The following is a 56,056-nucleotide window of genomic DNA, read 5'->3' as shown; positions in this document are numbered from 1 at the left end:
GTCCGCTGTGTCGGCCGGTCCAGGGCGCCGGGGCCGAAGGCGGCCTCGACCCGCTCCCGGATGACCGACAGGTCGATGCCGATCGCCTCCAGCGCGTCGGCGTCGAGCCGGTCACCCTGGCGGGGCGGGATCATGCCGAAGACGGTCCGGTAGGCACGCTCGTGGTCCAGGCCGTGCTGGTTCAGCAGCCGCGCCGAGACGGTCTCGGGCTGGTCGAGCAGGCCCAGCAGGACGTGCTCGCTCCCGATGAAGTGGTGGTTCAGCCGCCGGGCGTTCTCCTGGGCGAGTTTGACCGCCTGGCGGGCGTCCTGAGTGAACCGTTCGAACATCTCTATCTCTCCCTTCTCAGGAGACCTCGGCCCCCCGCGTACTTCTTGTGCACCGCCTGCCGGGAGACCTCCAGGCAGTAGGCGATCTCCTGCCAGGACCAGCCCTGCTCGCGTGCGTTCTCCACCTGAAGGGCCTCCAGGCGGTCGACCAGCATCCGCAGCGCCCGCACGGCCCGCAGGCCGACGGCCGGATCGCGGCTGCCGGCGTCGGAGGCCAGCTGTGCCGTATCACTCATGTATGTCAATTTAGGTTGACGCGATACGCGTGTCAACATTGATTGACATCCTCTCGGGGGCCGTGCGCCGTCGCGCTGTGAGACTCCGGCGGCCGGCGTGCGGCCGGGCGGTGCCACCCCGGAAAATGGTTTGCCGGGGCCGGTCAGAGTTTGTGAACCTTGCAGAGTCATGCGCTCCTTACCCACCGCCGATCCCGGCGTTCCCGATGCCCGCAGCCCGATGAGCTACCTGCGCTGGGTGGCTCGCAACCAGGCCGGCCCGCTGCTCCTCGGCATCGTCTACGCCACCGTCTGGTGGCTGGCCATGGCACTCGTCCCGGCCGTTCTCGGCAAGGGCATCGACGCCATCACGGCCAAGGACCTGCCGAGCCTGCTCACCTGGGGCGGTGCGGCGTTCGCCCTGGGCGTCGTGCAGGCCGTCACGGGCATCCTGCGCCACCGGATCGCGGTCTACAACTGGCTGGCCGCCGCCTACCGGACCGTCCAGGTCACCGCCAGGCAGGCGACCCGGCTCGGCGCGACCCTGCCCAGGCGCGTGTCCACCGGAGAGGTCGTCAGCGTCGGCAACTCCGACATCGCCCACATCGGCAACGCGGTGGACGTCCTGATCCGCGGCATCGGCGCGGTCGTCGCCATCGTCACGGTGACCGTCATCCTGATCGGCACCTCACTCCCGCTCGGCCTGGCGGTGCTGGTCGGCGTGCCCGTCATGGCACTCGCCGTCGCCCCCCTGCTCCGGCCGCTGCACCGGCGCCAGCACGCCCACCGCGACCTGCAGGGGGAGCTGTCCACCCGGGGCGCCGACATCGTCGCCGGGCTGCGGGTGCTGCGCGGCGTCGGCGGTGAGGAGGTCTTCGCCGCCCGTTACCGGGAGGAGTCCCAGCGGGTGCGGCGGGCGGGCGTGCGCGTCGCCTCCGTCGAGTCGACCCTGGAGGGCGCGCAGATCCTCCTGCCGGGGCTGCTGATCGCCGGGGTGACCTGGCTCGGTGCGACCTTCGCGATGCGCGGCCAGATCACCGCCGGCCAGCTCGTCGCCTTCTACGGCTACGCCACCTTCCTGATCGCGCCGTTGCGGGCGCTCACCGAGACCGCCGACAAGCTGACCAAGGGGCACGTCGCCGCCCGCCGGGTGGTGCGGATCCTGTCGTTGCGGCCCGACGTCGAGGGCGGCACGGCGGCCTCGCCGGGCGGCCTGCTGCGCGACGTGGCCTCCGGGGTGGCGGTCCGGCCCGGCGTGTTCACCGCCGTCGTCACCGCCACGCCAGAGGAGGCCGTCGCGATCGCCGACCGGCTCGGCCGCTACACCGACGGCGACGTCGACTTCGGCGACGTGCCGCTCGACACCCTGCCGCTCCCCGAGGTCCGCCGCCGGATCCTCGTCGCCGACAACGACGCCAAGCTGTTCGCCGGGGTGCTCAGGGACGAGCTCGACGTCACCGGCCAGGCCTGCGAGGAGGAGATCGCCGCGGCCCTGCACGCCGCGTGCGCCGAAGACATCGTCGAGGCCCTGCCCGGCGGTCTCGACGGCCACGTCGCCGAGGCGGGCCGGGAGTTCTCCGGCGGCCAGCGGCAGCGGCTCCGGCTGGCCAGGGCGCTGGTTCTCGATCCCGAGGTGCTCATCCTCATCGAGCCCACCAGCGCCGTCGACGCCCACAGCGAGGCGCGCATCGCCGACCGGCTCGCCAAGGCCCGCGCGGGCAGGACCACACTGGTCTGCACGACCAGCCCGCTGGTGCTCGACCGCACCGACCACGTGGTCTACGTCGAGGGGGGTCTGGTGCGCGCCCAGGGCGTCCACCGTGAGCTGCTGGCCACCCACCCCGCGTACGCCGCCGTCGTCACCCGGGGGGAAGACAGTTGAGCGAGCGAGTCGATGGGCACAGGGCGTTCGCGAATGCGAACTGCGAGCGGAGCGAGCTGATCGCATGAGCGAGCGGAGCGAGCGAGTTGGTGGGCACAGGGCGTTCGCGAATGCGAACTGCGAGCGGAGCGAGCTGATCGCATGAGCAGGCAGATTCTTCCGGTCGCCGATCGGGCGCAGGTCCGCGCGTACGCGCGCAGGCTCACCCTGAAGTACCCCCGCGAACTGGCCGTCGCGCTGGGCCTCCACGGGTTGGCCGCCGTCGCGGGCCTGGCGGCGCCGTGGCTGCTGGGCGAGCTCGTCCAGGGAGTCCAGGAAGGAACCGGCATCGACGTCACCGTCGTGGCGCTGGCCATCGGCGGGTTCCTGGCGGCCCAGGCGGTGCTGGTCCGGTACGCCGTCTACGCTTCCTCCCGGCTCGGTGAGAAGGTCCTCGCCGAGCTGCGCGAGGAGTTCGTCGAGCGGGTGCTCGCGCTGCCCCTGTCCACGGTCGAGCGCGCCGGGTCCGGCGACCTGATCACCCGCACCTCGCGTGACGTCGACGCGCTCTCGCGCACCGTGCGGCACGCCGTGCCCGAGACCCTGATCGCCCTGGTCACCTGCGCCATCAGTGTCGGCGCGCTGCTGGTGGTGGGCCCGCTGCTCATGCTGCCCTCGCTCCTGGCCGTGCCGATCCTGTGGATCTCCACCCGGTGGTACCTCAAGCGGGCCAGAGACGGCTACCTGCGCGAGAGCGCCGCGTACGCGGACATGACCGACGGCCTGGCCGAGACCGTCGACGGCGCCCGCGCCGTGGAGGCCCTGGGCATCCAGGAGCGCCGGCATCGCCGCACGGACGGCGACATCGCCCGGTCGTGGGCGGCCGAGCGCTACACGCTGGGGCTGCGCACGGTCTGGTTCCCGTCGGTCGAGCTCGGCTACGTGGTCCCCATCGTGGCGACGCTGGTCATCGGCGGCGTCTTCTACATCCGGGGCTGGGTCGAGCTGGACCAGGTCACCACGGCCACCCTCTACGTCCAGCAGCTCATCGACCCGCTCGACCGGCTGCTGATGTGGATCGACGAGCTCCAGGTGGGCGGTGCCTCGATGGCCCGCCTGCTGGGCGTCGCCGAGGTGCCCGACGACCGCGGGGTCGGTTCCGCCACCCCGGACGGCGAGGAGTTGGAGGCCGCCGACGTCCGCTACGCCTACCGCGACGGCCGCGACGTGCTGCACGGCATCGACCTGGTGGTCCGGCCGGGGGAGCGGCTGGCCGTGGTCGGCCCGTCCGGGGCGGGCAAGTCCACGCTCGGGCGCCTGCTGGCGGGCATCCACGGCCCACGCACCGGCACCGTCACCGTCGGCGGCGCCCCGCTGGTCGAGCTGCCGCTGGACGACCTGCGCGGCCACGTCGCCCTGGTGACCCAGGAGCATCACGTCTTCCGCGGCACGCTGCGCGACAACGTGCTGATCGCCCGGCCGGACGCGGACGACACCCGGGTCCGTGCCGCGCTTGAGGCCGTGGACGCCTGGGAATGGGTCGAGGCCCTGCCCGAGGGGCTCGACACGGCCGTCGGCTCGGGCGGCCAGAGCGTCTCCGCCGCGCAGGCGCAGCAGCTCGCGCTGGCCCGGCTGGTGCTGGCCGACCCGCACACCCTGGTCCTGGACGAGGCGACCTCGCTGATCGACCCTCGGGCCGCCCGCCGCCTGGAGCGTTCGCTGGCGGCCGTCCTGCAGGGGCGCACGGTGATCGCCATCGCCCATCGCCTGTACACGGCGCACGACGCGGACCGCGTCGCGGTGGTCGAGGACGGCCGGATCGGGGAGCTCGGCTCCCATGAGGAGCTCGTCGCCGCGGGAGGGCCGTACGCCGCGCTGTGGAGTAGCTGGCACGGCACGTCGAAGTGAGGCGGGGCCCGCGACGGCTCTCTCCGGCCGGCGGGCCGCGCACCGGGCCCTGACCGGCTTCCGTCCGGTCACCCCGCGCGGAGCCTTCCGCCACCCTGTCCACGCGGGACTTTCCGCTCCCCGGAACGCCCGCGTCGACAACGCCGTCAACCGTTGCCTGGTCGACGGCGTCCTGCCCGCCGAGGACACCGCCTGCCCCGCCACCCCGTCCACGGGCAGGGGCTGACCTTCCTCGGTGAGCTCGTGCCCGCGGACGGGGGCGCCGTCGTGCCCCCTGGGCCGTCGGGTGCCGACCGTCCGCGAAGGCTCCCGGCGGAGCGGCTCCCGGCCCGGTGGGGTGGCAGGAGGCCCCCGGTTACGCCAGAGCCTTCTTCAGGAACTCGACCTGGAGCAGGAGGAGGTTCTCCGCGACGACCTCCTGGGGGGTCATGTGGGTGACGCCCGACAGCGGCAGCACGCTGTGCGGGCGGCCCGCGGCCAGGAAGGCGGACGACAGGCGGAGGGTGTGCGCGGCCACCACGTTGTCGTCGGCCAGGCCGTGGATCAGCAGCAGCGGGCGCTCCAGTTTCTCGGCGTCGGCGAACAGTGAGGACGTCTCGTAGTGGCCCTCGTCGGGGTGGCCCAGGTAGCGCTCGGTGTAACAGGTGTCGTACAGGCGCCAGTCGGTCACCGGGGCTCCGGCCACGGCGGCGTGGAAGACGTCGGGGCGGCGGAGCACGGCCAGGGCGGCCAGGTAGCCGCCGAAGGACCAGCCCCGGATGCCGACCCGCGACAGGTCCAGGTCGTCGGGGAACTGCGCGGCGGCGCCGTGCAGCGCGTCGATCTGGTCCTCGAGGACCGGGGTGGCCAGGTCGTGCAGGATGGCCCGCTCGAACTCGGGGCCGCGGCCGGGGGTGCCGCGGCCGTCGGCCACGATCACCGCGAAGCCCTGGTCGGCGAACCACTGGCTGGTCAGGTAGGCGCCGGAGGCCGCCAGGACGCGCTGGGCGTGCGGTCCGCCGTACGGGTCCATCAGGACCGGCAGCTTCGCCGAGCCGGGCACGTGCCCGGAGGGGAAGACCACGGCGGTGGACAGGTCGCGCTCGCCCGCGCGGATCAGGGAGACCCGCAGGTCCAGGCCGGGCCGCTCGGCGTGGGAGGCGATGTGGCCGCGGGGCGTGCCGTTGTGCAGGACGCGCGTGACCGAGCCCTCGCCGTCGAGGGTCTGGCCGGTGACCACGAGGGTGCCGCCCGCCGTGTGGCCGTTGTAGACGCCGCTCTCGGTCGGGCTGACGAGCGTGATCTGACCCTTGCGGTAGGCCCACAGGGCGATCTCCGTGGGCTCGCCGCTGGCCCGGAACAGCACGGTCTCGCCGTCGATGTCGAGGACTTCGCGGACCTGCAGGCTGGGCGGCGTGACGGGCCGGTCGCCGACGAACAGGCGGTGACCGCCCTCGGCGGCGGAGACCCAGACCAGGCTGCCGTCGGACAGGTGCCCGGGGACGCCGGTGACGACGTCGACCCAGGCGGGGTCGGTGTCCTCGCGCACGACCGTGGAGGCGCCGGTGGCCGGGTCGACGTCGAGCAGGCGCATGGTCTTCTGGTCGCGCGGCATGGTGACGATCGACAGCCCGTGGGTGTCCCAGACGGCGTTGACGAGGTACTCGTCGTCGAAGGGGACGGGGACGCGACCGCCGTCGAGGGTGAGCACGAACAGTTCGACCCTGGCGTTCGGCGTGCCCGCGGCGGGGTAGCGCTGTTCGACGGGTGGCCGGGACGGGTTGGCCGGGTCGGCGATGTGCCAGGTGCAGACGGGGGACTCGTCGGCCCGCTCGATCAGCAGCGCGCCGCCGTCCGGCGACCACCAGTAGCCACGCATCCGGCTCATCTCCTCGGCGGCGATGAACTCCGCCAGGCCGTAGGTGACCCCCGGCCCCTCGGGACGGGCCAGCGCGTGATCGACCTCGTCCTCCAGGTCCTGGATGTGGAAGGCGCCGCCGGTCACGTAGCCGACGTGCACACCGGTGGGCGACATCCGCGGGTCGACCACCGGACCCGGCGTCTTCAGCCGCCGTACGTGCCTGCTCTTCAGCTCGACCACGTAGAGGCCGCCGGAGAGCGCGAACGCCGCGGTCGTCACCGCCCTGTCGGTGCTGTAGCCGACGATGCCGCCGGCCTGCTCCCGGCTCCGCTCGCGGCGTGCCCGCTCCTCGGGCGGCAGGTCCTCCTCGTCCACGGCCAGAGCGCGCGGGTCGGCGATCAGCCGCTCCGCGCCGCTCAGGACGTCGTACTCCCACAGGCAGGTGACCGGGTCGGAGCCGCCCTTCGTCCGCAGGAAGACGACGCGGTCGCCGCCCGGGGCGATCGTGAAGCCGCGGGGGACTCCGAGGCTGAACCGGCGGGTCCTGGCGTGCAGGCGAGGGAAACTCTCACTCATATGGCCATCTTGCCAGTTCCACATCGCGCAATTCATTTTCCGGAGGATGTGGTTTCCGGGCCGGGAATCCGGGGCGCGGGGACCTCGTGAGGACCTCGGGGACGCGCGGAAGTGAACGCGGGTGGTGGAGGGACCTGGGGTGCCACGAGGTGATGGATGCGAGTGGCGGGGTGACCGGGGTCGGGTGGCGTGAGGTGATGGATGTGGGCGGTGAGGTGGTCGGGGTCGGGTGGCGTGAGGTGACAGATGTGGGGCGGGCGGTCCGGAGGTCCGTGGCGCGGATACCCTCTGACGCATGACTGATCGGCGCCTGATGCTCGTGCACGCCCACCCCGACGACGAGACGATCGGCAGCGGGGCCACCATGGCCAGATACGCCGCCGAAGGGGCCCACGTCACGCTGGTGACCTGCACCCTCGGCGAGGAGGGCGAGGTCATTCCGCCGGAGCTGGCCCACCTGGCCGCCGACCGTGACGACACCCTGGGCGAGTACCGCATCGGCGAGCTCGCCGCCGCCTGCAAGGCGCTCGGCGTCACCGACCACCGGTTCCTGGGTGGTCCCGGCCGCTGGCGTGACTCCGGCATGATGGGCGTCGCCTCCAACGACCGGGAGAACGCCTTCTGGCGGGCCGACCTGGACGAGGCGGCGGGGGAGCTGGTCAGGATCATCCGCGAGGTGCGGCCGCAGGTGCTCGTCACCTACGACGAGAACGGCTTCTACGGCCACCCCGACCACATCCAGGCCCACCGCGTCTCCTGGCGGGCCTTCGAGCTGGCCGCCGACCCGGCGTTCGGCGAGGGCAGGCCGTGGCGGATCGCCAAGCTCTACCACACCGCCATGCCCAGGTCGGTGATGCGCAGGGCGGAGGAGGCGATGCGCGAGAGCGGCACCCGGTTCGCCGCCGAGGCGGTCGACGACCTGCCGTTCGGCTGCGCGGACAAGGACGTCACCACCGAGATCGACGCACGGGCCCATGTCGAGCGCAAGATCGAGGCGATGCGGGCGCACACCACCCAGATCAGCGTGGACGCCCCCTGGTTCGCCCTGTCCAACAACATCGGCCAGCAGGTCCTCGGGGTCGAGCACTACATCCTGCGCGCCGGGGTGCCCGGCCCGGCGGGGCAGGGGGCACCGGTCGAGGTGGGGGGCCTGGGCGAGCCGCACGACCGTGAAGACGACCTTTTCGCCGGTATCCACTAACCTCGATGGACGTGATGGAGCAGGCCCCGGCGATGCGCACCCCTTCGGACACGGCGATCACCACGGCGGTGTACGCCGTGCTCGCCCTGTTGGGCCTTCTGATGGGCGTCCTGGGCGCCTTCCAGCACTCGTGGTACATCCGGCCCGTCCCGGTCTCCGCCCTCGGCTGCGTCGCTCTGCTCTTCGCGGCCACCTACGGTCCGGGCCGGGCGATGCGGGGCAGGGGCGCCGCCCTGGCGCCCGCGGCCGGCTGGACGCTGGTCACCATGATCTGGATCGCCGGGCGGCCGGAGGGTGACCTGGTCATCGCCAATGACCTGTCCGGCTACGTCTACCTTTACGGGGGCCTCGCCGCGCTCGTGGCGGGGGTCATGCTCTCGCCGTCGACGGGCGGCTCGTGGCTGCTCACCCCGCACTCCTTCGGCTCCCGGCCGGTCGGCCCGCCCGCGCCGTAGCCGTCGCCGGCCGTCGCCGTGCCGCCGGTCCACCCGGGCCCGGTCGCTACCGCGGCCCGGTCCGGTGACGCACAATCCCGGTATGCGGCGGTTGCATCGAGTACGGCGGATCCTCAACTACGTCAACCTCTCCACGCCGCTGGGGCTGCTGGTGGCACGCCTCGGCCGGGCCCGGATGAGCGCCGGGCCCGACGGTCTGGTGCTGGGGCACGGCTACCGCATCCCGTTCCCCGTCGCGGGGGCCTTCACGGTCGGCAACGTGGTGCTGACCAGGCACGACGAGGGCTACCTGACCGGTGCCCTGCTCCGGCACGAGGACCGGCACGCCTGGCAGTACGTGATCTGCGCGGGGCTGCCGATGCTCCCGCTGTACCTCGTCGCGGTCGCCGTCTCGATCCTGATCTGCGGCAACCAGGCCGCGTGGAACGTCTTCGAGCGGCTGGCCGTCCTGGAAGACGGCAACTATGCCCGCAGACCCCCCTGGTGGTCGCGGACAAAAGGCCAGCAACAGGAATGAATTTCGCTGGGAGGGGATCAATGAGGGGCGAGTGGATGCCGTACGAAGGGAGCCGCCGATGTCCCAGACATCCCACCCAGCGACCTCGACCAGCGTTCCCGAAGGATCTAACCTCTCCGATGAGATCGGCGCTCCCGGCGGGGCAGGGCTCATACCCCGTCCCACGGGGGCGCTCGGGCGTTCCGGTTTCCCGATGCGGGAGCCGGAGCGTTCCGTTTTCCCGGGCCGGGCGCCCGAGCGCCCCGGTCCGCCGGTCAGGGTGCCCGAGCGGTCGTGGCCCGGCGGGTTCCGTGACCGGCTGACCGCGCCGCTCCCGGCGTTCCAGGAACTGGCCGCGGCCATCTGGCACGGCGGGCTCCGCCCCGACATAGGGGACGCCGATCGCATTCCGGTCCGCCGGGACGGGCTCCCGCCGGCGGCGGGCACCGACGCGGTCGTCACCTGGGTGGGCCATGCGACGTACGTCCTCCAGATCGGGGGGCTGACGATCCTCACCGACCCGGTCTGGTCCCGGAGGATCCCCGGGGGCCGCCCGCGGCTCACCCCGCCCGGGGTCGCGTGGACGGACCTGCCCCGGATCGACGCCGTGGTGATCAGTCACAACCACTACGACCATCTGGACGCGCCGACCGTGCGGCGGCTGCCGAGGAGCACCCCGATCCTCGTCCCGGCCGGGCTGCGGTCCTGGTTCACCCGGCGCGGTTTCCGCGACGTCACCGAGCTCGACTGGTGGGAGAGCGCGCACATCGGCGACGTCCGCTTCGACTTCGTGCCCGCCCACCACTGGAGCCGCCGGACACCGTGGGACACCTGCATGACCCTGTGGGGCGGCTGGGTGATCACCTCCGCAGGCCGGACGGTCTACTTCGCCGGCGACACCGCGTACGGCGAGCGCTTCGCCCAGATCGGGGCGCGCTACCCGGAGGGCATCGACCTGGCCCTGATGCCGGTGGGCGCCTTCGAGCCCCGCTGGTTCATGAAGTCCTCGCATGTCGACCCGGAGCAGGCCGTGCGGGCCTGCCGGGACGTGGGGGCGCGCCGGATGGCGACCATGCACTGGGGCACGTTCGTCCTGTCGGGCGAGCCGTTGCTGGCACCGGTGGAGCAGGCCCGCGCGGCCTGGGCGGCAGCCGGCCTCGACCGCGCCGACCTGTGGGACCTCGCCGTCGGCGAGTCCCGCGTCCTGGAGGCTTGAGGGGCTCCTGAGGGGCTGCCGCGGCGCTTTCCCCGGCTTCGCGCGTCCGGTCAGGGTCTCAGTGTCAGAGTGTGGACGGCCGCCTTCCTGACGGACTCCTCACGGGCCCGCATGGGGACAGTCCCGCCGCTCGCCCACAGCGGTGCCTGGTCCCAGTAGTTGTCGTGGAAGGCGTGGCCGGAGGCACCGGTCAGGTTGATCCACTGTGACCTGTCCGGATCCGCGAGGTCCACCACCATCCGCATGGACGGCAGCCAGTTCACCGTGTAGTCCTCCTGGACGTTCCACCCCGCGGCGTTGACGGCGTCGTCGTTGCCGGACACCGGGAACGGGCCCCGGTTGAACAGCCACTCGACCGGGGCGATGCCCGAGGTGCCGAGGGTCTGGTGGGTCAGCCGCAGCGAGTGCAGGTCCCCCCAGCGCCAGCTCCTGACGTCCGGACCCAGGCGGGCGCTCAGCTCGTCGTACGCGGCGGCCATCGCCCGCCGCAGCATGTCGTCGCGGGTCTCCTTCCAGGAGGTGCCCCGGTCGTCCCAGAACGGGTCGTCGGGCTTGTCGAGCATCACCCGCACGACCTCGAACCAGCGGTCGCCGCCGGTGGGCCGGGCGCCCTCGGGCAGGTCGTCGTTGAAGGTCTCGACGAGCAGGTGCCGCCAGACGGCGTTGAAGTACGCGGCCGGGGCCGAGCCGGCGCCCTGGGAGTGGTCCCAGCTGCGCAGCAGGGCCAGGGCGTCCCCGGCCGGCCCGGCCACCTCGATGTCCGTCAGCTTGGGCACCAGGAACGCCGCGAAGCCGTTGGCCGTGTCCTGCTGCAGCGCGCCCATCGCCGCCGCGTCCACCTTCCCGCCGTCCTTGAGCGTCTCGCGGAGGCGGTCCACGATGCGCTGGGAGCGGTAGCCGTACGCCCAGTCCTCGGTGAGCATGTGCGGGTAGCGCGAGGGGTCGATGACCGCGTTGTTGGCGGTCGCGATGTAACCCTCCGGCGGGTTGTAGACGCTGGGCAGTTCGTCGAAGGGGATCGCCGACTGCCAGGCGTACTCGCCGGTCCAGCCCGGCACCGGCCAGGTGCCGTCGCCTCGGGTGCGGACCGGGATCCGGCCCGGGGCCTGGTAGCCGATGTTGCCGTCGGTGTCGGCGTAGACCAGGTTCTGCGCGGGCACCTCGAACCTGCTCGCCGCCGCCCGGAACTGCTGCCAGTCCTGCGCGGTGTTCATGGCGAAGATCGCGTCGGCGCTCCGGCCCGGTTCCAGCGCGGTCCACTTGAGCGCGACCGCGTCGGCCTCCTCGTCGAAGATCGCGGCCGAGCCGGGCAGCGTGTCCCGCGCGTCCTTCATGACGTCGGAGATGACCGGCCCGTGCATGGTTTCGCGGATCCGGAGGCGGACCGCGTCACCCCCGGCCACGCTGATCGTCTCGGTCCTGGTGGTGAGCGGCTTCCAGCTGCCCATGAACAGGTAGGAGTCGTCCTTGATCCGCTCCAGGTAGAGGTCGGCGACGTCCGGGCCGAGGTTGGTGAAACCCCAGGCGATCTTCTCGTTGTGCCCGATGATCACGCCTGGTACGCCGGAGAAGGTGAAGCCGGTGACGTCGAACGGACACTCGGCGCTCCTGGTACGGCAGTGCAGCCCGGCCTGGTACCAGACCGCCGGCACACTCGCCGACAGGTGGGGGTCGTTGGCGAGCAGGGGTTTGCCGGTGGTGGTGTGCCGGCCGGAGACCACCCACGAGTTCGAGCCGATGCCGCTCCCGCCCGCCCGGTCGCCCATCAGGGCGGGCACCGCGTGGATGGCCTCGGCCGCCCTGGTCAGCGCCCTGGTGTCCACCTCCCGGGGGTCGGCGCTCGGCTCCTCGTCCTGCTGGAACCCGCGCTCGGTGACCGAGCCCCGGGTGACGATCGGCTGGTGGGTCGCGTAGGGGTAGCCGGGCCAGAGCTGCTCCACCCGCTCGCGCGGCAGCATGCTCGCCGCGAGCGCCCGGCCGATCTCGTCGGAGAGGTTGGAGCGCAGGTCCCACGCCATCGCCTTGAGCCAGGCCAGCGAGTCGACCGGCGTCCAGGGCTCGGGCTCGTATCCGGGGCTGGTGACCTTCAGAAGCACGTATTCGAGGCTCCGCCCGGCGAAGCCGTCGTTCTCCGCCATCCAGGCGTTCACCCCGCCGGCGTAGGCGTCCAGGTAGCGCCGGGTCTGCTCGGTGAGCATGGGCAGCTCCTTCTCGGCCACCTTCCGCCAGCCCATGGTGCGGATCACCTTGTCCTCGGTCAGGGTCGCCGCGCCGAACATCTCCGACAGCCGCCCGGCGGTCACGTGGCGGCGGAAGTCCATCTCGAAGAAGCGGTCCTGCGCGTGCACGTAGCCCTGGGCCAGGAACAGGTCCTCGGGGGAGTCCGCGTAGATATGCGGAATGCCGTTCTTATCGCGATAAACAGTGACCTTTCCCTTGAGGCCTTTCACCGCGAGCTCGCCCGAGAGCTGAGGGAAGGAGGCGCGTACGCTCCACACGCCGGCCCCGGCGAGGAGCAGCCCGAGAACCACGAGAACGGTGATCACCCGTGCGAGCCACGTGAGCGGGCGGGGCATCCAGGCGTACGGCCGGAACCTCACAAAGACCTCCTAGGCGACATGCTCCCGCAAGTGTGGCATCGCCCGGCATCTGTGGCACGGTGCTCAGCGGACAAACGCCGGCGCGCCGGCACCCGTCACGGCCGGACGGTCAGGACCAGACCTGGCCCTGCGGGGTGTCGGCCACCCGCACCCCCAGGGCGGCCAGCTCGTCGCGAAGGTGGTCGGCGGCGGCCCAGTCCTTCGCCTCGCGGGCCCGCTCACGCCGCTCCAGCAGCTCCGCGGCGCCCGCGGGCAGGCTCCCGGCCCTGCCGATGTCGACGGAGAGGTCCAGCCCGAGGACCTGGTCGAGATGGAGGAACGCCTCGAAGCGGGAACCCGGTGCGACGGAGTCGTCGCGCTCCAGCTCGCGCAGCAGGCGCAGCGCCAGCGGGGTGTCGAGGTCGTCGTCGAAGGCGGCCTCGATCCGGGCGACCGGCTCGGCGGGCATCGGGGCGCTCGGCGACTCCGACCACCCGGCGACGCGAGCGCGCCAGCGCCGCAGGGTCCGGTCGGCGGCCCGCAGGGTCTCCCAGGTGAGGTTCGTCTGCTGCCGGTAGCGGTGCTCCAGCAGCGCCAGGCGCACGGCCAGCGGGTCGAGACCCGCGTCGGTCACGTCCTTGAGCAGGACCACGTTGCCGGCGGACTTCGACATCTTCCGCCCGTCGAAGAGCAGGTGCTCGCCATGGACCCAGTGGCGCACCACCTCGCGCCCGGCGACGGCGTCGGACTGGGCGCGCTCGTTCTCGTGGTGCGGGAAGCGCAGGTCGATCCCGCCGGTATGCACGTCGATGCGCCCACCCAGCAGACGCAGCGACATGGCCGAGCACTCGATGTGCCAGCCGGGGAAGCCCCGGCCCCACGGGGCGTCCCAGGTCATCTCCCGGTCCGAGGCCTTCCACAGCGCCCAGTCGGCGTGGAACCGCTTGCGGGGGTCGACGCCCTCGTGCCGGTGACCGGGCTTGAGCCGGTCGAGCCGGTTGCCGGAGATCTCCCCGTACGAGGAGAAAGAGGCCGCGTCGAAGAAGACCGACCCGTCGGGGACCGCGTAGGCGTGCCCCTTCCCGATCAGCTCGGCGATCATCTGGACCATCAGGTCGACGGTCTCGGTCGCCCGCGGTGAGTGCTCCGGCGGCCGGATGTTCAGCGCGGTCGTGTCCGCGACGAAGGCGTCCTCGTAGAACCGCGCGGTCTCCAGCGGGCCGCGTCCCTCGGCCCTCGCCTGAGCGAGGACCTTGTCCTCGCCCGCGGGGTCGATCTCGGCGTCGTCGACCAGGTGCCCGACGTCGGTGATGTTGCGGCAGACGACCACCCGGACCCGCTGCCGCTCCCCGACCCGCCTGATCAGGTCGGACAGCAGATACGAGCGGAGGTTGCCCACGTGGGCGAACCGGTAGACCGTCGGGCCGCAGGTGTACATCCGCAGCGAGCGGGCCCCCTCGGGGAGAATCCGCTCGACCTGCCGGGTCCGCGTGTCATACAGCCGCAGCATGCCCCCGAGCCTACGCAATCAGGCAGGCTCGGGCGTGGCCTTGGGGCGCTCGGGCCCGCGTGAGCGGAGCGAGCGCCATAGGCGCGTCAGACACCACCCTCCAGGAAGCCGAGGATGTCCCGGTCACCGCGGTCGCGCAGGCGCGCGAGGATCTCCTCGCGCGTGCACCCTTCGGGTAGGCCGATCCGGGCGCCGATCAGGCGGATGCCCTCGGCCTCCGACGCCACCGGCGCGGTGTAGCCGATCAGGTGCAGCGCCCGGTTCAACGACGGGAGGGCCGGCGAGGCGGCGGGCAGGTAGCGGGTCAGCAGCTCGCCGCCGTCGGAGACCGTCAGGAAGACGTGGTCGCCCTCGGAGGCGTTCGCCGCGATCAGCACCGGCCGGATGGAGCCCATGGTCGGCTGGTTGTGCCAGCTGATCACCACGTCGCCGGAGGGGGTGGAGGCGGTGAGCTGGCCGCCCGGGGCCATGCCGAGGTGCGCGGCGAAACCGGTCGGCAGGGGGGAGCCCGAGCCGCGCAGGTGCTCGGCGTTGACGTCCACCCGGTGCCACCAGCGCCCGTCGCGGCTGCGGAAGCAGCGGCGGGTCTCCGAGACGTCGCGGCGCGGCTGGTAGTCGGACTGCTCGGAGCCGGCCACCCGGATCCACCCGCGCTGGGTGCGTTCGAAGCCCGGACCGCCCGCGTAGGCGCGGACCGAGCTCTCGCTCACGTCGTAGCGGCTGGTGAGGTTCGTGACGATCGTGTTGACCGACGCCTCGCCGTTGGCCCGCTCGATCTCCCGGACGATCATCTCCCGGATGCCCAGGTACTCCTCGCCGCCCCAGCGCGTCAGCCCGTACTTGTTCCGATCGACCCGCAGGAACCGGTCGTCGGCGGTGAGCTGGTTGCGGATGCCGACGAGGCTGTAGTCCTCGCCGATGCGCTCCTGGATCTCCTCCGGTGTCAGCGGGCCGCCCGCGACCGCGAGTACGGCCTCGGCCTTGTCGTTGACGCTGCGCGGCCACTGCACCACGTGGTTGTCCAGCACCCGCAGCTGGGGCACGGCGATGAGCCAGCGCTCGGCCACGTCCTCGCGGATGCCGAGCTGGCTGGCCAGCGTGACGGCCTCCTCCAACGGCCGGGGCCCGTCGCTGAACAGCTGCCGGGTCTTCTCCCTGAGCTCGTCGGCTCCACCGGCGACCAGCCAGCCGTCGACCTGCTCGTAGCCGTTCAGCAGGGTCCGGACGAACCGCCAGGCGGGGATCCCCAGCGTGGTGAGCTCGGTGCGGTGCCAGGGCACCGCCGCGGCGAGGTCGTCGGCCGGTACGGCGGAGCCGAGCCGGCCGCGCAGCCAGGACACATGGGCCACCAGCGGCGCCGCCTCCTCGGTGGTCAGCCACGCCTCCACATGGTCGCGCAGGTCACGTTCGATCTGCCGGATGCGCTCCCTGGTCACCGAGAACCGCTGGGCCAGATCGTCGAGCGTGGCCCGCTGGGAGGCGTACAGCCGGTCCCTGGCGATGGCCCGCTGCCGGTCGTCCAGCGTGACGAAGACTTCGTCGATCAGTTCGGGGAGCGGCCGGTCGGGGCGGGAGGGGCGCATCCGGGCGACGCTCTCCTCGGTGACCGGTTCGAGCAGCCGCTCCAGCACGGAGGTGAAGAGCTTGTGCACCATCTCGCGGCCGAGCGCCTCGGGCGTGCGCACACTCGCGGCCGGGTCGGAGAACCTGAGCAGGGGCAGGACGTCACCGAGCATCAGATGTCCCCAGCACGCCAGGGCGAGGTCGGTCAGGCGTCCGGCGACCTCGGACGTCCCGATGGTCGAGCAGGCCCTGTCGAGCGGCAGCGCCTGCCACCACGCCTCCGGGAGGCGTGGGTCGGTTGCGATCGGCACTACCTGGCCGGGAGAGGTCCAGCGCAGGGGGGGCGCGATGTCGCTCAGGCTGAGGTTCATTGAGGTCCAACCGGCAAAGGGGAATATATCCGCAGTTCAGACTATGTGATCAGGTGGGAAGGAAGGGACTGGCCCGTCCGGAGTGGGATACGTAAAGAAATTCCACGGCCCGGGTGCACGCGACGTAGAGCAGGCCGCGCTCCCGCTGCAGGTCGTGCGCCCTGGCTGCGGGATCCTCCCCGACCGGGGTCAAGGAGGCGGGGTCGGGCACGATCCCGTCGGCCACGCCGATCACGGCGACCCGCCGGAACTCCAACCCCTTCATGCCGTGCAGCGTCGTCACCCGCACCCCCAGCTCGCGCAGCACGGCCCGTGCGTCGCGCACGAGCTCGGCAGTCCTGGCGGCCACCGCGATCTCCTCGGGCGGCACGCCGTCCTGTATCCACTGTCTCACCTGCGATGCCAGCCCCGTCAGCTCGTCCTGGGGAGAATCGTAGGCGCGGACCATCGGCCGCGGCCCGTGCCGCCTGGCGCGGAAACCGTACAACTCCTGCACCCCGTTGACCAGTCCGTCGGCCGGGCCGCCCCCGCGCAGCCGCACCCCCCAGGAGAGGATCTCCTGCGGCAGCCGGTACGACACCTGGAGCCGCTGCTGGATCGCGTCGATCCCGACCGAGGCCAGCGCCACCCGCGTGTCGAAGATCCGCTGGTGCGGGTCGCCCACGATGAACAGGTCGTCACGGGTGTGCGGCACCGCCGCGCGCAGCAGCCGCCACTGCGCGGGGTGCAGGTCCTGCGCCTCGTCCACCACGATGTGCCGGTACGGCTCCCGCGTGGGCTCCGTCTCCTCCAGCAGGTCACCGGTCGTCTGGCCGAGCAGCGTCGACGCCTCGGCGGCCAGCTGGAGCAGGGTCCGCCGGCCGCGCTCCCGCAGCTGCTCGGTGACGTGCTCGATGGCCCGCCAGATGGCGGTCCGCTCCGCACCGGACAGCTCGACACTCCGGCCGGGACGTGGGGCGTCGAGGTACTCGTCCAGGGTCTGCAGGTTCTGCGCCAGCACCACCTGTTCCCACTCGCGCAGCAGGAACGCCGGGCTGTGCCCGGTGTCCGTCTCCTCCCACAGCGCGGTCAGCTCGGCGCCGCCCACCAGCGACGGCGGGCGGCCCTCCGCCTCGGCCACGATGCGGTGCGCCAGCCGGTCCACATTGCCGACCTCGATCCGCTTGCGGACCACCTCGTCCTCGATCAGGACGTCGAGCTTCGCCGCGAGGTCGGCGCTCAGCCCCTGGGAGAAGGTGACGAGCAGGATCTGCCCGGCACCGCGTCTGGCCAGGTGCGCCGCCCGGTGCAGCGCGACGAGGGTTTTGCCGGTGCCCGCGCCGCCGGTGACCAGCGTCGGCTGCTGGTAGGACTCCCAGTGGGCCAGCCGGTGCTGCGGCGGATGCAGGAAGACGCACCAGCCGGGCGCCTCCAGCACGCGGTTCAGCTCACGCGGGTAGTCGGCGAAGACCGCCCGGTCGGGGCTGCGGAGCAGCGCGGCACCGAAGTCCTCCGGGTTGATCGGCTCGGGGTCCGCGGGGACGGCCCGGCAGTTCTCCAGCTCCCGCCAGGCCCCGGCCATCGACTCGCCCCTGGCCAGCGCGGCCAGCGGTTCGTACTGGGTCGGCGGCAGCAGCGGTTCGAGCGCCTCCAGGGTCAGCTCGTCGGTGATCTGCCTGACCAGCGGCAGGAACCGGCCGTCGATCCCCAGCTCGGCCAGGTCGCTGTCGCAGATGTCGGCGAACAGCCGGGTCGAGGACGCCTCGGCCGCCCTGCGCATCGCGGGGCGCACCCGGTCCAGCGCCACCGCGTCCCACATCTCGACCACACCCAGCGCCGTGTTGACCCCGAACCGGTAGCGCTGCGCGTACGCCCACGCCTCCGCGTCCGGCAGGACCGTCAGCAGCCAGTAGACGTCCCGCTGCTTGACCACGACGCCCCGGTGCCGCTCGGCCAGCCTGAGCGTGGCGACCCGGGGATCCCTGGCCCCCCTGACCCGTTCGGGATGGGGGGCACCCGCCACGTTCTGCAGGAACCTGCGTGCCGAGAGCACGACGTCGCGGCGCACCGGCTGGGGCAGGGCGCCGAGTTCGACGGGGAACTCCGGGGAGATGGCGAGGCGGGGCATGGGCTAGGCCAACAGTGACAGGAGATCGCGGTCTCCGCGTTCTCGCAGGCGGACGAGGAGATCGGGCACCGGCACCGGGCTCGTCATGCCGACCCGGGTCGCGATGACCCGCGCGGCCTGTTCGGGGGTGCCGCCCGAGGCGGTGTAGCCGACCAGCCGCAGCGCCCGTGCCGTGTCCCGCACGTCGTCGGCCGCGGCGGGAAGGTGCCTGGCACGCAGGACGCCCTCGTCCGAGAGCGTCAGGAACAGGTGGCTGCCCTCCTTGGCGCCCACGTCCGCCAGGAGCGCCCCCAGCGACTCCACGACGGGCCTCTCCCGCCAGTCGAGGACGACGTCGCCGACCGCGCTCTTGACCGTGCGGCGGCTGCCCGGCGTCATCCCAAGGTAGGCCGCGAACCCGCTGGGCAGCGGGCACTCGACACCCTGGAGGTGTTCGGGGGTGACGTCGACCCGGAGCCACCAACGGCCGTCCGGCTGCCGGAAGCAGCGCCGGGTCAGCGAGACGTCCTTCAGCGGGCGGAACGGCGCCCTGCCCTGCTCCTCGGCGCCTCGCTCACCGGCGGGCTCGCCACCGGCGGGGCTCCCGGGGGAGGGAACCCCGGGGGAGGGAACACGGTCCGCGGGGCCCTGCGAGAACGCGGGCGCCTCCGAGAACGCGGGGACCTGCGGGGCGGGCCGCTCCGGGGCCGCCGCCCCGCCGGGAGCCGCGTTCGCGACGGCATCCGGCGCCGCGGGCGCCTCGGGGGTCGCCTGCGCGGCGGGTGCCTGCCCGGTGGCGGGCTTCCCCGCGGTCAGGGGTCCGGCACCGTTGGCCCGGGGAGGCCGCTCACCCGCGCCGAGGATCCGGAGCTGGGGTACGTTCTCCAGCCATGCCTTGGACACCTCGGGGTGGATGCCCAGCGAGGAGACCATGTCGAGGGCCTTGGTGATGGTCAGCGGCGGCTTGGCACCGCTGATCATGTCGCGGGTGCGGTGCCGCAGCTCCGTGATGTCGCCCTCGACCAGCCACTCGTCGACCAGGTGGTAACCCGGCAGGCTGGCCAGTACGAACTGCCAGGCCGGCACGTCGAGGGAGTGGAGCTCGCGGGCGTGCCAGTCGGCCGCCCTGATCAGCCGCTCCCGGGGAGCCGCCTTGCCGAGGACCCGCTTGACCTCCTCCAGGTGCTCCCGGTAAGGCGCCGCCTCGTCGGAGGCGATCCACTCCGCGAGTTCCCGGCGCAGATCGGCCTCGATGTCGTGGATGACCTGCGGCGGTACGGCGAACAGCTTGGCCAGCTCCTCCACCGCCGCCGGGGCGTCGCTGAACACCCTGTTCTGCGCCACGGCCCAGCGCTTGTCCTCGGCGCCGGCGAAGACGCCGTCCAGCAGCGCGTGCAGGTTCTCCGCCGGTCCGGCGGCCTTCGCCCCGGCCGCGAGCGGCTCCGCCTCCCTCCGCGGTTCCGGAACGGCCTCGGCCCCAGCGCCCTCCCGCTCCTCGGCGCCGTCCTGTTCTCCGGCGCTCTCCCGCGCCTGAGAGCCCTCCCGCTCCTCGGCGTCTTCCCGGACGGGGGCGTCCTCGTGCTCCGGGGCGTCCGTTTCGGCTCCGGCTCCCTGCTCGGTTCGTACGGCTGCCGGTGTCTCGGCGTCCCGGTGGGCGGGGGCGTCCTCGTGCTCCCGGCTGCTTTCCCGCGCCTGGGCGTCCGTTTCCGCCGGGGTCTCCTGCTCGGCTCGGGCGCTCTCCGGTGTCTCGGCGTCCTCGCGGACCGGGACGTCCTCCTGGACCTCGGCGTCCTCTTGGGCTTCGGCGTCCGCTTCGGCGACGTTCTCGGCAACCTCGACGTCGGCCTGCGCCTTCACCGCCACTTCAGCCTCGGCACCCCCGGCCCCGGCATCGGGTTCGGCACGCGTCTCCGGCTCGGCGACGGACGCTTCGGCCTCCAGAACGGCCCGCACACCGGCTTCCGCCTGCCCGGTGACGCCTGTCTCGACCGGGGCCTTCGTCTCGACGGGGGCTTCCGTCTCGACCGGGGCCTCCGTCTCGACGGGGGCTCCCGTCTCGACCGGGACTTCCGCTTCGACCGGGGCCTTCGTCTCGACGGGGGTCCCCACGCCGGAGTCCTTGCGCGCGGCGGGCCGGAAGAGCGACCCCGGGGGCTCCTCCCGGTGGTCCTCGGCGGCCCGGATCCCCTCCTCGGCCCCGGCCTCGGGGGCCATGGGGCGGGGGGTGAACGGCGAGTCGCCGGGCTCGGGGAGCGTGGGCTCCGGGACGGCGATGGCGGCCGGCGGCGCCGGGACGGGCCGGGGGGCCGGGTCCGGGACGGCGGGAGCCGGGTGGGCCAGGTGGGAGAAGACCGCCGCGAAGAGCGTGTTCAGCAGGGGAACCGGCTGGATGAAAGGCTGGTCGCGCAGGTCGTGACCGGTCAGCGCGAGCAGGCCCGTCCAGGAGCCCGCGCGGTCCAGGGCGATCGCGGTGCACGGCTCGTCGGCCTCGTCCGGATCCAGGACGTGCAGGGCGGGCAGGACGTCGCCCACGGCCGCCGCGGGCCAGTGGACCAGCGCGATCTCGGTGAGGATCTCCGCCAGCCTCTCCGGGCCCAGCACGGCGAGCACCCGGGCCACCGGCAGGCTTCGCCACCAGGCGCCCGGAAGATCGGGCTGCTCACGCAGAAGTGGGATCGTGGCCGCGTCGCTCCAACGTAGCGGCGGCACGAGGTCACTCAGACTGAAGTTCATCCGTTCCCTTCACCAGCCCCTCAAGCCGCCCGCGTCACTCCATGTGGCCGGAGAACGAGACTCATGGAACAGACCATAGTCTGGCAAATCGCCCCGGCGTATTGGGCCGGTTCAGCGGCGTACGGCCGCGAACCTGAGCCGCACGTAGTCGGCCATCCAACCGGTCTCCCGCCGCAGGGCGGGGGCGGCCAGCTCGTTCACCCGGCCGAGCAACGAGTCGACCATATCGCCGGGCACGTGTTGGAGCAGCGAACCGGCGAACATCCGCACCCAGTCCGCGGCTCCGTCGGGGCACTGGTCGAGGGGGGTCGGCCGGTCGAAGTACTCCAGCAGCCGGACGGTGAAACCGCTCTTCTCCAGCCGTGTGGCGTACTCGGAGGGCGTGGGGAAGTACCACGGCAGGTCGGGCTCGTGCAGCCCGTACTCCCGCCAGGCGGTGGACAGCGCCGCGGTCAGCGCGGCGCAGTTGCCCGCGCCGCCCATCTCGGCGATGAACCGTCCGCCCGGGGTCAGGGCCTCGCGGACGTTGGCGATCACCACGTCCGGCTCCCGGCCCATCCAGTGCAGAGCCGCGTTGGAGAAGACCGCGTCGTGGGGCTGGGCCACCGTGAAGTCGCGGCCGTCACCCACGATGAAGTCGAGCCCGGGGTGGAGCGCCAGCGCCTTCTCGATCATGGCGGGAGACCTGTCGATCCCCAGGACGCGGGCACCCCGGGAGTGGATCTCGGCGGTCAGCACGCCCGTGCCGCAGCCGAGGTCCACGATGCGTTCCCCGGGTTGCGGGTCGAGAAGCTCGACCAGGGGGGCACCGTGAGCCGAAACGTATCCGAAGCTGCTGTCATAGGCGCGAGCGTCCCACCTCATCATGCCCGGGGTGTCGTAGCGCAAGACGATCAGCTCACATTCTGAGACGCCGCGGCCTCTTATCGATGCTCTCCAGACACTTTAGAGCCTCTGGGAAGTTGCGACATATCAGTCTCATCAGCCTCAGAGCTATCCGACTTTCTCTCCCCACTCACGTTTCACGTACGCCCTCGCGCTGTCGACCTCGGCGACGGTGAGGACCACGGGTTCGGCGCTCGCCCGGGGGAGCCTCGCGGCGAGCTCCGTGTCGAGCGTGCCGCGCATCTCCAGGGCCTCCATCCTGGCCGGACGGGCGTAGCCCTTCAGGAAGAGGTTCTGGCCCCGGTCGGAGAAGAGGAACTCCTGCCAGAGCCGGGCGGCGGCCGGGTGCGGAGCCTTCTTGTTGATGGCCTGGACGTAGTACGAGCCGAGCACGGCGTCGCCGGGGATCGTGACCTTCCACGCCTCGTTCTCGGCCGCCCGCGCCGCGTTGTGGTAGTCCCAGTCCACGATGGCCGAGGCCGCCTGCGCGGTGGTCGCGAGGTTGCCCGCGCTCTTCAGCCGGCCGAAGAACTCCACACCCCGGTCGGCCCGGGCCTCCCCACCCCTGATCGAGGCCGCCATCACCCCGTTGAAGGCCGCCGAGGCCTCCCGGGGATCGCCGGCCAGGGAGACCTGGTAGCCGGGCTTGAGCAGGTCGGAGAAGGACGACGGGGCAGCCACCTTGCCCGGCTGGTAGCCGATGGACATGTAGCCGCCGTACCCGGCGTACCAGGTGCCCCGGTGGTCCTTGAGGTGGTCGGGGATGTCCTGCCAGCCCTGGACCTTGTACGGCGCGAAGGAGGAGACGTGGGCCACGGCGACGTCCATGCTCAGGTCGAACACGTCCGGCTTGAGCGAGGCGGCGGCCTCGATCGCCCGGGCGCTGCTCGCCTCCGGCTCCAGCTGGTCGACCTTGATGCCGTACTCCTCGGCGAAGGCGTCGATGATCTCGCCGTAGTTCACCCAGTCGCGCGGCAGCGCGATCACCGTGAGCGAGCCTTCTTTCCTGGCCGCCTCGACGAGGCGCTCCATCGTGGAGAAGCCCTCCTGCAGGGAGGCGGCCCGGGCGTTCACCGGCGGCAGTTGCGCGGGCGTTTCGGTAGCCGGGGCGCCACATCCGGCGATCGTGGCCGTGAGGATCACGGCGGCTGCGGCGCTGGTGCGTACGGTCACGAATCGTATACTCTCCGCAGCGGTACGATTCGTCGAGCAGGCGCGGCTTTTCTTGGGAAACGGCTTACCGGGAAACGGCGTACGCGGGTCTTGACAACCATCTCGCCCGCGGGTGAGACGGTTGTGGCGCCGCGCGCCGCGCGGACGGGGGTACCCGCGCTACCCGCGCGGGTGCGGCGGCTGCACGACCCTGGCGGCCACGAGCGTCTCCTCCGCGATCTCGACCAGGGTGCCGTCGCGCTTGCGCACCCCGAGCACGCCGTCGCGCCAGAATTCCAGCTCGCCCACGGCGTCGCGGAAGCCCCCCGGGACCCGCCTGCGGGTGGTGACCCTTCTGCCCACGTCAGAAGGGGTTAGGCTGATGACGAGGCGAGCTCCGAAACCACGGGTCACGGTCTTTTGCCCCCTCCCGTTTCAGGCACCTGGCGGGCACGGCAATACTAGGGCGTAGCAACCCGCGGTCGAAGTCGTGCCTAGGTGCGTAAAGAAGAAGGAGCCCGAGGTGACCTACGTCATCGCGCAGCCTTGCGTGGACGTCCTGGACAAGGCGTGCATCGAGGAGTGCCCCGTCGATTGCATCTACGAGGGCGAGCGCATGCTCTACATCCACCCCGACGAGTGCGTGGACTGCGGCGCGTGCGAACCCGTCTGCCCCGTGGAGGCGATCTTCTACGAGGACGACCTTCCCGAGCAGTGGAAGGACTTCTACAAGGCGAACGTGGAGTTCTTCGAGGACCTCGGGTCGCCCGGTGGTGCCTCCAAGGTCGGAAAGATCGCCAAGGACCACCCGGTCGTCGCGGCCCTGCCGCCGCAGGCCGAGGACCACTGAGCGTCACCCGGGCCCCGGCCGGGCCGTCATGGCCGGGCCGGGGTGTGGGGAGCCCCGTTCATCCGGGCCGGGCTCCATCGAGAAGACCTCCTTCCGGCTCCGGCCGGGACACCTCATGCGGGGAGCACTGTGATCGGTCTGCCGGACTTTCCATGGGATCGGCTCACGCCTCTGAAGCAACTGGCGGCGTCGCATCCCGACGGGATCGTCGACCTGTCGGTGGGCACGCCGGTCGACCCGGTCCCGGCCGTCGTGCGGCAGGCGCTCGCCGACGCCTCGGACAGCCCCGGCTACCCGCTGACCTACGGCACCGAACGCCTGCGCTCGGCCGCGGCCGGATGGCTGCGCCGCAGACACGGCGTCGAGGTCGACCAGGCGAACGTGCTGCCGCTGATCGGTTCCAAGGAGTTCGTGGCCTGGCTGCCGACGTTTCTCGGCGTCGGCCAGGGGCAGCGCGTGGTCTTCCCGGAGCTGGCCTACCCCACCTATGACGTGGGCGCCCGCCTCGCCGGCGCCGAGCCGTACGCCACCGACGGGCTGCTCGCGCTCGGGCCCGAGCGGGTGCCGCTGGTCTGGGTCAACTCCCCGTCCAACCCGACCGGCAAGGTGCTGCCCGCCGACCACCTGCGCAAGGTCGTCTCCTGGGCGCGTGAGCGCGGCGCGGTCGTGGCCTCCGACGAGTGCTACATCGAGCTGGGCTGGGAGGAACAGCCGGTCTCGATCCTGCACCCGGACGTCTGCGGCGGCTCCCACGAGGGCCTGCTCGCGGTGCACTCGCTCTCCAAGCGCTCCAACCTGGCCGGGTACCGCGCCGGGTTCGTCGCGGGCGACCCCGCCCTCGTCCGGCGCCTGCTGGAGATCCGCAAGCACGCTGGAATGATCATGCCGGGGCCGGTCCAGGCGGCGATGGCCGTGGCCCTCGACGACGACGAGCACGCCGAGGAACAGCGAGCCCGTTACGCCGCCCGCCGCGCGGCGCTCCGTCCCGCCCTGGAGGCGGCCGGCTGGAAGATCGAGCACTCCACCGCGGGCCTGTACCTGTGGGCGTCCAACGGGGCCGGCTGCTGGGACCAGGTCCGCGCTCTCGCGGAGAAGGGCATTCTGGTCGCGCCGGGTGACTTCTACGGCGAGGCCGGCGGCCTGCATGTCCGCATCGCCGTGACGGCCGATGACGAACGCATCGGTGCGGCGGTGCGCCGCCTCCAGTAGGATCCCGCGGCATGACCCCCGCGGTCGCCGTGATACTCGGACTGAGCGTCGTCACCCTCGTCCTGCTGTTCGGCGCGTTCTTCGCGACGACGCGTCAGGACAGGAAGGCGCGCGCCCCCGACCCTCCCGGCGAGACCCCTCCTCCTCCGGCCGAGGCCGCGCAGTCTCCGCCTCAGCCGAGCGCGGGCCGTGTCGGCATCGACTACCCCGACCCCCGCATGATCAAGGTGGGCGACACGATTGACTGCCAGGGGGTGCGCAGCCGCGTCCTCGGGGCCCTGTACCTGTCGTGGCAGGGCACCCAGTGGACCGAACACCTCCTCGACGACGGAACGCGCCGCCACCAGTGGCTCTCGGTCGAGGAGCGTGCCGGGCGGACCGCCGGCGATCCGTCCCACCTGGAGGTGCTGCTGTGGACGGAGGTGCCCGCCCAGGGCATGATTCCCGCCAAGACCACCCTGAGCGTCGAGGGGATCGACTTCTTCCCCGTCGAGCGGGGTACCGCCGCCTTCCGCGGTGAGGGTGTCACCTCCATGCCCGAGCGGGGCCTGCTCGATTTCGCCGACTACCGGGCCGCCGACGGCCGCCTGCTCAGCTTCGAACGCGTCCAGGGCGGACGCTGGAGCTCCTTCTACGCCCAGCCCGTTCCCCCCGGCGCCATCAGCATCGCGAAGCAGGTCTGATCTCGCCGATCCTCCGCTCCCCTGCGCCGGGGCGCCGCCGTGGTGTTCCGTCCCCCACGCCGGGGCGCCGCTCGGCTCACGTCAGTGAGCCGGTACGGGGATTCCGTACCGTCGACCACGGGACCGCAGAGGCGTCGGCCAGGTGCTTGGTGCCGGATACGCCCCATGCGGCGTGGCAGGACGTCGAGTCCGGCTCATCAGGAGATGTCGACCCGCTTCGCCGAGGCCCGGGTGTCGGCCTTCCAGCCCTCCTCGCCCGTGGCGGGCGTCCATGACTGGCCGTCGTAGCGGACCCGGCTCAGCCCGAACTCCTTGGCGTGGGCGACCGACCAGCCGGCCACCAGCCAGCCGCGCCTGCGTGAGGAGACCGTCAGCGTGCTGTCCGGGCCCAGCGCCCGCGCGAGCCTGCGCTCCGCCTTCTCGGTCGCGGGCTGCGGGGTCTTGCCGGTCGGCGTCGGGAACCAGCACTGTACGGCCTTGGGGACGCGTCCGGTGAACGCCGCGGCCAGGATCTTCCCATCCCCCTCATGCTGGGCGTAGGCCGACCCGTCGGCGGAGCGCTGCACGAGCTGGGCCGCCTCGTGGAGCGGCAGCTTCTGGTAGTTCTTCACCTTCTCCAGAGCGGCGAAGAACTTCCCCGACGCGTAGACGGGGTCGACGAGCTGCTTGGGCGTGCCCCACCCCTGGGAGGGGCGCTGCTGGAACGCCCCGACCGAGTCACGGTCGCCGTGCGTCAGGTTCTCCAGCTTCGACTCCTGGATGGCGGTGGCGTAGGCGATCACGACCGCCCGCTCCGGCAGCTTCCTGCGGGCCGCCACGGCCGCGATGACCGCGGCCACCTTGGCCTGCTCGATGTCCAGATCCAGTGTGCCCTCGGGAGTGGTGATCTTGCATCCCTCGCCGAGGTCCTTGAGTGGCGTCACCCGGTTGATCAATGTGAAGACGCCCACGGTGATGCCCACCGCGAGCAGGACCACGATCACGACGATGGTAATGGCCCCTTTTGAGAAACGCCGTCGCACGGTCAAGAACCTATCGCTCCGCGGCGGTTGCGGCGCCCGCGAAACCCGGCGGGCACCGGGTTCCCGTCCGTGACCCGGAGCGATGCCGACCGCCGCCCGTGGCTCCCGGCGAGCGGTCAGCGTTCGACGAGGCCGATCACCTCGCGCTGGGCCGGGGACAGCTCGCCGAGCCCCGGGACGGCGGTCCGCCCGGACGGCGCGGCGGGGGAGGCGCGGCGGGCGGGGGAGGTGTAGGGGGCGAGGGCGTCGCGGAGATCGGTGGCCAGGGCCGCGACCTCGGGATGGCCGGCCGGGGCCTCGCGCAGGGCCTCGAAGCGCAGCCCCAGGTCCCACACGCGGCGGCGGAGCCCCTCGTCGTACAGCGACGCCCGGTAGGCGCGGGTGAGCGCCGCCGCCGTCACCGGCGCCGCCGCCTCCAGCAGGGCGATCATCTCCCGCTCCCGCTCCAGCAGCGGGTGAGCCGGGAAGACCTGCTCCAGTTCGGCGACGACGTGGACCAGCTCGGGCGTCAGCGTCGGGTCGTCGCCGGTGTTCCGCAGCTCGGCGAGCATGGCCCGCTGCCGCCGGATCGCCTCCTCCGCCGCGGCCAGGTCGGCGTCGAGGTCGGCCAGGGCCGTGTGCAGGTCGAGCCGGGGGGCGAGCACCCGGCAGACGTCGGGAAGGCCCATGCCCGACGCCACCATCCGCCGGATCCTGATCATGCGGACGACGTCGGCCATGCCGTACCGCCGGTGGCCCGCCGCGGAGCGCGGCGGCTCGGGAAGCAGCCCGACCTGGTGATAGCGGCGGACGGTCCAGGTGGTGACCCCGGCCAGCGCGGCCAGTTCGCCGATGCTCAACACGCCTTCCAGTAAAACCCACGGTCGGGGATAGGGTCGCGAGCATGACTACGCGTCTGGATCTCACACAGGACGTCGGAGAGCTCACCGCCCGGATCGTGGACATCGAGTCGGTCAGCGGGGACGAGAAGGCGCTGGCGGACGCCGTCGAGGAGGCTCTGCGGCCGTTCCCGCACCTGACCGTCGACCGCGACGGCGAGGCGATCGTGGCCCGGACCACGCTGGGCCGCGGCGAGCGGGTGGTGATCGCCGGGCACATCGACACCGTCCCGGTCGCCGGCAACCTGCCCAGCCGGGCCGAGGGCGACCTGCTGTACGGCTGCGGCACCTCCGACATGAAGGCCGGCGTCGCGGTCGCCCTGAAACTGGCCGCCGCGCTCCGCGAGCCCAGCCGCGACGTGACCTACGTCTTCTACGACTGCGAGGAGATCGAGGCCGAGCGCAACGGCCTGCTCCGGCTCAGCCGCAACCATCCCGACTGGCTCACGGGTGACTTCGCGGTGCTCATGGAACCCACCGACGGCGTCATCGAGGGCGGTTGCCAGGGCACGCTCCGGGCTCGGATCGTCACCCGCGGCAGGCGGGCGCACAGCGCCCGGTCCTGGCTGGGGGTCAACGCGATCCACGCCGCCGAGCCGGTCCTCGCCCTCCTGAACGCGTACGAGGCGAGGCGTCCCGTCGTCGACGGGCTGGAGTACCACGAGGGTCTGAACGCGGTGGGCGTCACCGGCGGCGTCGCGGGCAACGTCATCCCCGACGAGTGCACGGTCACCGTGAACTACCGCTTCGCCCCCGACCTCTCGCTGGACGACGCGCGAGCGCACGTCACCGAGGTGTTCGACGGGTTCGAGGTTCGTTTCACCGACGCCGCCGCGGCGGCGCGGCCCGGCCTGACCCATCCGGTGGCCGCCGCCTTCGTGGCCGCCGTCGGCGGCACGCCCCGCGCCAAGCTCGGCTGGACCGACGTCTCGCTCTTCTCCGGTCTCGGCGTGCCCGCGGTCAACTACGGCCCCGGCGACCCGAACCTGGCGCACCAGCAGGGGGAGTTCGTCTCACTGGAGAAGATCGCCGAATGCGAGCGCAGGATGCTCCACTGGCTGACCTGACGGCGCCCGGTCCGGCGGGCCCGCCGCGTGCGAAGGACGGATGGGGCGAGGACGGGGCATCATGGGTTCACGGTGGGGGCGAGGGCCGGACACCGCGGAAACCGGGCGCGGCAGGAGGGGCCGGAGCCGGGCCGGGGCCGGACAGAGCCGGGCACAAAATGAAAGTGGCTTTCCTCGCCGGCCATTTGGCGGGGAAAGCCACTTTCAGTCCCGAGCAGCACCCTCGGCAGTTAGACGCGGCCCACTCGAAATCCGGTTCCGGGTTTCCGCGGAGATTTTTCAAGATTTTTCCAGGAGCGGCGCTACGGTGACCGACATGAAGAAAACGCGTCCGGAACGCCGTCAGGGGGCCGCCGTGGTCCGCGGTGATCTCGTTCCCGATTCCACTCATGACCAGCGGCTTCTCGACAAGAGAGGGCCCGCCGACTGGCTCCACATGGATCCGTGGCGGGTGCTGCGCATCCAGGCCGAGTTCGTGGAGGGCTTCGGCCAGCTCGCGGAACTGCCCCAGGCGGTGACCGTCTTCGGCTCCGCGCGGACCCGCCCGGGCGCCGTCGAGTACGAGATGGGCGTCGAGCTCGGCCGCAAGCTGGCGGAGGCCGGCTACGCCGTGATCACGGGCGGGGGGCCCGGCTGCATGGAGGCGGCCAACAAGGGGGCCGCGGAGGCGGGCGGAGTCTCCGTCGGCCTGGGCATCGAGCTGCCTTTCGAGCAGGCCATGAACGAGTACGTCGACCTCGGTATCGAGTTCCGCTACTTCTTCGTCCGCAAGACCATGTTCGTGAAGTACGCCTGCGGCTTCGTCACGCTGCCCGGCGGGTTCGGCACCATGGACGAGCTTTTCGAGGCGCTGACCCTGGTGCAGACCGGCAAGGTCACCTCCTTCCCGGTGGTGCTGATGGGCACCGAGTTCTGGGGCGGGCTGATCGACTGGATCAAGACGACCCTGGTGAAGACCGGGAAGATCTCCCCGGCGGACGTGGACCTCATCCATCTCACCGACGACGTGGACGAGGCCGTCCGGATCATCGTGGACGCCGACCGGCACCGCGGCGAGCAACTGGAGGCGGAGCGCAGGGCGGCCGTGACCACGGTCAGCGACGCCGAATAGGGTCGGACGCGTGTTCATATGTGTGTTCCTCGCATCCAGTCAGAAAATCGATCAGAAGTATCTGACGTTGGCCGAAGAGGTCGGGGCCGAGCTTGCCAGGCGCGGGCACACCCTGGTCAGCGGTGGCGCGAAGGTCTCCTGCATGGGGGCGGTGGCCCGTGCCGCCCGCACCGCCGGTGGACGCACCGTGGGGGTGATCCCGCAGGCGCTGGTGGACGTCGAGCTCGCGGATGAGGACGCCGACGAGCTGGTGATCACCGCCGACATGCGCGAGCGCAAGGGTGTCATGGACGCCCGCTCCGACGCGTTCCTGGTGCTGCCGGGCGGTATCGGGACCCTGGAGGAGCTCTTCGAGATCTGGACCTCCCGGACGCTGGGCCTGCACGACAAACCGCTGGTGATCCTCGACCCGTGGGGTCTCTACCGGCCGCTGCGGCAGCTGGTCGAGAACATGCACGAGGCGGGCTTCACCCGGCCCAACGTCTTCGACGCCATCTCCTGGACCTCCTCGGTCGAGGAGGCGTTCGAGCTGCTGGAGAAGACGACCAGGCACCTGGTGCCCAGCGCCGAGGAGCTAGGCGAGGCCGCGGCGGGTTAGCGCGGGCGGCCGGCGGCCGGCCAGGGAGTCGGCCATCTCGATCGCGAGCCGCACCTGCTCGGGGCGGGCGGTCCGGAAGACCCGGGCGCCCGCCCAGGCGCAGAGCGAGGCGGCGGTGAGCTCCGCGGCCTCGTCGTCCGCGGCAGTCCCCACCTCGCCCGTCCCCGCCGCGGAGGGGGCGGACAGGGCGGCGGTGGCCAGCTCGGCGGGCGTGACGGCCACGGTGTGCCCGGCGCGGGCCAGTTCCTCGACCTCCGCGATCGAGTGGGCCTCCACCCAGCCGGACTCGCCCTGGTCACCTGGGCCGAGCACTACGAGAGCCACCATGATTCGATCCTAGATCAGGGGAGTTGTGGCACGATTCGTATGTGCTGGTCGTACTCGCCCTCGCTGCCGTAGCCGTCATCGCCGGTGTCATCGCGGTCGCCATGGGGCGGGGAGGCGAGATGGCGGAGTCCGTCCCCGACGTGCCCCCGCTGGACCTGCCGCAGGCAGGTCACTTCGGCGCGGTCGACCTCATGACGCTCCGGCTTCCGGTGAGCCTCGTCGGCTACCACACCCAGACCGTGGACGAGACACTGAACCGTGTCGCGAGCGCGCTGAGCGAGCGTGACACCAGGATCGCCGTGCTGGAGCAGCGGGTGTCCGAGTTGCTCGCGAGCAGGCTCCAGGCCCGCCAGGAGCCGTACGGCGACCTGCCGGGCGCCTCCCGGGCCGAGCACGAGCGGTGGAAGCCCGCCGGGGAGGACGGGCCCTCCTCCGAGCTCCGTCGCGAGATGCCCGGCGCCGACGGAGGGGCCGACGAGCCCACCGGGCCGCGGGAGGTCCGCGGGGACGCGCGGGGCGGCCCGCTCACCGAGCACGAGCCCGCGGCGCCGGACGACTCCGCCGAGCTCAGGGAGGTCGCCGGGGCCGAGGGGCCCGGCCTCGCCGAGGAGCCCTCCGGTGAGACGGCCGGGCCCTCCGACGACCCCCGAGGGCCCGGTGAGGCGCCGGAGCCTTCCGGCGGGACGGGCGGACCCGGCGAGACCGTGTCAGAGACGTCAGAGACGTCCGCGGCGGCCTCCTCCGAGGCCCCGGCGGGAGGCAAGGGGGACACGGATGAGGCGGGAGCGTCGACCATCGTGGGAGGACGGGCAGGGGTGCGGAAACCGTGACGGGGGAGGAATCAGTCCGGATGACGGAGAACGGGTCGCCCGCCGAGCTCGTCCGCTGCGGGTGGGCCACCTCGGCGGCCGACTACATCGCCTATCACGACGAGGAGTGGGGCCGCCCGGTCACGGGCGACGACCGGGTGTTCGAGCGCCTCACCCTGGAGGCGTTCCAGTCGGGCCTGTCGTGGATCACCATCCTGCGCAAGCGGGAGAACTTCCGGGCGGCTTTCGCCGGGTTCTCCATACCGGCCGTGGCCGCGTTCGGGCAGGACGACGTCGACCGCCTGCTGGCCGACGCCGGCATCGTCCGCAACCGGGCCAAGATCGAAGCCGCGATCGCCAACGCACGCGCCGCGCTCGACGTCGAGCTGTCCGATCTGGTCTGGCGGTACGCCGATCCGGACGCCCCGGTCCCGGCGACCCCGGCGGACGTGCCCGCCCAGACCGCCGGCTCCAAGGCGCTCGCCAGGGAGCTGAAGTCGCGGGGCTTCCGCTTCGTCGGCCCGACCACCGCCTACGCGCTGATGCAGGCCATCGGCCTGGTCAACGACCACCTGGCCGACTGCTGGACGCGCGCGACCGAACCCTCACGGTAGACCGCGAAGGTCCCCTACGACCCCCGGAAGGGCCCTCGGCGGTTCCCGAAGCGGCCCTCGGCGGCCCGGGAGGGCCGGCTCCTCAGCGGCCACGGAAGACGGGCCGCTCCTTGTCGAGGAAGGCCCGGGTGGCGCCGACGTGGTCGTCGGTCTTGACGCAGGCGTCCTGCAGGTCGGCCTCCAGGGCGAGGGCGTCGGCCAGGGAGCTGCTCGCCGCGAAGCGCAGGGCCCGTTTGGCGGCCGCGTAGGCGCTCGTGGGGCCCTGCGCCAGCCGTACGGCCAGCGCGCGGGCCGCGGCGTCCAGTTCCTCGGCCGGGACCACCCGGGAGACGATCCCGAGCTCCAGCGCGCGGTCGGCGCCGAAGGGCTCCCCGAGCAGCAGCAGCTCGGCCGCGCGGGCCGGGCCGACCAGGCGCTGCAGGGTCCAGGAGGCGCCGGAGTCGGGGGCCAGGGCGACGCCGGAGAAAGCCATCGCGAACCTGGCCTTCTCGGAGGCGATCCGCAGGTCGCAGGCGAAGGACAGGGCGGCGCCCGCGCCCGCGGCCACGCCGTTCACCGCCGCGACGACCGGCTTGTCCATCTCGGTGATCGTGCGGACGATCGGGTTGTAGTGGGCGCGCACGGTGTCGTTCAGCCCCCGCCCGGCCTCCAGGTTCGCCGCGTGCTCGGCCAGGTCCTGGCCCGCGCAGAACGCCCGTCCCGCCCCCGTCAGCAGAACCGCCCGTACGGCGTCGTCCCGTGCGGCCGAGGTGAGCGCCTCCAGCAGGGCGACCTTCGTCGTCGCCCGCAGCGCGTTCATCGCCTCCGGCCGGTCGAGGACGACCGTGGCGACGGCGTCGTCGACGGAGTAGCGCACCTCGTTCAATGCAGGCTCCTTCGGCTCGGGTGGCGGCCCGGCCGGATGCCGGGCCGGGGTGTGGTGAGGAGAGCGGGGTCACGGGTCGGCGAGGTGGCGGTCGGCGAAGGCGGCGGCCGGGAGCAGCCTGCCGGCCTCCTGCTCGAAGTAGGCCCTGGCCTTCTCCCCCGGCCGGCCGGGCGGCAGCAGCTCGGCGGGGAGCCCGGGGTCGCGGAAGAGGAAGTTGCGCCGGCCGTGCAGCAGCATGTTCCGGGTGGCGAACACCCGGTCGTCGGCGGCGTCGCCGGGCAGCGCGCCGACGACGTGCCACCGCCCGCTCCAGGTGATCGTCCCGGCTCGGTAAATTCTCAGCGCGGCCTCGTCGAGGCGGCGCACGCACCTGGGGGTCACCTCGTGGCCGGGCCCCTGCGGCAACCGGACCGGGACCAGCCGGCCCTGCCGCACCGTCCGGGAGACGGCCGTCCGCACGGCGGGAGCGGCGATGCCGAGCGGCGCGAGCAGACGGACGAGGGCGGCCACGGACGCGCGCCCGCCCCGGGACCGGAGATGGTCCCCGTACAGGTCGAAGAGCGCGGCGCGGGCGTTCACGAAGACAAGTTTGGTCGTCTGCGGGGCCTCGGACAACGGTCTTGATTGCCGGATGAGCCGACGCTGAGACTGATCGTTCCCATTCTCGGTGCGGAGGCGGGATAATAGGACATCACAGAAGACGTGAATGCGTCGGCCACCCTCGGGTCAATCGGAGATCCGGAGCCCCGAAGCAGGAAGGGATACACGCATGGCGGCTATGAAGCCGAGGACCGGTGATGGTCCGCTGGAGGTCGTCAAGGAAGGTAGGGGAATCGTCATGCGGGTTCCTCTGGAGGGTGGCGGCCGCCTTGTCGTCGAGCTCTCTGCTGATGAGGCGAGCGCCCTCGGCGAGGAATTGAAGAAGATCGTCGGCTGATCTCGGCTTGACACGGCGGCGGTGGGGGCGGGTCATATTTGAGCTTGCTCGGGGAGCATGACACCTGCGGAGGCCCGCACGACCGCGACCGACGACGAACACGGCCCTGGCCGTCGGACCGCCCCGCGGCGGCTCGCGCCAGGGCCGCGGTGTTTTCCCGATGTCCTCGGGCCTGACGACTGGAGTTGACCCGCATGCCCATCTCTCCCCACGTGCTGCTGCCTCGGGTGCCCTACGGGCAGGGGTTGTCCGCGGGGCCGTCCGGCGCCGCCGCCCCTGTCACGTCGCAGGGCGCCGAGCCCGTCGCGCCCGGCGCCGCCGAACTGCTCGCCGTCCCCTTCTCCCCGGACCGCGAGCCCGAGATCGAGCTGCCGCTGCCCCCGGCCGCGCTGCTCGCCCACTACGAGGCCAAGGGAGAGGCGGGCGAGATCGTCGAGGTCCCCGTCGCCAACGGCGACGGGGTCGGCCGGGTGCTCCTGTACGGGGTCGGCGACGGTACGGCCTCGGCGCTGCGCAAGGCCGGTGCCGCGGTGGCCCGGCGGGGCAAGGGCAAGGAGGCCCTCCGGATCGTGCTGCCCGAGGGGCCGGTGGCCGCGTTCACGGAGGGCGCGCTGCTGGCCACGTACACCTTCCGGATGAGTGAGACGACGTCCGAGCCGGTGCGGCTGGAGTTCGTCGGCGAGGAGGCAGCGGACGAGGTCGCCAGGGGCCGGGTGGTCGCCGAGGCCGTCGCGTTGGCCCGGGACCTGACCAACACCCCCTCGTCGGTCAAGTCGCCCGCCTGGCTCGCCGAGCGCGCCCTGGAACACACCGTCGGGGAGGGGGACGGGTGGAAGATCAGCGCGCGGGTGTGGGACGAGGAGGCGCTGAAGTCCGGCCGGTTCGGCGGCATCCTCGCCGTCGGGCAGGGGTCGGTCACCCCGCCCCGGCTGATCCGGTTGTCCTACGAGCCGGAGGGCGCCACCGGCCACGTCGTGCTGGTCGGCAAGGGCATCACGTACGACACCGGCGGCCTGTCGCTCAAGCCGACCGACAACATGAAGTTCATGAAGACCGACATGGCCGGCGGCGCGGTCGTCATCGCGGTCCTGGGCGCGCTGGCCTCGCTCGGCGTCCGGGTGCGCGTCACCGGCCTCGTGGCCGCCGCGGAGAACGCCTTCTCCGGCGCGGCCCAGCGCCCCTCCGACGTCATCACGCAGTACGGCGGGCGCACCGTGGAGGTGCTCAACACCGACGCCGAGGGCCGCCTGGTGCTGGCCGACGCGCTGGCCTACGCAGACGCCGAGCTCGACCCGGACGTGATGGTCGACGTCGCCACCCTGACCGGAGCGATCAGCATCGCCCTGGGCAAGGGCCTCGGCGCGGTCTTCGCCTCGGACGACGCGCTGGCCGCCGAGCTGATCGAGGCGGGGGAGGGCAGCGGCGAGCAGCTCTGGCGGATGCCGTTGATCGACGACTACGTGCCCGCGCTGGAGTCGTCCGTGGCCGACCTGTCCAACATCGAGGCCGGTTCCGCCTACGGCGCCGGTTCCATCACCGCGGCGCTCTTCCTGCGCGAGTTCACCGGCAAGCGGCCCTGGGCGCACCTGGACATCGCGGGTGTCGGCCGGAGCGGTGCCGACGAGGGCGTTCTCAGCAAGGGCGCCACCGGATACGGCGTCCGCCTGCTCCTGGAGTGGCTGTCGCGCCGCTGACGGGGTGACCGCCGTGCACCGGAGTTCCGGGCCTCCGCCCGGGTCCGCGCCGGCGAGGCGGCGGTCTGGGTGTCGTCCACCCGGGCCTCCGCCCGAGTCCGCGCCGGCAAGGCGGCGCGAGGTGGTGGCCCGGGTGTCGTCCGCCCGGGTCCGTGCCGGAGGCGTGAGCGCCCGGCCCGGTGGCGCGGGCATCCGGCCGGGGCCACCGGTCCTCGCCCGCCCGCCGGGCGTGTCCGGCGGGCCCGGGTCAGCCGGAGAGCTTGACGGCGGCGAGGATGCCGTCGCCGAGGGGCATCATCAGCGGGCGGAGCCGGTCGTCGGAGCGGACCAGCTTGCCCAGTTCCCGCACGGTGACGGTCTCCGGGTCGCGCCGGGCCGGATCGGTCACCCGGTTGCCCCACAGCGCGTTGGTGAAGACCACCACGCCGCCCACGCGCAGCAGGCGGACGGACTCGGCCAGGTAGTCGGGGTACTCGCGCACGGCGCCGTCGCAGAAGACGAGGTCGTAGCCGCCGTCGGAGAGGCGGGGCAGCACGTCCAGGGCGCGGCCGGTGATCAGGCGGACCCGGCCGCCGGAGAAGCCCGCCTGGGCGAAGCTCTGCCGGGCCAGGCGCTGGTGCTCGGGCTCCACGTCCACGCTGGTGAGCGTGCCGTCCTGGCGCATGCCCCGCAGCAGCCACAGGCCGGACACCCCGCAGCCGGTGCCGATTTCCACGACGGCGCGGGCGTTGACGGCGGTGGCCAGGAAGCAGAGAGCGGCGCCGCCGCCGGGGAGGATCGGAGGCGCACCCACCTCCGCGCCGCGCAGCCGCGCCGCGCGCAGGATGTCGTCCTCCGCGTGGAACTCCTCGGCATAGGCCAGAGCGGCCTCCAACGGACTTGTCGGCGTCTCTGCCATCGGCCTCTCCTCCCGCTTTCTCCGTACACAGTCATATAGACGCTGGGTCGCAGCCTAAGGGAGGCAGGCCCGATCGGGAACTCATGTGATGCCCGGTGCGTTGCACGGTTTAAGCGGCCTTTGCCGGTCCTCAGAGTAGTGAGTGCGCACGAAGGGACGAAACCAGGCACTATGGCGATAGCGGTGGTCCCGGAGAGAGGAGTGCTGGTGGACGAACACGACCACCAGGCCGATGCTCCCGTGTCCGATTGGACACCTCCCACGTGGGAGGAGGTGGTGCGGACACACTCGGCGAGGGTCTACCGGCTGGCCTATCGGCTGACCGGCAACGTCCACGACGCGGAGGACCTCACCCAGGAGGTCTTCGTCCGGGTCTTCCGGTCGTTGTCGAACTACACGCCGGGCACTTTCGAAGGCTGGCTGCACCGCATCACCACGAACCTGTTCCTCGACATGGCGCGGCGCAAGCAGCGCATCAGGTTCGAGGGGCTCGCCGACGACGCGGCCGAGCGGCTGCGCGGGCGCGAGCCCTCCCCCGCCCAGGCGTACGACGACACTCATCTGGAGCCCGACATCCAGGCGGCACTCGACGCGCTCGCGCCCGAGTTCCGCGCGGCCGTCGTTCTCTGTGACATCGAGGGGCTCTCCTACGAGGAGATCGCGGCGACGCTGGGCGTGAAGCTCGGCACCGTCCGCAGCCGAATCCATCGCGGGCGGGCACAGTTGCGGGACGCGCTGGAGCACCGCGCGCCGCGTAGCGATCAATTCCCCCCGAGCGTCACCCACGGGGAGGAATTCGCATGAGTCATCTTGGAGAGCGTGTTTCCGCGCTGGTCGACGGTGAGCTGAACCACCACGAGCGCGACCGGGCCCTGTCGCATCTGGCGTTCTGCGCCGACTGCCGGGCCGAGGTCGAGGCCATGCGGGCGCTGAAGAGCCGCCTGAGGTCGCTCGACGGGCCGGTCATGCCGACCGACCTCACCATGTCCCTGCTGCGGATGGCGGAACCCGGCGGCCCGTTGCCCCCGCGTGAGCGCCCTTTTCCGGCCTCGCGCACCTTCGGCGGCGCGCCCATTCCCAGCATGCACAGCGTCGCACCCCCTGACAACCGGCCCCGGGGCCGTGCCGGAGGGCCCCGCCGCGCCCGGCGGGCGGGCTACGTCGCGGTGGGCGTCGCGTCCGCGGCCGTGGCGATCGGCACGCTGTTCGTCGTAGGCGGCGGCGCCGATCCCGGCCCGCGCGTGCCGCCCGTCGACATGTTCGCCAACCAGCACAGGAACACCGTGCCCTTCGGCGGGTCGGCCACGCCGACCCTCTCGCCGACCCCGTGACCAGGCTGCCCGCCACCGTCATCCTCGCGGCCGTCATGCTGCTGGGACTGGTGGCGGGCGGGCCCGCGCACACCGCCCGGCCGGCCCACGCCGCCCCGCCGGACGAGGCCGAGAGCGAGGACACCGGCCTGTACCTCCTGCGTGAGGCCGCGGTCGCGGCCCGCAGCCGGGGATACTCCGGCATCCGGTACGTCACCGTCCAGGGCCGCACCGGCCCGGTCACGTCGACGGCCGAGGTGCGCAACCTTCCCGGGCGGGGGCTGACCGTGCGCACCGAGCCGTCGGGCCCCGTCCAGGGCGCCGACCCGGGTGCCCCCGCCGGCGGCATGCTCGCGCCGTCCGGCGCCATGCTGGAGGTCCTGGCGCGCAACTACCGGGTCGTGGCGGCGGGCCGGGGCCAGGCCTGCGGCCGTCCCGCCCGCCTGGCGGAGGTCCTGCGCCCCGACGGCACCGTCGCGGCCCGCTACTGGGTGGACGAGGCGGGGGGGCCGGTGCTCCGGCGCGAGTTCCTGGACGGCCGGGGGAGGGTCGTCCAGGACTCCGGCTTCGCCGAGCTGACCGTTGATCCGGTGGCCGGGGACGTGGCCGTCCCCGTGCGGGCCGCCGGCGGTGCCGCCCTGGTGGAGGTCTCCGGTCTGGCCGCCGAAGGCTGGAGTTTCCCCCGGATGCTCCCGGGTCGCCTGGAGCTGTTCGCCGCTCACAAGGCCCTTCCTGGATACTTATATTTGGGTTATTCCGATGGTTTATCGGTAGTGTCGGTTTTCATCCAGCATGGTGCGCTTGATGAGGAACGTCTCCGCGGGTGGCATGCGGAGCGGCGTAACGGGCATACGATCTGGACTCGGGATCCAGCTGGGCAGGAGACGATCTGGGCGAGTGGAGGTCATGTCTACACCGTCTTCGCGGACGCACCGGCCGACGTGGCCGACGCGGCCGTCGCGGCGCTGCCGCACGAGCCCGTGCCCGATCTCTGGACACGACTCGGCCGTGGGGCGCACCGCCTGCTCTCCTGGTTCAACCCTTTCGGATGACAGGCGCTTTACACATCTCGTATGCCGCTCGGGGGAAGATTGCCGGGTTGAACCGGTGAGCGGCCTCGTGCGAGGCAAGGAGTAGTGACGATTCGATGACCGACGAGGCACGTACCCGCGAGGCGCGCGATGCTGAGGGGCGTACGCCGTCGGACTTCGCCGACGACGGGCGCGGTGCGCCCGAGTTCTCGCGCCCGGAGTTCCTGCCCGCCGGCGAGGCGATGCCCGTCGGGGGCGACAGGCCCCACGACGACGCCTGGAGCCGACCGGCCGGCACGCCGGAGCACAGCCCGTGGAGCCGGCCCGCGGAGCCTGCCCAGGACGAGCTGTTCCACCACGGCGATCCCGACGACCGCGACGCGGCCGGCGGCCGGGAGCAGGGGACCGCCGACCCCGGCTGGGGCGACCCCTCCGGCAGGCCCCACCGCGACACCGCGACCTTCGCCTCCCCGTTCGGCCCCCAGCCCCCGCCGCCGGTCCAGGCGGTCGGCATGGGGCCCGGCTGGGCGCCGCCCCCCGGCGCCGGTCCCGTGGGCCCCGTGGGGCCACCGGGAGGCTTCGGCGGGCCTGTCGCGCCTCCCGCCCGGAGCGGGCCGCGCACCACCACGTTCGTCGTCCTGGCCGTCGTGATCGCGATCCTGGCCTCGACGCTGGGCAGCGTCGGCACCTACCTGCTGACCCGCCCCGCGGGCTCCGGCACCGACCCCTCGTACGACCTGGGCGCGGCGCCGAGCGGCTCCAACGCCCGGCCCCCCGAGTCGGTGGCGGGGGTGGCCTCGAAGGTGCTGCCCAGCGTGGTCTCCCTGGCTGTCGAGGGCGGTTCGAGCTCCAGCAGCGGCTCCGGCTTCCTGATCAAGGGCGGCTATGTGGTGACGAACAACCACGTGGTCGCCGCGGCCGACCCGAACGGCCAGATCCAGATCCAGTTCAACAACCGCAAGTCCACCTCCGCGAAGATCATCGGGCGTGATCCCGAGTCCGACCTGGCCGTGGTCAAGCCCGAGGAGACCTTCGGTTCCCCCGAGATCTCCCTCGGCAACTCCGACAACGTCGTGGTGGGCGACCCGGTCATCGCCATCGGCTCCCCGCTCGGCCTGACCGGCACCGTCACCACCGGCATCGTCAGCTCGCTCAACCGTCCCGTGCAGGCGGGCGAGGAGAACAGCAACGACACGACCTGGCTCAGCGCCATCCAGACCGACGCGGCCATCAACCCCGGCAACTCCGGCGGCCCGCTGGTCAACGGCAACGGCGAGGTCATCGGCGTCAACTCGGCGATCGCCACGCTCGGCCGGTCGCTCAACGGCCAGAGCGGCAACATCGGCCTGGGCTTCGCCATCCCGGTGAACCACGCCCGCCGCGTCGCCGAGGAGCTGATCACCACCGGCAAGGCCAGGAAGTCGCGGATCGGCGTCACCATCGACCAGGCCTACCAGGGCACCGGCGTCCGCATCGCGGCCGAGGCCGTCCAGGGGGCCGAGCCGGTCGACCCGAAGGGCCCCGCCGCCCAGGCCGGTCTGAAGCCCGGTGACATCATCCTGGAGGTCAACGGCCTCGTGCTCCAGGACGGCAACGAGCTGATCGCGCTGGTCCGCAACAAGGCTCCCGGCGAGAAGATCCAGGTCAAGTACCAGCGGGGCGGTCAGGAGCGGACCGTCACGGTCACCGTCGGCACGGCGCCCGACGAGCCCCTGCCCTCGCCGCGGCCCTCCTGAGACGTACCGGGGTGATGACGGCAGGCCAGGCGCATGCTTACGCTTGGGGGCATTAGTCTGGAACCTCTCCGGTGCATGTCCGGAGAGGTGCCCCCGGCATCGTCCCGTAGGAGATAGATCACCGTGTTCGGACTCGGCTGGCCTGAGATCGTGGCGCTGGTGGTCATCGCCCTTCTCGTCTTCGGCCCGGAGAAACTGCCCCAGGCCGCCTCCCAGGCGGGCCGGACCCTGCGCAACCTGCGCCGGATGGCGAACAACGCCAGGGAGGACCTGCGATCCGGTCTGGGCCCGGAGTTCGCCGACTTCGACCCGGCCGACCTCAACCCGAAGAACTTCGTCCGCAAGCACCTGACGGCGGAGCTCGAAGACGACTGGAACCGCACCCCGGCCACGGCCACCCCGGTTCCCGCCGCTCAGACCGCCGTGGTCGACGAGCTGGGCTACGGGGAGATCCCCCCGTACGACTCCGAGGCGACCTGACCCGCGCCGCCGGGGGACCCGGCGGCGGCCGACGAACGGCGACGGAGAAGGGCCCCGGAGACGGGGCCCGAATCGTTTTCCGGAAGATCCGCTAGCCGCGGCGGGTGGGGGAGATGCCGAGCTGCACGCCCTTGAGGCTGCCCGACTTCTTGCCGAGGGTGGCGGCGATGCGGCCGAGCTCGGCCGCCGCCGGGGCGTCGGGGTCGGTGAGGACCAGGGGTTTGCCCTCGTCGCCGCCCTCGCGCAGGCGCATGTCGATCGGCACCTGACCCAGGAGCGGCACCCGGGCGCCCAGGGCGCGGGTGAGCGCGTCGGCCACGGCCTGACCGCCGCCCTCGCCGAAGACGGAGATCCGTTCGTCGCAGTGCGGGCAGGGCAGCCACGACATGTTCTCGATGACGCCGGCGATCTGCTGGTGGGTCTGGACGGCGATCGACCCGGCGCGCTCGGCGACCTCGGCGGCGGCCTGCTGCGGGGTGGTCACCACGAGGATCTCCGCCGAGGGCATCCGCTGCGCCACCGAGATCGCGATGTCGCCGGTGCCCGGGGGCAGGTCCATCAGCAGCACGTCGAGGTCGCCCCAGTAGACGTCCGCGAGGAACTGGTGCAGGGCCCGGTCGAGCATCGGACCGCGCCACACGACCGGGGTGTTGCCCTCCGGCTTGAACATGCCCACCGAGATGACCTTGATGTCATGCGCCACCGGCGGCATGATCATGTCTTCGACCTTGGTGGGGCGCTCGGAGACGCCGAGCATGCGGGGGACGCTGTGGCCGTAGATGTCGGCGTCGACGACGCCGACCTTGAGGCCGTTGGCGGCCATCGCGGCGGCCAGGTTGACGGTGACGGAGGACTTGCCGACACCGCCCTTGCCCGAGGCGACCGCGAAGACGCGGGTCAGCGAGCCGGGCCGGGCGAAGGGGATCTCCTTCTCCGGTCCCCGGTCGCCGCGCAGCTTGGTCTGGAGCGCCTTGCGCTGCTCGGTGCTCATGACGTCCATCTCCACCGAGACGCCGGTCACTCCCTCGACCTTGGAGACCGCACCGGTCACGTCGCGGGTGATGGTGTCTCGCATGGGGCAGCCCGACACCGTGAGGAACACGGTGACGCGCACCGCCCCCGCGGGGGAGATGTCGACGCTCTTGACCATGTCGAGCTCGGTGATGGGCCGACGGATCTCAGGGTCGTTGACGGTCGCGAGGGCGGCCATCACCAGTTCCGGGGTAGGTGCCATCGAAGTGTCGGCAATGGACCGCCACCTTGAGGCGACGGAGGATGCCGTCCCTCCTTGTCTGTTATCGAGCAAGCGTTCCGCCGGCGGGGCCCGCCGCGACGCCTGTGTGGCTGGCCAGGGGCCGATCCCGTGAGGGAACGGACGACGTCATGAGTCCATGGTACGAACCCAGGAGTTCGGACAGGAATTCCGGATCCGGGGGTAACTGGATCCGGACAATTCACTGTGTAGATGCGCGTGCAACGTTCTAAGGTTACTCCGTGACCCTCACGGCGGGCGAGTCAAGAGAGAGCATCAGCTCGGAGCAACTGGCGCTCTGGCGCATGCTCCAGCGCGCCCAGGTTCGCATCACCCGGGCCCTGGAGGCCGACCTGCTCCTCCGGCACGACCTGGCCCTCGCCTCCTACGACGTCCTGCTGCACCTGTCCGAGGCGCCCGACCGGCGGCTGAGGATGAACGACCTGGCCGACCGGGTGCTGCTCTCGCGCAGCGGACTGACCCGGCTCATCGACCGCCTCCAACGTGACGGCCTGGTCGAGCGGGAGGCCTGCGCCAGCGACGCGCGCGGCCTGTTCGCGGTCCTCACCGAGGCCGGGGCCGGGCGGCTGGCCGAGGCCACCCCCACCTACCTGCGCGGCATCCGCGCCCAGTTCCTGGACGTGCTCGACGCCGGCGAGCTGCGCCAGTGCGCGGCGATGCTCAACAAGCTGTTCCCCGACCCCTGCTGAGGTCACCGCTCACCGGTCGTTTCCCGCCTGGCCCGCGGGGGTGCCCGGCTCCTGCAGGTCCTCCTGCAGCCGTTGCAGCTCCGAGTGGATGTAGTCACGGGTGGCCACCTCGCCGACCGCCATGCGCAGCGCGGCCATCTCCCGGGCCAGGTACTCGAGGTCGGCCTGGGCGCGCTCGGCCGCCGCGCGGTCGAGTTCGCTCTGGACCCGGTCCCGGTCCGCCTGCCGGTTCTGGGCCAGCAGGATCAGCGGCGCGGCGTACGACGCCTGGAGCGAGAGCATCAGGGTCAGGAAGATGAACGGGTAGGGGTCGAAGCGCCAGGGCTCCGGAGCGAAGGCGTTCCACACCACCCAGACGCCGACGAACACGGTCATGTAGACCAGGAACCTGGCGGTGCCGAGGAAGCGGGCGATCCGCTCCGAGAGCCGCCCGAAGGCCTCGGGGTCGTAGTGTGGGCGCAGGCGCAGGCCCGGCTGCCTCGGCTGGTCGAGCCGCTCAGCCATGTCCGCCCTCCGGGGAGTGGTCGAGCTCACGCCAGTCCTCCGGGAGCATGTGGTCGAGCACGTCGTCCACGGTGACGGCGCCGACCAGGCGGCCCGCCTCGTCCACCACCGGCGCCGCCACCAGGTTGTACGTGGCCAGGTAGGAGGTCACCTGGTTGAGGGTGAACTCCGGCCTGATCGGGTCGAGCGAGGTGTCCAGGACGCTGCCGAGCAGCGTCGACGGCGGTTCGCGCAGCAGGCGCTGGAAGTGGGCCAGGCCGAGGAAACGGCCGGTGGGCGTCTCGACGGGCGGGCGGGCCACGTAGACCTGCGCCGCCACCGCCGGGGTGAGATCGCCCTGGCGGATGTGGGCCAGCGCCTCGGCGACCGTGGAGTTGGGCGGGAGCACCACGGGCTCGCTCGTCATGATGCCTCCCGCGGTGTTCTCCGGGTAGATCAACAGCCGTCTGATCGGCGCGGCCTCCGCGGGCTCCATCAGCGCCATCAGCGCCTCGGCCTGTTCGACCGGGAGATCCTGGAGCAGGTCGGCCGCGTCGTCGGGGTTCATCTCCTCCAGCACGTCCGCGGCCCGCTCCGGGGCCAGCCGGCTCAGGATGCCGATCTGGTCGCGCTCGGGCAGCTCCTCCAGCACGTCGGCGAGCCGCTCGTCGTCGAGGGCCGCCGCCACCTCTATCCGGCGTTTGTCGGGCAGCTCGTGCAGGGCGCCGGCCAGGTCGGCGGCGCGCATCGACTCGAAGGCGACCAACAGGTTGGCCGCGCCCTGGTCCCGCTGGACGGCGCCGAAGCCGCGGATCTCCGCCCAGTCGACGATCCTGGTCGTGCCGCGCCGGCGCAGTCCCATGCCGGGCGGGCTCCCGACCACCGCCACCTTGGTGATCAGCCACTCCGCGCCCCTGGTCTCCTCCATGGCCAGGTCCAGGACCGTCACCCGCTCGCCGCCGACCTCCACGCGGAGGTCGAGCATCTCGGCGATGACCAGGCTCTCGCTCGCCCGCTGCTCGAAGCGGCGCATGTTGATCTGGCCGCTGAACACGACGGATCCGGCTTCGATGGCCCGTACGCGGGTAATGGGCATGAAGACCCGCCGCCGGGGCTGCACCTCGACGACCAGCCCGTGAACGCGCGGTGGCGCCGTGCCGGCGATGGCCACCACGACGTCGCGCACCCGGCCGATCTGGTCCCCGGCCGGGTCGAAGACCGGGGTCCCGGCGAGGCGGGCGATGAAGATCCTCACATTTGCAGCGTAGGTCGCATCTCGGCCTCCTTGCTTCAAGCCACGCTCCGCGGTTCACATGCCGGACGCTGCTTGCCGCCACGCAGGGGGACATGACAGTATCAAATGTGTTAAACGGTAATTACATGGACGGTTGCTCATGAGACGTGCCGGACTGCTGATCGCGTTCGCGTCGTCCTGGTGTTTCGCCTTCTCGGGGCCCATGGCCAAGTACCTGGGTGCGGCCGGGCTGACCTCGCTGGAGTCGGTCTGGGCGCGGATGGCGGGTGCCGGGGCGCTGCTCGTCGCCGTCCTCGCCGTCGCCAGGCCCGCGGCGCTGCGCATCCCGCGCTCCCGGCTGCTGTTCTTCCTGGCCTACGCCGTGGTCGCGGTCGCCGGCGTGCAGGCGCTTTTCTTCGCGGCGATCACCAGGCTTCCGGTCGGCGTGACCCTGCTGATCGAGTTCACCTCCCCGGTGCTGGTGGTGCTCTGGGTCCGGTTCGTCCGCCGGGTACGGCTGCCACGCGCGGCCTTCACCGGGGCCGTCGTCGCCGTGGTCGGGCTCGGCATCGTGGTGGAGGTCTGGTCGGGGCTCGCCCTCGACCCGATCGGGCTCCTGCTCGCCTTCGGCGCGGCGGCCTGCTGCGCCGGATACTTCCTGCTCAGCGACGGCTTCGGCGACGACGTCGACCCGCTCGGCCTCATCGCCTGGGGCCTGCTGGGCGCCGCCGTGGCGCTCGCCCCCCTCTCCCGGCCGTGGAACATCCCCTGGGAGGCGCTCGCCGGCACCGCGACCCCGCAGGGCGGCCACACCCTGCCGGTGGCGGGCGCCCTGGTCTGGATGGTCGTCGTCGCCACGGTCGTCGCCTACATCCTCGGCGTCACCGCGATCCGCCGCCTGTCGGCCGCCGTCGGTTCGACGGTCGCCTCGCTGGAGGTCATCGCCGGGGCCGTGGTCGCCTGGATCCTGCTGGGCGAGGCCCTCGGCCCCTTCCAGATCGCCGGCGGCGTCATCGTGCTGACCGGCGCCTACCTCGCCCAGCGCGCCACGGCCGAGCTGCCCGCGGCCGTGCCGGAGGTCAGGGAGCCGGCTCGCGCGGGATGAGCCGCACCACCTGCGACCGGGCGGCCCACCGCTCGGTCAGCCCGGCCCCGTCGACGGCGTTGAGCCGCTCCCTGGCCAGCGCGGCCACCGCCTCTGCGGCCTCCGCCTGGTCCACCACCTCGACGGATGCGTCGAAGGAGACCAGGCGCCCGCCGTTGTCCTTGCTCCGCAGCGTCACCCCGACCCGGTCCGCCTCGGTCAGCCCCGGCAGCGACTGCTCGCCGCCCCCGGTGACCACGTAGATCGCGCCGTCGTACCAGGTGTGCCAGGCCAGCCGCGGCCGGTCGAGCGACAGCCACAGGACGCTCGACTTCTTCGCACCCTCTTCGATCACGCCCATGACATGAATGTACGGCCTGTGCCTCCCCGGCAGGGAAGGCACAGGCCGTACATCCCGGGGCGTCAGCGCCCGGAGAGCTTCCAGGCCGCCGGGAGCAGTCCGGCCGCGACGGCGATCTTGAGGGCGTCGCCGAGCAGGAAGGGCAGCACGCCCAGGGCGAGCCCCGTGGCCAGATCCACCTGGGCGACCGCGATCAGAACGGGCAGGCCGAAGGCGTAGATGACCAGGTTGCCCAGGACCATCGTGCCGACCGTGCGCAGCACGGTGCGGTCGCCGCCGCGCTCGGCGAGCTTGCCGACGACGGCCGCCGCGGCGATGAAACCGATCACGTAACCGAAGGAGGCGCCGCCGAAGCCGGAGGTCCCCTCGGCGAACCACGGCACGCCCGCCACGCCGGCCAGCATGTAGAGCGCCATGCTCAGCACCGCGCGGTTCATGCCCAGCGCCGCGCCGACCAGGACGACCGCGAACGTCTGGCCGCTGACCGGGACCGGTGAGCCGGGCAGCGGGAAGCTGAGCTGCGCGGCCAGGCCCGTCAGGGCGGCGCCGCCGACCACGAGGGCGATGTCGCGGACACGGGATGCGGGGATGAGGTCGGACAGTACGGCGGGCCGGGCCACCGAAGAAGCGTTTGCCATTGGGTACGTCTCCCTTAGCCGTTGATGATGTCTATTCTTCTGACATCTCCGGTTAGGGTCCTACGAGATCGCCGCCAAGAACAGGGCGGGGTCTTTGTATGGGGGCCATAGCGGCCGCAAGCGCACGGCGTGCCACAGGGCCGCTCAAGGCCGCCCGGGCTGTCGGCCGCCGGGCGCGTGCCGCTACCGTGTGCCCATGCGCTCCCGACGTTCGTGCCTCGCGGTGCCCGGCAGCAACCCCCGCTTCCTGGAGAAGGCCCAGGGGCTCCCCGCCGACGAGGTCTTCCTCGACCTGGAAGACTCCGTCGCGCCCCTCGCCAAGGAGGGCGCGCGCAAGAACATCGTGGCCGCCCTGCGCGAAGGCGACTGGTCGGGCAAGACGAGGGTGGTGCGGGTCAACGACCTCGGCACCCAGTGGACCTACCGCGACGTCATCGAGGTCGTGGAGGGCGCCGGGGAGTTCGTCGACTGCCTGATGCTGCCCAAGGTGGAGGACGCCACCCAGGTGATGTGGCTCGACACGCTGCTCACCCAGATCGAGCGGGCCAACGGCCTGCCGGTCGGCGGGATCGGCATCGAGGCCCAGATCGAGAGCGCCAGGGGGCTGGTGAACGTCGACGCCATCGGCGGGGCGTCCGCGCGGCTGGAGACGCTGGTCTTCGGCCCGGCCGACTTCATGGCCTCGATCAACATGCGGACCCTGGTGGTCGGGGAGCAGCCGCCCGGCTACACCGAGGGCGACGCCTACCACTACATCCTGATGCGCATCCTGATGGCCGCCCGCACGCACGGCCTGCAGGCCGTCGACGGCCCGTACCTGGCGATCAAGGACCTCGACGGCTTCCGCCGGGTCGCGAACCGGGCCGCGGCGCTCGGGTTCGACGGCAAGTGGGTGCTCCACCCCACCCAGATCGAGGCCGCCAACGAGGTCTTCTCCCCGTCGCAGGACGACTACGACCACGCCGAGCTGATTCTCGACGCGTACGAGTACTACACGACGGTCGAGAGGCGCGGCGCGGTCATGCTCGGCGACGAGATGATCGACGAGGCGTCCCGGAAGATGGCGCTGGTGGTGGCCGCCAAGGGCAGGGCCGCCGGCCTGGCGCGGACCACCGCCTTCACCCCGCCTACAGCGTGATCCCGATCGTGGTGAAGAACCAGAGCGCGGAGGTCAGCCAGAGGCCGGTCAGGACGGTGAAGGTGAGCCCGCCGAGGACCGGGAGGGCCCAGCCGGGCAGCCCCCGCTTGGGCAGGGCCAGCATCTTGGCGACGAACACGCCGTAGAAGAAGCAGCCCAGCAGCGAGTGGACCATCACCCGCGGCACGTCGAACTGGGCACCCAGCGCGTACAGGCAGTGGAACGCGACGGGGACCGTCAGCAGGAACGCCGCCCGGCCCGACCAGCGGTGCAGGGTGGCGATCCACGGGGCGTCCAGCTTGATCCGGCCCCACATGACGAGGGCCGAGAACACCTGCACCAGCGCCAGCGCGAACGCGCCGGTGGTGAGCCAGGTCTTCATGGCCAGCGGCCCGGAGAAGCCGGCCGGTCCGACCGCGTACCCGGTGGGCGTGTGGACGCGCCCGTAGACGCCCAGTCCGACCGCGATCAGCGCGCCCACGGCGAGCGGGACGAGCAGAGGTGCGAGGTTCTGCCGCTGCGGGATCGGCGCGGCCTGCGTGTCGCTCATCAGAACCCTCCGATGAATTCGTCGACGTCCTGGGGGTCGATCTCCACGCCGTCGACGACGGCGTTCGCGCCCGGCTCGGGGATCGCCACGTCGGCGACCCGGTCGCCCACGAGGGTCAGGCCGACCCGGGTGCCGTCGTCGAGGTAGATCCATCCGGCGCGGACCCGCGCGCCGCGGACGACCGCGGTCGCCCGGTAGAGGCCGGAGGGCTTCTTGACGGTGGGCGCCGTGAAGTCCCACTCCTTCTTGCCGAGTTCCAGGCTCCCGGTGGCCTTGCCACCGGCGAGCCGGGCGACGATCGAGGCGTTCCCGTGGCCGGACAGCGTGACCTTGCCGTCGGCCGCCCTGCCCTTGAGCCAGGCCTCGGTCCTGCCGTCGCAGAAGTAGCCGACGGCTTTGCCGTCGCGGACGGAGATGGCGATCAGGCCGCCGTTTCCCGTGACCCGCCCGGCGTAGTCGGCCTTGGCGGGGGTGGGCCTGGCGGTCCTGGACGCCTGCGGGGCCGGCGTGGCCTCCGAGGTGGCCCGGGCCGCCGGGCTCTCCGGGGAGCCCTGGGGGTACCGGGCGTTCACGGTCTGCGTGGGCGGTGATGTTGTGACACTGAGCACGCCGAGCACGGCGGTGATCGCCGCTCCGGCCACCAGTGTGGAGACGGGCCCCAGCCCTTTCATGGTCTGCTCCCTGGGTGGTGGTTTCCTGCGGTCAGGTGTACACCGCGCCGATCAGGGAGTCTGTGAACTAATCCGCACAGGAGGGCGCGTAGTTAATTTTACCGGGAGGCTGGCCCCCTTCTGGGTACCGATCCAGTGATCTCGGGTTTACAGGGACGAACAGTGATAATTCCGGCGCTCCGCCGATAAATCTGACTAGAGAGGTCTCGCCATCGCGCCCCGGACGTGTTGCTCTGGACTGTGTGCGGCCGAGCCCCGGATGCCCGGACCGCGGGAGGTGATCGTTTCCGGCGAACGGGGTAAGAGTAGGGTCGCGTGCGATTTGCCGCATCCGTAGGGGTTGCGGCCCAACGGTACGCAGACAACTGGAACGGTCCGGGACGGTGATCCCGGGCTCGGACGGGCTTCCTGCGAGGAGGTGCTGAGCGTGGCCTCGGGCCCCCACGACCCGCGCTCGCAAGACCGGCTGCCGGACGACGGCGGTCTGCACGATGACGCGACACACGAAAGCAGGTCACCGGAGTCCCACACCTCCCCGCCGACGATCCAGCACTTCCCGCCCGGTCCCTCCGACGACAGGACCCGGGGGCTTCCCCTGGCCTCGCCCTGGACGCTCCCCCCGTTCGCCGCGCCCACCCCGGACGACGACGAGCCGCCCCGTGCCCGCCCCGAGGGCCTCGGCGGCGAGCGCCGCCGCCCCTACGCGCAGCCGTACGCCCCCACGCCCCGCCCCGCCGACCCCGCTCCCGGTGATGATCATCCGCCCTCCGGCGACCGGTTCTCCGGGGGCTCCCGTCCCGGCTCCGCCGAGCGCCCCGCGGCGCCCGGGCGCCACTCCGCCGCCGGGCGGCCGGACGAGCCCGGCGACCGGTCCGGGAGCCCCGGGCCCGAGACGTCCGGCCGGGAGGCGCGGCCGAGACTGGCGGACCGGCCGGACCGCCTGGTCGCCTCCGGCCCGCCCCGCCGGCACCGTACGCCCGCGGAGAGCGGGTCGCGGATGCCCGAGGAGGGCACGGTGCCGGAGCGGACCGCGCCTTCCACCCCGTCCACCCCCGATGACTCCGCCGGGCCCGAGCCCGCGCACGGGCACGGCGGGGGACGCGGGAGGGCCGCCCGCCCCGACCTCCTGGTGGCCTCGGGCCCGCCCCGCGAACCCCGCCCCGAGGCCCCGCCGCCCGGACCCCCGGTGTCCGATGAGCAGATCAGGGTGGAGCCGAGCATCCCGGCGACACCCGAGGCGCTGCCCGCAGAACCACCCGGGGCGCCCGCGACCCCGGCCGACGACGACTTCGAGCCCGTCCGCCGGGTGGGGCGCCCGCCGGGCGGACGGCCCGCCAGACCCGACCTGCTGGTCGCGCAGGACACGCCCGGCAGGCGGAGCCCGAACGGCGGGCGGCATCACCGCACGGCCCCCGCGCCCTCGGCCGTGCGCCGGTCCAGCCCGACCAGGCGCAGGCGCGGGCGAGGACTGATGATCCCGTTCCTGATGGTCCTGGTTCTCACCGTCGCCGTCGGCGGCGGCCTGGTGCTGTGGGGCTGGGTGAGCAGCCCCTTCGCCACCGGTCTGCGCCTGGTCGGCGACGAGGTGCACTCCGGGGACGAGAACTTCGCGCCCCCGAACGGCGTCGGCGGCAACGGCTCCAACCAGGTGCTCAACGCCGTGACCTCGGTCGGCTCCACCATGGTCGCGGTCGGCAGCGACACCACCAGCCCCGTCCCCAGGCCGCTGTTCCTGGTCTCCCTGGACGGCGGCGCCACCTGGCAGCTGGGCAAGGTGAACGGCCCGGCGGGCTACGAGACGGGACCGACCACGGTCGGCCGGGTGGCGGGCGGCGACGACCGCTGGCTGGCCGCGGGCAACGACCCCCTCGGCGCCGGGCACGGGCTGTGGACCAGCTCCGACGGCCAGAGCTGGACCGCGGTCGACCCGGCCGGCCTGGAGGCGTTCACCGCCGGGGACAAGATCATGGACCTGGCCCGCACCTCCTCGGGCTTCGTCGCGGTCGGCACGACCGTGCTGCCGGACGGCACCACGGGCGCCGTCGCCTGGGTCTCGCACAACGGGCTCGACTGGAAGCGCGTGCAAACCCGGGAGATCGGCATGCCCGACAAGGTCCGGGGCATGAAGGCCGTCGTCGCCAGGGAGGACGCGGTCGTCGCGCTGGCCGATCCCGCCACGGGGCAGTCGGCCTCGGTCATCCTGCGCTCGGAGGACGGCGGCAGGACCTGGGAACGGGCCGGGACCTCCCTCGCGGACGTCGCCCCGGAGCCGGGCGCGCTGGCCGTGGCCTCCGGCGGCTTCGTGCTGGTCCCGACCCAGCAGCGCAGCGACAAGGGAGAGGTCCGCGTCTACTGCTCGCGCGACGGCGCCGACTGGGCGGCCTGCGGCGCCATCACCGGCCTGGCCTCCGACGGCTCGGGCGTCAAGCGCCTGGCCTCCTCCTCGGCCGGTGTCGCCGCGGTCGTCGAGTCCGGCTTCGAGCGCTACACCGTCTACACCAGCGACGACGGCCGCGACTGGAAGAAGAGCACCGACCTGGGCCAGGTGCCGGGCTCACTGCGGGCACTGGCCCTCTCCGACAACGGCACGCTCGTCGTCGGCGGCGACGAGCGCGCCGCCGACGTGGACAACCGGGTGGTGCTCATCACCGCGCCCAAGGGCGGCCAAGCCAGACCCGTCTCCCTCGCCGGGATCGAAGGACTCGCCCGGGCCGCGCGGGAGACCGCCAGGGTGGCCGCGGGTGGCGGTCGATTCGTCGCCGTGGGCGCCGCGTCCGGTGACGCCGGGATCTGGACCAGCGGGAACGGCGAGAGCTGGACGGCCGCGGGCCAGGCGCAGATCCTCGGCGGCCCGAGGCGCCAGGCCCTCGCCGACGTCGCGTACGGCAAGCGGGGCTGGCTGGCGGCCGGCAGCACGATGACCGACGCCTCCTCCACCGTTCCGCTGGTCGTGACCTCGGCGGACGGCGCGAGCTGGCGCGGGGTTCCCGTCACCGGTCCCCTCGCCCCGGCCGACGACCACGACTTCCTCGCGCCCCACGCGGTGGCGGCGGGACCGTCCGGCTACATCATGGCGGGTGAGGACCGGGGACCGGCCGCGACCGTGCCCGTCCTGTGGTTCTCCGCCGACCTCAAGCGCTTCTCCAGGGCCGCCAAGCTCCCCGCGGGCGGCACGGGGGTGCGGCTGCACGACGTCTCGGCGACCTCGTCCGGATACGTGGCCGTCGGCGGCACGCTCCCGGCGGAGCGGGAGACCGGCGTGGTGTGGGTGTCGGCCGACGGGGTCAACTGGACCGGCCGGAAGCCGGTCCTGCCCCCGGGCGCGACCTCGGCCGGGCTGCGGCACGTCGTCCTGTACGGCGGGCACATCGTCGCGGCGGGTACCGCGGTGACCGAGGAGGGCCGGCGGGCCTTCGGCGCGATCTCCGCCGACAACGGCGCCACCTGGGAGTTCTCCTGGTTCCCCGCCGACGAGGCCTCCGCCGTCCAGGACCTGGCCGCGGTGCCGGAGGGTGTCGTGGCGGTCGGCTGGCACGGCGCCCCCGGCGAGGGGGACAGCGTGGCGTGGACCTCCGAGGACGGCCTGACCTGGCAGCGGCACGCGCCCGGCCAGGACGCCCTGGAGGGCGACGGCGCCCAGTGGCTCGGCGCGGTGGCGGTCTCCGGCACCCAGGTCGTGGCCCTGGGCCGCTCCACCACCTACAGCGCCGACCACCTCACGCTGTGGCGCTCCACGCTCACCTCGTCCCGATGACCGCCCACTCGGTGAGCGCGTCCAGCAGCCCCGGGGTGAGCGGGAGCCGTACGAGCTCGGCGGGGGCGACCCAGCGGGCGTCGGCGGCGTCGTCTCCGGCGGCGAGCGTGCCGCCCGCGACCTCGGCCAGGTAGTCGCGGATCTCGTAGACGACCCCGCCGGGGCCCGGGCGGTCGACGGTGCCGACCAGGCGGCCCGGCACGACCGTCAGGCCGGTCTCCTCCAGGACCTCGCGGACGACCGCCTCCGCGTCGGACTCCCCGGGCTCGACCCGGCCGCCGGGAACGGACCACAGCCCCTCGCCGGGGGGTCGGCCGCGGCGAACGAGGAGCATCCGCCCGGAGCCGTCGAAGATGACGGCTCCGACACAATTTACGCGCACATGGACAAGATTACGGGGCGATAACGAGAAACACTCTTGACGGATGGGGCGTGGACGAAGCAGCGTGGGTAGTCGTGAAAGCCGAGCCTACTTGTCCACGGTGCTTCGGTCCGTTGCGCCCGCCGAGTGTCTGGTCAAGCGCCTGGAGATGCGGTCCGCACGGTGACGTGCTGCCCCTGCAGCCTCCCAGGCACCCTTCGGCCGCGGTCGTGGAGGCGCTCGCCACGGCCGCCCGCGTCCCGGTCTGGCTCCCGTGGCCGTTGCCCGCGGGCTGGCTGGTCACCGGGTTCTCCCATGTGGGGGACGAGCGCAGCGGCGTACGGGCCACCGTGGTCGCGCTCTCCGGCCCGTCGCTGGTCCACGGGCCCGCCGATCTGCTGATCATCGCCGAGGAGCCGGGGGTGGGGCTGGGCGCGGCGTTCGCCGGCCTGGATGGCACCGACCCGGGCACCGGGTTCGACGACGGCCCGCCACACGCCAAGATCACAGTCCGGGGTCACCCGGTGGCGCTCTGGAACGTCAGGAAGGCCGCGCCGGACCGGGCGGTCTACGCGGGGGAGGCGCTCGGCAACTGGCTCTGGGCGGTCGTCTGGCCCGGCGAGGCGGGCTACATGATCACGCTGTCCGAGCTGTCCCTGCGCGACCTACGCGACCACGACCAGGCCCTCGACCTTCCCTTCGGGGCGTTCTGCCCGCGACTGGGCGTTCCGGAGTCATGACCGGCGGGCCCGGGCCGCGGTCTCCTCGTTCGGACCGTCCGGCGGGGTGAGGCAGTAAAGTTCGGAAACGTGACAGCGCGTATCGAGCGAGTGGTGACCGAGGGCGTCGTCGATGTCGACGGCGTCGAACACAAGGTCGAGAACAACACCTGGATCCTGGGTGACGATGAGGAGGTCATCGTCATCGACCCCGCGCGTGACGCGGAAAGGATCATGGAGAAGGTCGGCGAGCGCGAGGTGCTGGCGGTTATCTGCACCCACGGCCTGCCCGACCACGTGGGCGCGGCCATCGAGGTCGCCGCCAGGGACGAGGCCGTGGTCGCCCTGCACCCGAAGGACCGGCCACTGTGGCGGCTGACCTGGCCCGACACCTGGCCCGACATCGACATGGAGGACGAGGGCGTCTTCGCCGTCGCCGACGTCGAACTGGAGGTCATGTCCACCCCCGGTGTCTCCCACGGCGGCGTCTCGCTGTACTGCGAGTCCCTGGACGCGGTCTTCACGGGCAAGACCCTGCAGGCCGACGGCCCCGGGAAGATCGGCGGCGAGTATCCCGCCCTGGCCGACCAGCTGACCGCCATCGGCGGGCGCCTGTTCACCCTGGCGCACAGCACCCGGGTGCTGCCCGCGCACGGTGAGGAGACGACCATCGGCGCCCTGGAGCCCCAATTCGACGCCTGGCTCTCCGGCTCGCTGACCCGCGGTTCGGACGACCAGGAGCCCGGGGCGGAGTCCCCGCTGACCGACGGCACCCGCGCCGCGGGGATCCGGCTGAACGCCCACGACCAGTAACCTTCCATGGACCAGCTTCCCCTGGAGGGCATGCCGCGGCGGCTGTACGCGTGCACGCCGTCGCGGCTGAACACCTGGCTCGAGTGCCCGAGGCGCTACCGGTTCGCCTACCTGGACCGCCCCGCGCCGCCCAAGGGGCCGCCCTGGGCGCACAACAGCGTGGGCATCAGTGTGCACAACGCCCTTGCCGCCTGGTGGCGCGAGCCGTACGAGCGGCGCACACCGGCGGTCGCCGGCACCCTGCTCACCAGGGGATGGATCAACGAGGGGTTCCGCGACGCGGAACAGTCGGCCACCTGGCGTGACCGGGCCCGCGACATGGTCACCGGATACGCGGCGACCCTCGACCCCGCCGCCGAGCCGGTCGGCGTGGAACGCACGGTGGCCACGCGCACCTCCGTGCTGGCCCTCTCCGGCCGCATCGACCGCCTCGACCGGCGCGGAGAGGAACTGGTCGTCGTCGACTACAAGACCGGCCGTCGTCCCCTCGGCACCGACGACGCCCGCTCCTCGCTCGCGCTGGCGGTCTACGCCATCGCCTCCTCCCGGGTCATGCGCCGCCCCTGCCACCGGGTGGAACTTCACCACCTGCCGACCGGTTCGATCGTGGAGTGGGTGCACACCGACGAATCCCTGGCCCGTCACCTGTCCCACGCCGAGGAGATCGCGATCGAGGCCTCGGAGGCCGACGACCGCTACAAGGAGTGGTCGGCCACGACCGCCCGGCCCAAAGGCGCCGACCGGAGCCCGCCCCGGATCCCCGAGGAGATCGACGCGCTCTTCCCGCCCCGGACCGGCCCGCTCTGCTCCTGGTGCGACTTCCGCCGCCACTGCCCCGAAGGCCAGGCCGCCTCCGGCGGCCGCCAGCCCTGGGACGGCCTCGCCGATTGAGTTGATGGCGACGCTGTGTTTATGGCTGTGTTTATGGCTGTGTTTATGGCTGTGTTTATGGCGACGCTGCGCGTCGCGGCTCGGGTGCTCTGATCCGGCTCCTTCCCTCGTCGCTCATCCGCGTGTTGGCTGGCGACGCTGGCGCGTCGCGGCTCGGGTGCTCTGACCCGGTGACTTCCCTCGTCGCTCATCCGCGTGTTGGCTGGCGACGCTGGCGCGTCGCGGCTCGGGTGCTCTGACCCGGTGACTTCCCTCGTCGCTCATCCGCTTCGCTCCTTCGCTCCTCAGTCCAGTCACCGGCG

53 protein-coding genes (1 of these 53 cut by a window edge) are annotated in these 56,056 nt (G+C 72.4%); 28 read left to right on the top strand and 25 right to left on the bottom strand.

The window, feature by feature from the left end; all coding sequences use genetic code 11:
- Both ABD841_RS26675 and ABD841_RS26670 read right to left on the bottom strand, forming a co-directional pair.
- Nucleotides 1–329, bottom strand: partial view of a Clp protease N-terminal domain-containing protein gene (locus tag ABD841_RS26675; RefSeq protein ID WP_344977495.1) — the 5' portion only. It extends 229 nt beyond the left edge of the window; only the first 329 of its 558 coding nucleotides appear in the window; the start codon lies at nt 327–329; its stop codon lies beyond the left edge, outside the window.
- Nucleotides 330–331: 2 nt separating this feature from the next.
- Entirely contained in the window at nt 332–565 is a 234-nt protein-coding gene (locus ABD841_RS26670; protein WP_184544962.1) for an RNA polymerase subunit sigma-70, read from the bottom strand.
- Nucleotides 566–734: 169 nt separating this feature from the next.
- Between ABD841_RS26670 and ABD841_RS26665 the strand changes: the two genes are divergently transcribed.
- Nucleotides 735–2,426 carry an ABC transporter ATP-binding protein gene (locus ABD841_RS26665; RefSeq protein ID WP_344977490.1) on the top strand — a complete coding sequence of 564 codons (1,692 nt, stop codon included), beginning with the start codon at nt 735–737 and terminating at the stop codon, nt 2,424–2,426.
- A gap of 141 nt (nt 2,427–2,567) precedes the next feature.
- The gene (locus tag ABD841_RS26660; protein ID WP_344977487.1) at nt 2,568–4,313 is read left to right on the top strand and encodes an ABC transporter ATP-binding protein; all 1,746 of its coding nucleotides are present in this window, start codon (nt 2,568–2,570) and stop codon (nt 4,311–4,313) included.
- Between the two features lie 355 nt (nt 4,314–4,668).
- Here the strand turns inward: ABD841_RS26660 and ABD841_RS26655 are convergent, their stop codons facing one another.
- A complete protein-coding gene (locus tag ABD841_RS26655; RefSeq protein ID WP_344977484.1) occupies nt 4,669–6,729 on the bottom strand; it encodes a S9 family peptidase in 2,061 nt (686 codons plus the stop codon).
- Nucleotides 6,730–7,024: 295 nt separating this feature from the next.
- Here ABD841_RS26655 and mshB point away from each other — a divergent pair, with 295 nt between their 5' ends.
- The 4 genes from mshB to ABD841_RS26635 all read left to right on the top strand — a co-directional run bounded on the left by mshB (nt 7,025) and on the right by ABD841_RS26635 (nt 10,097).
- Nucleotides 7,025–7,930, top strand: a complete 906-nt coding sequence (gene mshB, locus ABD841_RS26650) for an N-acetyl-1-D-myo-inositol-2-amino-2-deoxy-alpha-D-glucopyranoside deacetylase (protein WP_344977481.1) — start codon at nt 7,025–7,027, stop codon at nt 7,928–7,930.
- A 5-nt stretch (nt 7,931–7,935) separates the two neighbouring features.
- Nucleotides 7,936–8,385 carry a DUF6113 family protein gene (locus tag ABD841_RS26645; RefSeq protein WP_344977478.1) on the top strand — a complete coding sequence of 150 codons (450 nt, stop codon included), beginning with the start codon at nt 7,936–7,938 and terminating at the stop codon, nt 8,383–8,385.
- A gap of 82 nt (nt 8,386–8,467) precedes the next feature.
- On the top strand, nt 8,468–8,902 hold the full coding sequence (locus tag ABD841_RS26640; protein WP_344977475.1) for a hypothetical protein: 435 nt from the start codon (nt 8,468–8,470) through the stop codon (nt 8,900–8,902).
- 193 nt (nt 8,903–9,095) lie between these two features.
- Nucleotides 9,096–10,097 (top strand): MBL fold metallo-hydrolase, encoded by a 1,002-nt coding sequence (locus ABD841_RS26635; protein WP_344977472.1) that lies wholly within the window; start codon nt 9,096–9,098, stop codon nt 10,095–10,097.
- Between the two features lie 50 nt (nt 10,098–10,147).
- Here ABD841_RS26635 and ABD841_RS26630 read toward each other — a convergent pair whose 3' ends face one another.
- From ABD841_RS26630 to ABD841_RS26595, 8 genes are all read right to left on the bottom strand, one after another.
- A complete protein-coding gene (locus ABD841_RS26630; protein WP_344977542.1) occupies nt 10,148–12,673 on the bottom strand; it encodes a penicillin acylase family protein in 2,526 nt (841 codons plus the stop codon).
- Between the two features lie 133 nt (nt 12,674–12,806).
- Nucleotides 12,807–14,186: a cysteine--tRNA ligase gene (cysS, locus tag ABD841_RS26625; protein ID WP_344977469.1), complete on the bottom strand. Its 1,380-nt coding sequence runs from the start codon at nt 14,184–14,186 to the stop codon at nt 12,807–12,809.
- Nucleotides 14,187–14,272: 86 nt separating this feature from the next.
- A complete protein-coding gene (locus ABD841_RS26620) occupies nt 14,273–16,120 on the bottom strand; it encodes a sigma factor-like helix-turn-helix DNA-binding protein (protein ID WP_344977466.1) in 1,848 nt (615 codons plus the stop codon).
- A 49-nt stretch (nt 16,121–16,169) separates the two neighbouring features.
- Nucleotides 16,170–18,227, bottom strand: coding sequence for a UvrD-helicase domain-containing protein (locus ABD841_RS26615; RefSeq protein ID WP_344977463.1), 2,058 nt, complete (start codon nt 18,225–18,227; stop codon nt 16,170–16,172).
- A 3-nt stretch (nt 18,228–18,230) separates the two neighbouring features.
- The gene (locus ABD841_RS26610) at nt 18,231–20,939 is read right to left on the bottom strand and encodes a hypothetical protein (protein WP_344977461.1); all 2,709 of its coding nucleotides are present in this window, start codon (nt 20,937–20,939) and stop codon (nt 18,231–18,233) included.
- A 111-nt stretch (nt 20,940–21,050) separates the two neighbouring features.
- Nucleotides 21,051–21,827, bottom strand: a complete 777-nt coding sequence (locus ABD841_RS26605) for a class I SAM-dependent methyltransferase (RefSeq protein WP_344977457.1) — start codon at nt 21,825–21,827, stop codon at nt 21,051–21,053.
- Between the two features lie 105 nt (nt 21,828–21,932).
- Nucleotides 21,933–22,997, bottom strand: coding sequence for an ABC transporter substrate-binding protein (locus tag ABD841_RS26600; RefSeq protein WP_344977455.1), 1,065 nt, complete (start codon nt 22,995–22,997; stop codon nt 21,933–21,935).
- Between the two features lie 159 nt (nt 22,998–23,156).
- Nucleotides 23,157–23,339: a putative acetyltransferase gene (locus tag ABD841_RS26595; protein WP_344977453.1), complete on the bottom strand. Its 183-nt coding sequence runs from the start codon at nt 23,337–23,339 to the stop codon at nt 23,157–23,159.
- A 160-nt stretch (nt 23,340–23,499) separates the two neighbouring features.
- Here ABD841_RS26595 and fdxA point away from each other — a divergent pair, with 160 nt between their 5' ends.
- The 3 genes from fdxA (at nt 23,500) to ABD841_RS26580 (ending at nt 25,718) form a co-directional block, all read left to right on the top strand.
- Complete coding sequence (gene fdxA / locus ABD841_RS26590) at nt 23,500–23,826, top strand: ferredoxin (RefSeq protein ID WP_344977451.1); 327 nt, start codon at nt 23,500–23,502, stop codon at nt 23,824–23,826.
- Between the two features lie 129 nt (nt 23,827–23,955).
- Nucleotides 23,956–25,035, top strand: coding sequence for a succinyldiaminopimelate transaminase (dapC, locus tag ABD841_RS26585; protein ID WP_344977448.1), 1,080 nt, complete (start codon nt 23,956–23,958; stop codon nt 25,033–25,035).
- An 11-nt stretch (nt 25,036–25,046) separates the two neighbouring features.
- On the top strand, nt 25,047–25,718 hold the full coding sequence (locus ABD841_RS26580; RefSeq protein WP_344977445.1) for a DUF4178 domain-containing protein: 672 nt from the start codon (nt 25,047–25,049) through the stop codon (nt 25,716–25,718).
- A 197-nt stretch (nt 25,719–25,915) separates the two neighbouring features.
- Here ABD841_RS26580 and ABD841_RS26575 read toward each other — a convergent pair whose 3' ends face one another.
- Together ABD841_RS26575 and ABD841_RS26570 are read right to left on the bottom strand one after the other, a co-directional pair.
- On the bottom strand, nt 25,916–26,701 hold the full coding sequence (locus ABD841_RS26575) for a hypothetical protein (protein WP_344977442.1): 786 nt from the start codon (nt 26,699–26,701) through the stop codon (nt 25,916–25,918).
- Nucleotides 26,702–26,856: 155 nt separating this feature from the next.
- Complete coding sequence (locus tag ABD841_RS26570; protein WP_344977439.1) at nt 26,857–27,582, bottom strand: helix-turn-helix domain-containing protein; 726 nt, start codon at nt 27,580–27,582, stop codon at nt 26,857–26,859.
- A gap of 41 nt (nt 27,583–27,623) precedes the next feature.
- Between ABD841_RS26570 and dapE the strand changes: the two genes are divergently transcribed.
- The 3 genes from dapE to ABD841_RS26555 all read left to right on the top strand — a co-directional run bounded on the left by dapE (nt 27,624) and on the right by ABD841_RS26555 (nt 30,394).
- Nucleotides 27,624–28,685 (top strand): succinyl-diaminopimelate desuccinylase, encoded by a 1,062-nt coding sequence (gene dapE, locus ABD841_RS26565; RefSeq protein WP_344977436.1) that lies wholly within the window; start codon nt 27,624–27,626, stop codon nt 28,683–28,685.
- A 316-nt stretch (nt 28,686–29,001) separates the two neighbouring features.
- On the top strand, nt 29,002–29,796 hold the full coding sequence (locus tag ABD841_RS26560) for an LOG family protein (protein ID WP_344977431.1): 795 nt from the start codon (nt 29,002–29,004) through the stop codon (nt 29,794–29,796).
- A gap of 10 nt (nt 29,797–29,806) precedes the next feature.
- Nucleotides 29,807–30,394, top strand: coding sequence for an LOG family protein (locus ABD841_RS26555; RefSeq protein WP_344977427.1), 588 nt, complete (start codon nt 29,807–29,809; stop codon nt 30,392–30,394).
- Here the strand turns inward: ABD841_RS26555 and ABD841_RS26550 are convergent.
- Complete coding sequence (locus ABD841_RS26550; protein WP_344977424.1) at nt 30,371–30,721, bottom strand: hypothetical protein; 351 nt, start codon at nt 30,719–30,721, stop codon at nt 30,371–30,373. The two genes, ABD841_RS26555 and ABD841_RS26550, sit on opposite strands and share 24 nt — an antisense overlap.
- Nucleotides 30,722–30,762: 41 nt before the next feature.
- Between ABD841_RS26550 and ABD841_RS26545 the strand changes: the two genes are divergently transcribed.
- Together ABD841_RS26545 and ABD841_RS26540 are read left to right on the top strand one after the other, a co-directional pair.
- The gene (locus ABD841_RS26545; protein ID WP_344977421.1) at nt 30,763–31,551 is read left to right on the top strand and encodes an ICP22 family protein; all 789 of its coding nucleotides are present in this window, start codon (nt 30,763–30,765) and stop codon (nt 31,549–31,551) included.
- A 20-nt stretch (nt 31,552–31,571) separates the two neighbouring features.
- A complete protein-coding gene (locus tag ABD841_RS26540) occupies nt 31,572–32,144 on the top strand; it encodes a DNA-3-methyladenine glycosylase I (RefSeq protein WP_344977418.1) in 573 nt (190 codons plus the stop codon).
- A gap of 82 nt (nt 32,145–32,226) precedes the next feature.
- Here ABD841_RS26540 and ABD841_RS26535 read toward each other — a convergent pair whose 3' ends face one another.
- Complete coding sequence (locus ABD841_RS26535; RefSeq protein WP_344977416.1) at nt 32,227–33,009, bottom strand: enoyl-CoA hydratase-related protein; 783 nt, start codon at nt 33,007–33,009, stop codon at nt 32,227–32,229.
- A 69-nt stretch (nt 33,010–33,078) separates the two neighbouring features.
- The gene (locus ABD841_RS26530) at nt 33,079–33,588 is read right to left on the bottom strand and encodes a PaaX family transcriptional regulator C-terminal domain-containing protein (protein WP_344977413.1); all 510 of its coding nucleotides are present in this window, start codon (nt 33,586–33,588) and stop codon (nt 33,079–33,081) included.
- A 190-nt stretch (nt 33,589–33,778) separates the two neighbouring features.
- Between ABD841_RS26530 and ABD841_RS26525 the strand changes: the two genes are divergently transcribed.
- Both ABD841_RS26525 and ABD841_RS26520 read left to right on the top strand, forming a co-directional pair.
- The gene (locus ABD841_RS26525; RefSeq protein ID WP_084195322.1) at nt 33,779–33,946 is read left to right on the top strand and encodes a DUF3117 domain-containing protein; all 168 of its coding nucleotides are present in this window, start codon (nt 33,779–33,781) and stop codon (nt 33,944–33,946) included.
- Nucleotides 33,947–34,140: 194 nt separating this feature from the next.
- Entirely contained in the window at nt 34,141–35,640 is a 1,500-nt protein-coding gene (locus tag ABD841_RS26520) for a leucyl aminopeptidase (protein WP_344977410.1), read from the top strand.
- A 247-nt stretch (nt 35,641–35,887) separates the two neighbouring features.
- Here the strand turns inward: ABD841_RS26520 and ABD841_RS26515 are convergent, their stop codons facing one another.
- Complete coding sequence (locus ABD841_RS26515) at nt 35,888–36,538, bottom strand: O-methyltransferase (RefSeq protein WP_344977407.1); 651 nt, start codon at nt 36,536–36,538, stop codon at nt 35,888–35,890.
- Between the two features lie 171 nt (nt 36,539–36,709).
- Here ABD841_RS26515 and sigE point away from each other — a divergent pair, with 171 nt between their 5' ends.
- From sigE to ABD841_RS26490, 5 genes are all read left to right on the top strand, one after another.
- Nucleotides 36,710–37,342: an RNA polymerase sigma factor SigE gene (gene sigE, locus ABD841_RS26510; protein WP_344977404.1), complete on the top strand. Its 633-nt coding sequence runs from the start codon at nt 36,710–36,712 to the stop codon at nt 37,340–37,342.
- A complete protein-coding gene (locus tag ABD841_RS26505; protein ID WP_344977401.1) occupies nt 37,339–37,869 on the top strand; it encodes an anti-sigma factor family protein in 531 nt (176 codons plus the stop codon). The genes sigE and ABD841_RS26505 overlap by 4 nt, the downstream gene beginning before the upstream one ends.
- Nucleotides 37,866–38,900, top strand: a complete 1,035-nt coding sequence (locus ABD841_RS26500; protein WP_344977398.1) for a sigma-E factor regulatory protein RseB domain-containing protein — start codon at nt 37,866–37,868, stop codon at nt 38,898–38,900. Before ABD841_RS26505 ends, ABD841_RS26500 begins: the two co-directional genes overlap by 4 nt.
- A 95-nt stretch (nt 38,901–38,995) precedes the next feature.
- Nucleotides 38,996–40,615 carry a S1C family serine protease gene (locus ABD841_RS26495; RefSeq protein ID WP_344977395.1) on the top strand — a complete coding sequence of 540 codons (1,620 nt, stop codon included), beginning with the start codon at nt 38,996–38,998 and terminating at the stop codon, nt 40,613–40,615.
- 123 nt (nt 40,616–40,738) lie between these two features.
- Nucleotides 40,739–41,095 carry a sec-independent translocase gene (locus tag ABD841_RS26490; protein WP_344977393.1) on the top strand — a complete coding sequence of 119 codons (357 nt, stop codon included), beginning with the start codon at nt 40,739–40,741 and terminating at the stop codon, nt 41,093–41,095.
- A gap of 91 nt (nt 41,096–41,186) precedes the next feature.
- Here the strand turns inward: ABD841_RS26490 and ABD841_RS26485 are convergent, their stop codons facing one another.
- Nucleotides 41,187–42,329, bottom strand: a complete 1,143-nt coding sequence (locus tag ABD841_RS26485; protein ID WP_344977390.1) for an Mrp/NBP35 family ATP-binding protein — start codon at nt 42,327–42,329, stop codon at nt 41,187–41,189.
- A gap of 260 nt (nt 42,330–42,589) precedes the next feature.
- Between ABD841_RS26485 and ABD841_RS26480 the strand changes: the two genes are divergently transcribed.
- Nucleotides 42,590–43,057, top strand: coding sequence for a MarR family winged helix-turn-helix transcriptional regulator (locus tag ABD841_RS26480; protein WP_344977387.1), 468 nt, complete (start codon nt 42,590–42,592; stop codon nt 43,055–43,057).
- Nucleotides 43,058–43,066: 9 nt separating this feature from the next.
- On the opposite strand, the gene ABD841_RS26475 is transcribed toward ABD841_RS26480, so the two are convergent.
- On the bottom strand, nt 43,067–43,561 hold the full coding sequence (locus ABD841_RS26475) for a DUF1003 domain-containing protein (protein ID WP_344977384.1): 495 nt from the start codon (nt 43,559–43,561) through the stop codon (nt 43,067–43,069).
- Complete coding sequence (locus ABD841_RS26470) at nt 43,554–44,795, bottom strand: magnesium transporter MgtE N-terminal domain-containing protein (RefSeq protein ID WP_344977381.1); 1,242 nt, start codon at nt 44,793–44,795, stop codon at nt 43,554–43,556. Before ABD841_RS26470 ends, ABD841_RS26475 begins: the two co-directional genes overlap by 8 nt.
- Before the next feature lie 139 nt (nt 44,796–44,934).
- On the opposite strand from ABD841_RS26470, the gene ABD841_RS26465 reads away from it, so the two are divergent.
- Nucleotides 44,935–45,879 (top strand): EamA family transporter, encoded by a 945-nt coding sequence (locus ABD841_RS26465; protein WP_344977378.1) that lies wholly within the window; start codon nt 44,935–44,937, stop codon nt 45,877–45,879.
- Here ABD841_RS26465 and ABD841_RS26460 read toward each other — a convergent pair.
- Both ABD841_RS26460 and ABD841_RS26455 read right to left on the bottom strand, forming a co-directional pair.
- On the bottom strand, nt 45,854–46,219 hold the full coding sequence (locus ABD841_RS26460; RefSeq protein WP_344977375.1) for a hypothetical protein: 366 nt from the start codon (nt 46,217–46,219) through the stop codon (nt 45,854–45,856). The genes ABD841_RS26465 and ABD841_RS26460 overlap by 26 nt on opposite strands.
- Nucleotides 46,220–46,281: 62 nt before the next feature.
- The gene (locus ABD841_RS26455; protein ID WP_344977373.1) at nt 46,282–46,857 is read right to left on the bottom strand and encodes a biotin transporter BioY; all 576 of its coding nucleotides are present in this window, start codon (nt 46,855–46,857) and stop codon (nt 46,282–46,284) included.
- Nucleotides 46,858–47,053: 196 nt separating this feature from the next.
- On the opposite strand from ABD841_RS26455, the gene ABD841_RS26450 reads away from it, so the two are divergent.
- Complete coding sequence (locus tag ABD841_RS26450; RefSeq protein WP_344977370.1) at nt 47,054–47,995, top strand: HpcH/HpaI aldolase/citrate lyase family protein; 942 nt, start codon at nt 47,054–47,056, stop codon at nt 47,993–47,995.
- Here ABD841_RS26450 and ABD841_RS26445 read toward each other — a convergent pair.
- Both ABD841_RS26445 and ABD841_RS26440 read right to left on the bottom strand, forming a co-directional pair.
- Complete coding sequence (locus tag ABD841_RS26445) at nt 47,985–48,545, bottom strand: DUF6529 family protein (protein WP_344977367.1); 561 nt, start codon at nt 48,543–48,545, stop codon at nt 47,985–47,987. The two genes, ABD841_RS26450 and ABD841_RS26445, sit on opposite strands and share 11 nt — an antisense overlap.
- Nucleotides 48,545–49,216, bottom strand: coding sequence for a hypothetical protein (locus tag ABD841_RS26440; protein WP_344977364.1), 672 nt, complete (start codon nt 49,214–49,216; stop codon nt 48,545–48,547). Before ABD841_RS26440 ends, ABD841_RS26445 begins: the two co-directional genes overlap by 1 nt.
- A gap of 427 nt (nt 49,217–49,643) precedes the next feature.
- Here ABD841_RS26440 and ABD841_RS26435 point away from each other — a divergent pair, with 427 nt between their 5' ends.
- On the top strand, nt 49,644–52,970 hold the full coding sequence (locus ABD841_RS26435; RefSeq protein ID WP_344977361.1) for a beta propeller repeat protein: 3,327 nt from the start codon (nt 49,644–49,646) through the stop codon (nt 52,968–52,970).
- On the opposite strand, the gene ABD841_RS26430 is transcribed toward ABD841_RS26435, so the two are convergent.
- Nucleotides 52,954–53,352, bottom strand: a complete 399-nt coding sequence (locus tag ABD841_RS26430) for an NUDIX hydrolase (protein ID WP_344977358.1) — start codon at nt 53,350–53,352, stop codon at nt 52,954–52,956. The two genes, ABD841_RS26435 and ABD841_RS26430, sit on opposite strands and share 17 nt — an antisense overlap.
- Before the next feature lie 50 nt (nt 53,353–53,402).
- Between ABD841_RS26430 and ABD841_RS26425 the strand changes: the two genes are divergently transcribed.
- From ABD841_RS26425 to ABD841_RS26415, 3 genes are all read left to right on the top strand, one after another.
- The gene (locus ABD841_RS26425) at nt 53,403–54,071 is read left to right on the top strand and encodes a DUF6758 family protein (RefSeq protein ID WP_344977355.1); all 669 of its coding nucleotides are present in this window, start codon (nt 53,403–53,405) and stop codon (nt 54,069–54,071) included.
- Nucleotides 54,072–54,140: 69 nt separating this feature from the next.
- Nucleotides 54,141–54,863, top strand: coding sequence for an MBL fold metallo-hydrolase (locus tag ABD841_RS26420; protein WP_344977352.1), 723 nt, complete (start codon nt 54,141–54,143; stop codon nt 54,861–54,863).
- A gap of 6 nt (nt 54,864–54,869) precedes the next feature.
- The gene (locus tag ABD841_RS26415; protein ID WP_344977349.1) at nt 54,870–55,754 is read left to right on the top strand and encodes a RecB family exonuclease; all 885 of its coding nucleotides are present in this window, start codon (nt 54,870–54,872) and stop codon (nt 55,752–55,754) included.
- The last annotated feature ends 302 nt before the right edge of the window (nt 55,755–56,056 follow it).

It is taken from the genome of Streptosporangium fragile (genome assembly GCF_039534445.1).
In the GTDB taxonomy this organism is placed as follows: Bacteria; Actinomycetota; Actinomycetes; order Streptosporangiales; family Streptosporangiaceae; genus Streptosporangium; species Streptosporangium fragile.
Note: the sequence above shows the minus strand (reverse complement) of the source record. Positions and strands in the feature narration are given on the sequence as shown.

Excerpts from the sequence above, each read along its gene's own strand:
- ABD841_RS26670 (WP_184544962.1), bottom strand. The coding sequence starts at position 565 with ATGAGTGATACGGCACAGCTGGCCTCCGACGCCGGCAGCCGCGATCCG.
- ABD841_RS26665 (WP_344977490.1), top strand. The coding sequence starts at position 735 with ATGCGCTCCTTACCCACCGCCGATCCCGGCGTTCCCGATGCCCGCAGC.
- ABD841_RS26660 (WP_344977487.1), top strand. The coding sequence starts at position 2,568 with ATGAGCAGGCAGATTCTTCCGGTCGCCGATCGGGCGCAGGTCCGCGCG.
- ABD841_RS26655 (WP_344977484.1), bottom strand. The coding sequence starts at position 6,729 with ATGAGTGAGAGTTTCCCTCGCCTGCACGCCAGGACCCGCCGGTTCAGC.
- mshB (WP_344977481.1), top strand. The coding sequence starts at position 7,025 with ATGACTGATCGGCGCCTGATGCTCGTGCACGCCCACCCCGACGACGAG.
- ABD841_RS26645 (WP_344977478.1), top strand. The coding sequence starts at position 7,936 with ATGGACGTGATGGAGCAGGCCCCGGCGATGCGCACCCCTTCGGACACG.
- ABD841_RS26640 (WP_344977475.1), top strand. The coding sequence starts at position 8,468 with ATGCGGCGGTTGCATCGAGTACGGCGGATCCTCAACTACGTCAACCTC.
- ABD841_RS26635 (WP_344977472.1), top strand. The coding sequence starts at position 9,096 with ATGCGGGAGCCGGAGCGTTCCGTTTTCCCGGGCCGGGCGCCCGAGCGC.
- ABD841_RS26630 (WP_344977542.1), bottom strand. The coding sequence starts at position 12,673 with ATGCCCCGCCCGCTCACGTGGCTCGCACGGGTGATCACCGTTCTCGTG.
- cysS (WP_344977469.1), bottom strand. The coding sequence starts at position 14,186 with ATGCTGCGGCTGTATGACACGCGGACCCGGCAGGTCGAGCGGATTCTC.
- ABD841_RS26620 (WP_344977466.1), bottom strand. The coding sequence starts at position 16,120 with ATGAACCTCAGCCTGAGCGACATCGCGCCCCCCCTGCGCTGGACCTCT.
- ABD841_RS26615 (WP_344977463.1), bottom strand. The coding sequence starts at position 18,227 with ATGCCCCGCCTCGCCATCTCCCCGGAGTTCCCCGTCGAACTCGGCGCC.
- ABD841_RS26610 (WP_344977461.1), bottom strand. The coding sequence starts at position 20,939 with ATGAACTTCAGTCTGAGTGACCTCGTGCCGCCGCTACGTTGGAGCGAC.
- ABD841_RS26580 (WP_344977445.1), top strand. The coding sequence starts at position 25,047 with ATGACCCCCGCGGTCGCCGTGATACTCGGACTGAGCGTCGTCACCCTC.
- dapE (WP_344977436.1), top strand. The coding sequence starts at position 27,624 with ATGACTACGCGTCTGGATCTCACACAGGACGTCGGAGAGCTCACCGCC.
- ABD841_RS26560 (WP_344977431.1), top strand. The coding sequence starts at position 29,002 with ATGAAGAAAACGCGTCCGGAACGCCGTCAGGGGGCCGCCGTGGTCCGC.
- ABD841_RS26550 (WP_344977424.1), bottom strand. The coding sequence starts at position 30,721 with ATGGTGGCTCTCGTAGTGCTCGGCCCAGGTGACCAGGGCGAGTCCGGC.
- ABD841_RS26540 (WP_344977418.1), top strand. The coding sequence starts at position 31,572 with ATGACGGAGAACGGGTCGCCCGCCGAGCTCGTCCGCTGCGGGTGGGCC.
- ABD841_RS26525 (WP_084195322.1), top strand. The coding sequence starts at position 33,779 with ATGGCGGCTATGAAGCCGAGGACCGGTGATGGTCCGCTGGAGGTCGTC.
- ABD841_RS26520 (WP_344977410.1), top strand. The coding sequence starts at position 34,141 with ATGCCCATCTCTCCCCACGTGCTGCTGCCTCGGGTGCCCTACGGGCAG.
- ABD841_RS26515 (WP_344977407.1), bottom strand. The coding sequence starts at position 36,538 with ATGGCAGAGACGCCGACAAGTCCGTTGGAGGCCGCTCTGGCCTATGCC.
- sigE (WP_344977404.1), top strand. The coding sequence starts at position 36,710 with ATGGCGATAGCGGTGGTCCCGGAGAGAGGAGTGCTGGTGGACGAACAC.
- ABD841_RS26505 (WP_344977401.1), top strand. The coding sequence starts at position 37,339 with ATGAGTCATCTTGGAGAGCGTGTTTCCGCGCTGGTCGACGGTGAGCTG.
- ABD841_RS26495 (WP_344977395.1), top strand. The coding sequence starts at position 38,996 with ATGACCGACGAGGCACGTACCCGCGAGGCGCGCGATGCTGAGGGGCGT.
- ABD841_RS26485 (WP_344977390.1), bottom strand. The coding sequence starts at position 42,329 with ATGGCACCTACCCCGGAACTGGTGATGGCCGCCCTCGCGACCGTCAAC.
- ABD841_RS26475 (WP_344977384.1), bottom strand. The coding sequence starts at position 43,561 with ATGGCTGAGCGGCTCGACCAGCCGAGGCAGCCGGGCCTGCGCCTGCGC.
- ABD841_RS26465 (WP_344977378.1), top strand. The coding sequence starts at position 44,935 with ATGAGACGTGCCGGACTGCTGATCGCGTTCGCGTCGTCCTGGTGTTTC.
- ABD841_RS26460 (WP_344977375.1), bottom strand. The coding sequence starts at position 46,219 with ATGGGCGTGATCGAAGAGGGTGCGAAGAAGTCGAGCGTCCTGTGGCTG.
- ABD841_RS26455 (WP_344977373.1), bottom strand. The coding sequence starts at position 46,857 with ATGGCAAACGCTTCTTCGGTGGCCCGGCCCGCCGTACTGTCCGACCTC.
- ABD841_RS26450 (WP_344977370.1), top strand. The coding sequence starts at position 47,054 with ATGCGCTCCCGACGTTCGTGCCTCGCGGTGCCCGGCAGCAACCCCCGC.
- ABD841_RS26445 (WP_344977367.1), bottom strand. The coding sequence starts at position 48,545 with ATGAGCGACACGCAGGCCGCGCCGATCCCGCAGCGGCAGAACCTCGCA.
- ABD841_RS26440 (WP_344977364.1), bottom strand. The coding sequence starts at position 49,216 with ATGAAAGGGCTGGGGCCCGTCTCCACACTGGTGGCCGGAGCGGCGATC.
- ABD841_RS26415 (WP_344977349.1), top strand. The coding sequence starts at position 54,870 with ATGGACCAGCTTCCCCTGGAGGGCATGCCGCGGCGGCTGTACGCGTGC.